Raw genomic sequence first — 53,743 nt, 5'->3', positions numbered from 1 at the left:
GCCCGCCTGGCACGCGCGCGGGGCGGGGGGCGGGGCCGACGCGGTCGCGGGCGCCCCCGGGGGGACCGGGGCCCTCGCCGGGGCGGGGCCGGTCCTCGGGGGCGGGGGGCGTCGCCTCGGGGGCGGCGGGGGCGGCCGGGGGGGGGGGGGCTGCCGGGGCGCTCGCCGTCGTACGGTCCGTGTCCGTCGTACGGCCCGTGGCCCCCTCGCGGTCCGTGGACGCCGTGCGGTCCGTGGACGCTTCCGGGGGTGCCGTCCTGGCCGTGGTGGGTCGCTGGCGCGGGGCCGCCGTGCTGCTCGCGGCGGCCAGCGCCTCGGCGAGGCCGCCGATCTCCACGTGGACGACGGCCACCGGCTTGGCCGAGCCCCCGGCCACGGCCGTGTGCAGGGCGGCCGCGAGCACCTGGCCGTCACCGGTCTCGGCCTCGCCGTCCTCCCCCACCCACGGGATGGCGGTGACGATCACGGCGTCGCAGGTGGCGTCCGCGAGCGCCTCGGCCAGCGCGTCCCGGAAGTCCTGCGGGGAGGCGGCGGTGGTGAGGTCGATCGGCGGGCGCGGGCGCAGTCCCTCGGCGAGGCAGGCGTCGTACGTCAGGAGGCCCAGGGACTCGGAGTTGCCGAGGATGGCGACCCGGGGGCCGGACGGCAGGGGCTGGCCGGCGAGGAGGATCCCGGCGTCGACCATCTCGGTCACGGTGTCGACGCGGATGACGCCGGCCTGGCGCATCAGCGCGGAGACCGTGGCGTCGGGGATGCGGCTGACCGGGACGGCGTGGCCGGGCGGGTTGGTGCCGCTGTGCCGGGCGCCCTTCACCACGACGACGGGCTTCACGGCGGCGGTGCGGCGGGCGAGGCGGGTGAACTTGCGGGGGTTGCCGAGCGATTCGAGGTAGAGCAGGGCGACGTCGGTGTCCGGGTCCTCGAAGGAGTACTGGAGGAAGTCGTTGCCGGAGACGTCGGCCCGGTTGCCCGCCGAGATGAACGAGGACAGTCCGGCGCCACGCCGGTGGAGGCCGGAGAGCAGGGCGATGCCGATCGCGCCGGACTGGGTGAACAGGCCGATCCGGCCGCGTGCGGGAGACTCGGGGGCAAGTGAGGCGTTCAGCCGGACGTTCTCGGCGGTGTTGATGATCCCGAAGGCGTTGGGGCCGATGATCCGCATGCCGTACGAGCGGGCCTGGCGAACCAGTTCGCGCTGGAGTTCGCGGCCGTCGGCGCCCCGCTCGGCGTATCCGGCGGAGACGACGACCAGGCCTTGGACGCCGTGTTCACCGCAGTCGGCGACGGCCTCGGGGACCTGGTGGGCGGGGACCGCGATCACCGCGAGGTCGACCTGCTCGTCGATCTCGCCGAGCGAACGGTGGGCCGGGACGCCGTCGAGCGTGGCCAGGCCCTCGTCGAAAGCGCGGTTCACCGCGTAGGCGCGTCCGGTGTAGCCGGCGGCGAGGAGGTTGCGCAGGACCGTGCGTCCGACCCCGCCGGGGGTGCGGCCGGCGCCGATGACGGCGACGGAGCCGGGGGCGAGGAGGCGCTGCACCGAGCGGGCCTCGGCGCGCTGTTCGCGGCCGCGCTGGACGGCGAGGGACTCCTCGGTGGGTTCGAGGTCGAGGGTGAGGTGGACGGAGCCGTCCTCGAAGCTGCGTCGCTGGGTGTACCCGGCGTCCCGGAAGACCTTGATCATCTTGTTGTTCGCGGGAAGCACCTCGGCGGCGAACCGCCGGATCCCGCGTTCGCGGGCGACCGCCGCGATGTGTTCGAGCAGCGCCGAGGCGACGCCGCGGCCCTGGTGGGCGTCCTGGACGAGGAAGGCGACCTCGGCCTCGTCGGCGGGGGCGGAGGCGGGGCGGCCCCGGTCGTCGATACGGTCGTAGCGGACGGTTCCGATGAACTCGCCGCCGATCGTGACGGCCAGACCCACCCGGTCGACGTAGTCGTGATGGGTGAAGCGGTGCACGTCCCGGTCGGATAGCCGGGGATACGGGGCGAAGAAGCGGTAGTATTTCGACTCGTCGGACACCTGCTCGTAGAAGCTGACCAACCGCTCGGCGTCGTCCGTGGTGATCGGCCTGATGCGTGCGGTGCCGCCGTCGCGGAGCACCACGTCCGCTTCCCAGTGGTCGGGGTACGCGTGATGCGGACTCTGCTCGGGCTTGGGCTCCATGCGCAAAGCCTACGGCGGGGATCCCGGTCGCGGAGGGTGCGGTGCCGGGGCGGTCCGAGGAGGCCCGGACCTGGGCATCCGGAGCGCGGACCCGGGCAGGAGGCCGGGCACAGCACCACGCACTGCATGAGAGACTGGTCTAGACAACCGTTGATTTGTGAAGGGCAGAACCATGGCTGAGCGCCGCGTCAACGTCGGTTGGGCCGAGGGCCTGCACGCCCGCCCCGCTTCCATCTTCGTCCGGGCCGCCACGGCGTCCGGCGTCCCCGTGACCATCGCCAAGGCCGACGGCAACCCGGTGAACGCCGCCTCCATGCTGGCCGTGCTCGGTCTGGGCGCGCAGGGCGGCGAGGAGATCGTGCTCGCGTCCGACGCGGACGGCGCCGAGGCCGCGCTGGACCGGCTGGCGAAGCTGGTCGCCGAGGGGCTGGAAGAGCTTCCCGAGACCGTCTGAACCCTTTCCGCTCCGCCCCCGCCGCCGGGCCGGGCGCGCATGCGAAAGAGCCGTGACCCCTTCCGGGTCACGGCTCTTTCGTGTGGGCGGTGACGAATTGCGGGAATTCCGGAGCGCGGGCGGAGCCGGACCCGTTGCCGCTTTCCCCTATTCCCGCACGGATTCCTGTGCACATTTCCGTGCACATTCCTGTGTACGGCTTCTCCGTTAAGGGCGTACGCCCGCGGTGTTTACGCCGTGTTGCGAACTCCTCACACGGGCGGCGGGCGGGGTGCGGCGCCCGGGGAGGTCCGGCCGGCGCAGCCGGTGGAACCCGGCGGCGCGCTCGGCGTGCCGGGCGCTGAGCGCCCTCGCCCGGTCCGCGTCGCCGCGTGCCACCGCGTCCACGATCGCGCCGAGCTCGGCCCAGGAGTCGGCCGGGCGGGCAGGCTGCTCGACCGTGTACATCCAGGCGGTCTTGTGCCGGAGCTGGGTGAGCAGCGCGACGAGGCCGGGGCTGCCGGACGCCTGGGCGAGGGTCTCGTGGAACCAGCCGCCGAGGGCGCGCAGGTCCTCTGCCTCGCCGCGGCGGGCCCGCTCCTGACCCAGCCGGACCAGGCCCCGCAACACCTTGAGGTGGGCCTCGGAGCGGCGCTCGGCGGCGCGTGCCGCGCCCAGCGGCTCCAGCAGCGTCCGCATCTCCAGGAGGTCGGCCGCCTCCCGGGCGGTGGGCTCGGCGACGCAGGCCCCGGCGTGTCTGCGGGTCACCACGAAGCCTTCGGACTCCAGTGTGCGCAGCGCCTCGCGGACCGGGACTCGGGAGACTCCGTAGCGGCGGGCCAGCAGCTCCTCGGTGAGGCGGCTGCCGGGCGGGTGGGCGCCGGAGACGATGTCGTCGCGAATGGCCGTGCATACCGAATGCGCGGGTACACGCATGATTCGAACCTCCGCCTCGACCCCCGCGAAATGCGGCCGTCCTCCGTCTGTCCCGGCGACTCTAGGGCAATCCGCCGGAATTTCCGATGGCGGGCCGGAATTCGGGGATATCTTCTGGCCGGAATCGCCGAAAGGCCCCGGCGGGCGCCGGGGCCTTCGAGCGGTTTCGTGCGGGGTCGCGTCAGACGTTCAGACCGTGCGAGCGCAGGTAGCCGACCGGGTCCATGTCGGAGCCGTAGTCGGGGGTGGTGCGGGCCTCGAAGTGCAGGTGCGGGCCGGTGGAGTTGCCGGTGGAGCCGGAGAGGCCGATCTGCTGGCCGGAGGAGACGCTCTGGCCGACCGAGACGCCGATCGAGGAGAGGTGGCCGTACTGGGTGTACGTGCCGTCCGCCATCCGGAGCACGATGTTGTTGCCGTACGCGCCGCCCCAGCCGGCCTCGACGACCGTACCGGCGCCGACCGCGACGACGGAGCTGCCCGAGGCGGCCATGAAGTCCACGCCGGAGTGGCTGCCGGACGACCAGAGCGAACCGCCGCTCTTGTAGCCGGTGGTGACGTGGGAACCGGCGACCGGGAGGTGGAAGGCGTTGAGCCGGGCGCGCTCGGCGGCACGGGCGGCGCGGGCCTTCTCCTCGCGGACCTCCTTGGCACGGGCCTCGGCCTTGCGCTCGGCCTCCGCCTTCGCCTTGGCCTTGGCCGCCTTGGCGCGGGCTTCCGCCTCTGCCTTGGCCTTGAGGCGGTCGACCTCGTCGGCCTGCCGCTTCTGGGCGTCGGCCTGGGCCTCGATCCGGTCGGCGATCGTGGCGTCGAGGCCGATGGCCTGGGAGAGGCCGGTCTCGGTGACCTTGGCGGACTCGGTGTCCGCGGCGAGCGCCGGGGAGGACAGCGAGCCGATGACTCCGGTGGTGGCCAGGGCCGCGATGCCGGCGGCCCGGGCGCTCCGGCGCGTGAGGCGGCTCGGGGCACGGTGCTTCCCGGTGGCACGGGTGAACGCCATGAAGAGGCTGATCCTTTCCTTCCTTCTCGCCTACCGGGTTAGCTGACGGGTTCGGAGCAGGAAGGTCTCCTACGGATCCCCGCGCCGGTTCACGGCTCGGGTCTCCGATTCACCCCAGGGACTGCGGTGGGTCCCCGGCTCCCCAGGCTCGCGCCTGACGGGGACTCGGCGATGGCTGCCCGGCGCCACGGACGCGGCACAAGGGTGGCGGACAGCCGAGCCGACGCTAGGCGGGCCGCCTCTCCGCCTCCAAACGGACAAGGGGATTTGTCGCACATCCCACAGGCCAGAACAGAACCGTGTACCCCAAAGGGTGCGAGCGGGAGTAAATGGACAAAAAGCGGGACCCCGACGAAATGCCCTTCGTCGGGGTCCCGTTCGCGGTGGTACCGCAGGAGAGCGTCAGCCGGGGACGACCGACACCTCGCCGATGCCGAGCGCCCGGACGGGCTCCTCGATCTGCGAGGCGTCCCCCACCAGGACCGTGACGAGCCGGTCGACGGGGAACGCGTTGACGACGGCGGCGGTCGCCTCCACGGTCCCGGTCTCGGCGAGCCGGGCGTAGAGGTGGGCCTGGTAGTCGTCGGGGAGGTGCTGCTCGACCTGGTCGGCCAGCGTGGCCGCGACGGAGGCCGCGGTCTCGAACTTCAGCGGGGCCACGCCCACCAGGTTCTGCACGGCCGTCTCGCGCTCGGCGTCGGTCAGCCCCTCGGCGGCCAGCGTCCGCAGGACCTTCCAGAGGTCGTCCAGCGCCGGTCCGGTGGACTCCGTGTCCACCGAGCCGCTGATCGCGAGCATGGCGGCGCCGCCCGAGTCGGGGCCGGAGGAGCGCAGCACCTGGGCGAAGGCGCGCACCCCGTAGGTGTAGCCCTTCTCCTCGCGCAGCACCCGGTCGAGCCGGGAGGTGAGGGTGCCGCCCAGGCAGTAGGTGCCGAGCACCTGCGCGGGCCAGACGCGCTCGTGCCGGTCGGCGCCGATGCGGCCGATCAGCAGCTGGGTCTGGACCGCGCCGGGGCGGTCCACGATGACCACGCGGCCGGTGTCGTCCGCGGTGATCGGCGGCACCGGCCGGGGCTGTCCGGCGTCGCCCGACCAGTCGCCGAGGGTCTCCGCAAGCAGCGCGTCCAGGTCGATGCCGGTGAGGTCGCCGACCACGACGGCCGTCGCGGTGGACGGGCGGACGTGCGCCTCGAAAAAGGCGCGCACGGCGGCCGCGTCGATCCGCCGGACCGTCTCCTCGGTGCCCAGGCGCGGCCGGGACATCCGGGCGTCGGCCGGGAACAGCTCCTTGGAGAGCTGCTTGGCGGCGCGGCGCGACGGGTTGGCCCGCTCGTGCGGGATCTCGTCGAGGCGGTTGCCGACGAGGCGCTCGATCTCGCTCTCGGCGAAGGCCGGGGCCCGCAGCGCCTCGGCGACCAAGCCGAGGGCCTTGGCCAGACGGGAGGCCGGGACCTCCAGGGAGACGCGGATGCCGGGGTGGTCCGCGTGGGCGTCGAGCGTGGCGCCGCAGCGCTCCAGCTCGGCGGCGAACTCCTCGGCGCTGTGCTTGTCGGTGCCCTCGGAGAGCGCCCGGGACATGATCGTGGCCACGCCGTCCAGGCCCTCGGGCTCGGCCTCCAGCGGCGCGTCCAGGAAGATCTCCACCGCGACGACCTGCTGTCCGGGGCGGTGGCAGCGCAGCACGGTCAGCCCGTTGGGCAGCGCGCCGCGCTCGGGCTCCGGGAAGGCCCAGGGGCGGGCCGTGCCGGGCGTGGGCTGCGGGTGGAACTCCATGGCTACTCCAGTCACGGCGGCGTCGCTCACTTGGCCGCCCCCTCGTGCGCGTCGTCGGTGCCCTCGCCGGCCTGTTCGCCGTCGGCGTCATCGGCCGGCTCGACGGGCTCGTAGACCAGCACCGCCCGGTTGTCGGGGCGCAGGGACGCCTCGGCGGCGGCGCGGACCTCCTCGGCGGTGACGTCGAGGACCCGGCCGACGGCGGTCAGGGCGAGCTGCGGGTCGCCGAACAGGACGGCGTAGCGGCAGAGTTCGTCGGCGCGGCCGGCGACCGTGCCGAGCCGGTCCAGCCACTCTCGCTCCAACTGCGCCTGGGCCCGCTCCATTTCCTCCGCGGTGGGTCCCTCCGCGGCGAACCGGGCCAGCTCCTCGTCGACCGCGGCCTCGATCTGCGCCACCTCGGCGCCGCCGGACGTCTTCACGTCCAGCCAGCCGAGCGAGGGGGCGCCGGCGAGCCGCAGCAGTCCGAAGCCCGCCGCCACCGCCGTACGGTCGCGCCGGACCAGGCGGTTGTGGAGCCGGGAGGACTCGCCGCTGCCCAGCACGGTGAGCGCCAGGTCGGCGGCGTCGCAGGCGCGGGTGCCGTCGTGGGGCAGGCGGTAGGCCGCCATCAGGGCGCGGGCCGGCACCTCGGCGGTGACGAGCTCGCGCCGCTCCTCGCCGATGATCCCGGGCAGCGTCCCGTCGCGCGGCGGCTGCTTGCCGTCGTGGGAGGGGATGGAGCCGAAGTACTTCTCGATCCAGGCGAGCGTCTGCTCGGGGTCGATGTCGCCGACCACGGAGAGCACCGCGTTGTTGGGCGCGTAGTACGTACGGAAGAACGCGCGGGCGTCCTCCAGCGTGGCCGCGTCCAGGTCGGCCATGGAGCCGATCGGGGTGTGGTGGTAGGGGTGGCCCTCGGGGTAGGAGAGGGCGGTCAGCCGCTCGAACGCGGTGCCGTAGGGCACGTTGTCGTAGCGCTGTCGCCGCTCGTTCTTGACGACGTCGCGCTGGTTCTCCATGGACTCCTCGTCGAGGGCGTCGAGGAGGGAGCCCATGCGGTCCGCCTCCAGCCAGAGCGCCAGCTCCAGCTGGTGGGTGGGCATGGTCTCGAAGTAATTGGTCCGCTCGAAGCTGGTGGTGCCGTTGAGCGAGCCGCCGGCCCCCTGGACCAGCTCGAAGTGGCCGTTCCCCTTGACCTGGCCCGAGCCCTGGAACATCAGGTGCTCGAAGAGGTGAGCCAGGCCGGTGCGGCCCTTGACCTCGTGGCGCGAGCCGACGTCGTACCAGAGGCAGACCGCGGCGACCGGGGTCAGATGGTCCTCGGAGAGCACCACACGCAGGCCGTTGGCCAGGCGGTGCTCGGTCGCTGTCAAGCCGCCGGAGCCGGCCTGTGCGGTGGCCGTGTGACCCATGGGCATGTACGTCCCTTCGATCGCGATACTGGACTTCCTGCCAGACCTGCCACTCTAAGCAAGCGCACCGGCACCTGGCGAAGTTCCCGTTCCGCGGAAGTTTCCGTCGATGGTGTGGCGGACGCCCGGCGGGCGGGCCGTCTGGACCGCTTCGGACGGGTCGAGGTCGGCGTTGTCAGTCCGGAGGTCCACAATGGACCGCGTCAGCAGCCCGTGTTGGACCGAACAAGCTCAGGTCGCCCGAACAGAATCCGTGAAGGAGTCGCAGCCGCGATGGCCCGCCGTAGCACGAAGACCCCGCCTCCGGACGACTTCGAGGAGAAGATCCTCGACATCGACGTCGTCGACGAAATGCAGGGTTCCTTCCTCGAGTACGCGTACTCGGTGATCTACTCCAGGGCCCTGCCCGACGCCCGCGACGGCATGAAGCCGGTGCACCGGCGCATCGTGTCCCAGATGAACGAGATGGGCCTGCGGCCCGACCGGGGCTATGTGAAGTGCGCCCGTGTCGTCGGCGAGGTGATGGGCAAGCTGCACCCGCACGGCGACGCCTCGATCTACGACGCGCTCGTGCGGATGGCGCAGCCCTTCTCGATGCGGCTGCCCCTGGTCGACGGTCACGGCAACTTCGGCTCGCTCGGCAACGACGACCCGCCGGCCGCCATGCGGTACACCGAGTGCCGGATGGCCGACGCGACCTCGCTGATGACCGAGGCGATCGACGAGGACACCGTCGACTTCCAGTCGAACTACGACGGCCAGGAGCGCGAGCCGGTCGTCCTCCCGGCCGCCTACCCCAACCTCCTGGTCAACGGGGTGTCCGGGATCGCCGTGGGCATGGCCACCAACATGCCGCCGCACAATCTGGGCGAGGTCATCGCCGCCGCCCGGCACCTGATCAAGCACCCGGGCGCCGACGTCGAGACGCTGATGCGGTTCGTCCCCGGCCCCGACCTGCCCACCGGCGGCCGCATCGTGGGGCTCGGCGGGATCAAGGACGCGTACACGGGGGGCCGGGGCACGTTCAAGATCCGCGCCACCGTCGCCGTGGAGAACGTGACGGCCCGGCGCAAGGGCCTCGTCGTCACCGAACTCCCCTTCGCCGTCGGCCCGGAGAAGGTGATCTCCAAGATCAAGGACCTGGTCTCGGCGAAGAAGCTCCAGGGCATCGCCGACGTCAAGGACCTGACCGACCGGGCGCACGGGCTGCGTCTGGTCATCGAGGTGAAGAACGGCTTCGTTCCGGAAGCGGTGCTGGAGCAGCTCTACAAGCTGACGCCGATGGAGGAGTCCTTCGGCATCAACAACGTGGCGCTGGTCGACGGCCAGCCGCTCACCCTGGGCCTCAAGGAGCTGCTGCAGGTCTACCTCGACCACCGCTTCGAGGTGGTGCGCCGGCGCAGCGAGTTCCGCCGCACCAAGCGCCGCGACCGGCTGCACCTGGTCGAGGGCCTCCTCGTCGCGCTCCTCGACATCGACGAGGTCATCCGGATCATCCGGGACAGCGACAACTCCGCGCAGGCGAAGGAGCGTCTGATGGCGCACTTCTCGCTGAGCGAGATCCAGACGCAGTACATCCTGGACACCCCGCTGCGCCGGCTCACCCGCTTCGACCGGATCGAGCTGGAGGACGAGCGGTCCAAGCTGAACAGCGAGATCGAGGCGCTGACCGCGATCCTGGAGTCGGACGCGGAGCTGCGCAAGATGGTCTCCGCGGAGCTGGCGGCCGTGGCGAAGAAGTTCGGCACGGACCGTCGCACGGTGCTGCTGGAGTCGGCCGGTTCGCAGATCGCGGCCGTGCCGCTGGAGGTGGCGGACGACCCGTGCCGGGTGCTGCTCTCCTCCACGGGTCTGCTGGCCCGTACGGCGAACGCTGAGCCGGTCGAGATCTCCGAGGACGCCCGGCGCACCAAGCACGACGTGATCGTTTCGGCGGTGGCGGCGACGGCGCGCGGCGACGTCGGTGCGGTCACCTCGGCGGGCCGGCTCCTGCGGCTCTCGGTGATCGACCTGCCGCAGCTCCCGGATACGCACGCCGAGCCGAATCTCTCCGGCGGCGCGCAGATCTCCGAGTTCCTGACGCTGGAGGCGGGCGAGGAGCTGATCTGCCTCACCACGCTGGAGGAGTCCTCGCCGGGGCTGGCGATCGGCACCCTCCAGGGCGTGGTGAAGCGCGTCGTGCCGGACTACCCGGCCAACAAGGACGAGTTGGAGGTCATCACCCTCAAGGACGGTGACCGGATCGTCGGGGCGACCGAGCTGCGTACGGGCGAGGAGGATCTGGTGTTCATCACCTCCGACGCGCAGTTGCTCCGCTATCCGGCGGCTTCGGTGCGCCCGCAGGGGCGGCCCGCCGGGGGCATGGCGGGCGTCAAGCTGGCGGCGGGGGCCGAGGTGCTGTCGTTCTCGGCGGTGGACCCGGCGTCCGAGGCGATCGTGTTCACGGTGGCCGGTTCGCACGGGACGCTGGACGACTCGGTGCTGACGTCCAAGCTCACCCCGTTCGACCAGTACCCGCGCAAGGGCCGGGCGACCGGCGGGGTGCGCTGTCAGCGGTTCCTGAAGGGCGAGGACGTGCTGGTCTTCGCCTGGGCGGGTCCGGCCCCGGCCCGGGCCGCGCAGAAGAACGGCACCCCGGCCAAGCTGCCGGAGCCGGACCCGAGGCGGGACGGTTCGGGCACGCCGCTGCTGGAGAAGGTGGCCGTGATCGCGGGCCCGCCGCTGTAACGCCGTCCCCGTACGGGCCGCTCCCGTCCCCCGTACGGTTCCGCTCGCGGTGTCCGTACGGCGGGGAGCGGTCCCGGGGTGTCACACCTCCGCGGCCGCTTCCCGCTGCTCGCCGGCGACTTCGGGCGCCTCGTCGGCGTCCTCGTTGCGGGGGACGTACCGCAGGACGCCCCACATGGCGCGCTCGATGACGGCGGGGTCCTCGGCCGCGCCCCCGGGGGCCGGTTCCTCCGCGCGGCAGGCGGTGAGGCCGCGGCGCAGCGCTTCGGCGTCGGTGCCCGCGCCGATCATGACGAGCTGGGTGAGGCGTCGCTCGCCGCGCGCCCAGGGCCGGGGGACGAAGCGCAGGAAGCGGCCGACCGCGTGCAGCGCGTAGGTGTTGTCCCGGTCCCCCGCGCCGAAGTCGACGAACCCCTTGATCCGGTAGAGCCCCTCGGGGCGGGAGTCCAGGAACGCCATGAAGCGGCGCGGGTCGAGCGGGACGTCGGAGGTGAACTCGACGCTCTCGTACGCGGCGTGGAGATGGCCGTCGTGACCGCCTCCCGGACCGCCGTGGCCGTGCCCGTCGCACCCTTCCTGGTCGTCGCACCCCTCATGCGCGTCGTGGTCGTCCCCGCGCAGCAGATCCTCGAAGCTCAGCTGACCGGCCATCTCCCCGTCGTCCGGCCGCAGCGCGGGATCGAAGAGCAGCTCCGGATCGATCCGGCCGTGCACGGCGGAGATCACCGCAGCCGGACCGCTCAGCTCCGCGACCGTCGCGCGCAGCCGCTCCCGCTCCTCCTCCCCCACCCGGTCGGTCTTGTTCAGGACGACGAGGTCGGCGACGGCGAGATGGCGGTCGAGCTCGGGGTGGCGCTGCCGGGTGGCCTCGAACTCCGCCGCGTCGACGACCTCGACGAGACCCCCGTACAGGATGTGCGGGTTGTCGCTGGCCAGCAGCATGCGCACCAGTTCCTGCGGCTCGGCGAGGCCGCTCGCCTCGATGACGATCACGTCCAGCCGTGCGGAGGGCCGGGTCAGCGTCTCCAGGAAAGTGTCGAGTTCGCTCGCGTCCACGGCGCAGCACAGGCAGCCGTTGCCCAGGGAGACGGTGGAGCCGACCTGGCCGGAGACGGTCATGGCGTCGATCTCGATGGCCCCGAAGTCGTTGACGACCACGCCGATCCGGGTCCCCGCCCGGTTGCGGAGCAGGTGGTTCAGGAGCGTGGTCTTGCCTGAGCCGAGGAACCCCGCCAGGACGACGACCGGGATCTGCTGGGTGCGGGGCGGGGTCAACGGGGGCCTTCCTGGGGGCGTCGTCAGGGAGCCGGGACCGGCTGCGGCGGGGGTGCGCCGACGTAGCGGGCCGCCGGGCGGATGATCTTCGAGTCCTCCGCCTGCTCCAGGATATGGGCGCTCCAGCCGACCGCCCGCGCCACGCAGAAGGTGGGGGTGAACATCGCGCGCGGCAGGCCGCACAGCTCCATGACCACTCCGGCGTAGAACTCCACGTTGGTGTGCAGCTCCCGGCCCGGCTTGAGCTCGGCGAGGATCGCCTCGACCTGGGCCTCCACCTCGACGGCGAAGTCGACGAGCGGGCCGCCGAAGCCCCGCGCGATCGACTTGAGCATGCGGGAGCGCGGGTCCTCGGTGCGGTAGACCGGGTGGCCGAAGCCCATGATGCGTCGGCCGGAGAGGACCTGCTCGCGGATCCAGCCGTCGATGCGGTCCGGGGTGCCGATGGCGTCGAGGGTGTCCAGGGCCCTGCTGGGGGCTCCGCCGTGCAGCGGTCCGGAGAGCGCGCCGACCGCCGCGACCAGGCAGGCGGCGACGTCGGCTCCGGTGGAGGCGACGACCCGGGCGGTGAAGGTGGAGGCGTTGAAGCCGTGGTCGACGGTCGAGACGAGGTACCGCTCGATCGCCCGGACCTGCTCGGGTCCGGGCTCCGACCCGGTGAGCATGTACAGGTAGTTCGCGGCGTGCGGGAGGTCCGCGCGCGGTGCGACCGGCTCCAGACCCCGGCCGAGACGGTGCAGGGCCGTCAGGATCGTGGGGACGGCCGCGCAGGCGGCGAGGGCGTCCTCGCGCCGGTGCCCGGCGTCGATGTCGTACACCGGTCGGAAACCGGCCGAGGCGCCGAGCAGGGAGAGCGCGGTGCGCAGTCCGGCGAGCGGTCCCGAGGCGGCACTCGCGCGGGCGATGGCGGGCAGGGCCGCACTCACCTCGGCGGGCAGGGTGCGCAGCGCGGCCGTGCGGGCGGCGAAGTCGGCGGCGGCCGCCCGGTCGGGGAGGTCGCCGTGGACCATCAGGTACCAGACGTCCTCGAAGCTGCGGTTCTCCGCCAGCTCGATCGCCGCGTACTGGCGGTAGTGGTAGAAGCCCTCGCGGCCGCGGACATCGCCGAGTCCGGTGTCGGTGACGACGACTCCGGCGAGGCCGCGGGGTACGGCGGGGGCGTCGGGGCTGGTGGTCATGGCTGTTCCCTCTTCCGTACATGTGACATTGATTCGACTGTCCATGCTTGACGGAAGTTCTGTCAATGTTGATTGAATCAATATCAATGCTCGATGGATACGGTGTCCTCATGACGGATCCATCAGAGACCGACCGGCACGGCGCCCCCCGGCTCACCACCCGTGAGGCGGCCGAGCTGCTGGGCGTGAAGCCGGAGACGGTGTACGCCTACGTCAGCCGGGGCCAGCTGAGCAGCGTCCGGGCCGCCGGGGGGCGGGGCAGCACGTTCGACGCCGACGAGGTGCGGGCGCTGGCGCGGCGGTCGGGGCGCCGGGAGCCCTCCCCCGCCGGGGGCGACCTCGCCTTCCGTACCGGCATCACGCTCATCGAGGACGACCGGTGCTACTTCCGCGGGGTCGACGCGACGGAGCTGGCCGGGCGGTACGGCTACGAGGAGGTCGCCGAGTGGCTGTGGACGGGTCGGCGGCGTTCGGGCGCGCGCTTCACCGCCCCCGCCGTCCCCCTCGCCGCGGCCCGCCGGGCCGTCGACGCGCTGCCCGCGCACGCCGGGTCGACGGACCGGCTGCGGGTCGCGGTGACCGCTGCGGCGGCCACCGACCCGCTGCGGTTCGACCTGTCGCCCGACGCGGTCCTGAACAGCGCGCGCGGCCTGATCCCGACCCTGGTGGGCGCGCTTCCGCTGCTGGGCGAACCGGCGCCCGAGGGGAGTTCCCTGGCGCGGGAGCTGTGGTCCCGGCTGACCCCGCGGGCGGCCGACGCCCCTGCGCCGGCGGTGCTGGACGCGGCGCTCGCCCTGCTCATCGACCACGATCTCGCGGCCTCCACGCTGGCCGCCCGGGTCGCCGCCTCGGCGCGGGCCCACCCGTACGCCGTCGTCTCGGCGGGTCTCGGCGTGCTGGAGGGGCCGCTGCACGGGGCGGCGAGCGGGCTGGCGCACCGCATGCTCCAGGAGGCGGTGGACCGGGGCAGCGCGGTCCCCGTGGTCGCCGATCATCTGCGGACCGGGCGGCGGGTGCCGGGCCTGGGCCACCGGCTCTACCGGGGCGAGGACCCCCGGGCGACGCTCCTGTTCGAGCTGCTGGCGCGGGTCCCGCAGGCCGCCGGGGCACTGGCGGCGGCCCGCGAGGTGGTGGCCACGACGGCGCGGCACACCCCGCTGCACGCCAACATCGATCTGGCGCTGGCCGTCCTGTCGGTCTCGGCCGGCATGCCGGCGGAGGCGGGCGAGACCGTGTTCGCGGTGGCCCGGACCGCGGGCTGGGTCGCCCACGCGCTGGAGGAGTACGAGGAGCGCCCGCTCCGCATCAGGCCGAGCGGGCAGTACACGGGGCCCCGGCCCCCGCAGCCTCTGCCGTAGCCGTCGGCGGACGGTGATGAGGGCGGCTCCGCGCCGCCGGGATTTCCGCCTCGCCCGCCCGGCCCTTACCGTTCGTACGATGAACGCCCCACCGCCCCCCGGCCGGGGGCTCCGCCGGTTCGGCTGGCCCCGGCGGGTCTTCTCCCAGGTCCTGCTGATGCAGCTGGCCATCATCACCGGTGTGACGATCCTGGTCACCGGGCTGTTCCTGGCGCCCCTCAGCGACCAGCTCGACGACCAGGCGATGCGGCGCGCCCTCGCCATCGCCCAGTCCACCGCCGCGCAGCCGGACATCGTCGAGGACCTGAGCAGCACCGATCCGTCGCACCGGGGGCCCGTGCAGTCGGCGGCCGAGCGGATCAGACGGGCGACCGGCGCGGAGTACGTCGTGGTCATGGACGGACGCGGAGTGCGCTGGTCGCACCCCTCGGCGGACCGGATCGGCGCGGTCGTCTCCACCGACCCCGGTGAGGCGCTGCGCGGGCGCGAGGTCATGGAGATCGACAGCGGCACCCTCGGGCGATCCGCGCGCGGCAAGGTGCCGCTGGTGAACGACTCCGGCGAGGTCATCGGCGCGGTCTCGGTCGGCATCGAGTACGACAGCGTCCGCGCCCGCCTTCTCGGGGCGATCCCGGGGCTGCTCGCGTACGCGGGCGGCGCCCTGGCCGTCGGGGCGCTCGCCGCGTATCTGATCTCCCGCCGCTTGCAGCGTCAGACCCACGACCTGGCGTTCTCCGACATCTCCGCGCTGCTGACCGAACGTGAGGCCATGCTGCACGGCATCCGGGAAGGGGTCGTCGCCCTCGACGGCGCCGGCCGGGTCCGGCTGCTGAACGACGAGGCGCAGCGGCTGCTGGGGGTGGGCCCGGAGGCCGCGGGCCGGCCGCTGGAGGAGGTGCTGGGCGCGGGCCGGACCACGGACGTGCTGTCGGGCCGGGTGGTCGGCGACGACCTGCTGGCGGTACGGGGCAGCCGGGTGCTGCTGGCCAACCGGATGCCCACGGACGACGGCGGGGCCGTGGTGACCCTGCGCGACCGCACCGAGCTGGAGCACCTGGGACGCGAGCTCGACTCCACCACCGGGCTGATCGACGCCCTGCGCGCCCAGGACCACGAGCACGCGAACCGGCTGCACACCCTGCTGGGGCTGCTGGAGCTGGAGATGCACGAGGACGCCATGGAGTTCGTCACGGAGGTGGTGGGCGTCCACCGGGCCACGGCCGAGCAGGTCACGGAGAAGGTCCAGGACCCGCTCCTGGCCGCGCTCCTCGTCGGCAAGGCGACGGTCGCCGCCGAGCGCGGGGTGGCGCTGCGGCTGGCCCCGGACACCCTGCTGCCGGACCGGGTGGTCGACCCCCGGGGCCTGGTCACCGTGGTCGGCAACCTCGTCGACAACGCCACCGACGCGGCGGCCGGATCGGACGGAGCGCGCATCGAGGTCGGGCTGCGGGCGGAGGGCCGCACGGTGATCCTGGGGGTACGCGACAGCGGCGCCGGCGTCCCCCCGGACCAGCACGCGTCGATCTTCACGGAGGGCTGGTCCACCAAGGACGTCCCGGCACACGGAAAGCGCGGGCTCGGCCTCGCCCTCGTACGGAGGCTCGCGGAGCGCCAGGGAGGCGGCGTCACGGTCTCCGACGCGGACGGCGGCGGCGCGGTGTTCACGGTCGTGCTCCCGGACGCGCTGGCCGAACCCGGTCCGCTGGACGCGACAGGCCCGGTGGCCGGACTCGGGGGCGCAGCGGCCCCCGGCGGCCCACCGCCCGCCACCCACCCGGCCGCGACGGGAGAGCAGCGATGATCCAGGTCCTGATCGTGGACGACGACGTCCGGGTGGCGCGGATCAACGCCGCGTACGTCGCCAAGGTCCCCGGCTTCCGGGTGGCGGCGCAGGCGCACTCGGCGGCCGACGCTCTGGCGGCGGTCGAGGAGATTCCGGTGGACCTGGTCCTGCTGGACCACTACCTGCCCGACCGCAACGGCCTCGCCGTCGTACGGGAGCTGCGCCGCCTCGGCCGCCGGGTGGACGTGATCATGGTGACGGCCGCCCGGGACGTCGCGACCGTGCAGGACGCGATGCGGCACGGCGCACTCCAGTACCTGGTCAAGCCGTTCACGTACGCCGGTCTGCGTTCGAAGCTGGAGGCGTACGCGGCCCTGCGGCGGACGCTCGACGGGGGCGGCGAGGCGGAGCAGGCGGAGGTGGACCGGCTCTTCGGCGCGCTGTGGGCGGCGAGCGAACCGGTCCTCCCCAAGGGCCACTCCCCCACCACCGCCGAGCTGGTCCGCCAGGCGCTGCGGGGTGCCGACGGCCCGCTCTCCGCCCAGGAGATCGCGGACAGCGCGGGGATGAGCCGGCAGACCGCGCAGCGCTATCTGAAGCTGCTGGAGCGCACGGGCAAGGTCCGGCTGACGCTGCGGTACGGCGAGACGGGCCGCCCGGAGCACCGGTACGCCTGGGCCGCGGGCTGAGCCCCGTACCGTGCGCGGCCGGCCGCCCCGCCGGTGTCCTGCGCGGCCGGCGGCCCCACCGGTGCCGTACGCCGCCCGCTGCCCTGCCGGTGCCGTACGCCGCCGCCGGCCCGGTGCGTGGGCCGGGAGGGTGTCACGCCGCCCCGGCCCCCGTCAGCGCGCGGACCTCGGTCTCGGCGTGCTTGGCCTCGTCCGGCGGCTCGGGCGAGGTGACCGTTCCGAGCCAGCCGGCCAGGAAGCCGAGCGGGATGGAGACCAGCCCCGGGTTCTCCAGGGGGAAGAGCTGGAAGTCGACGTCCGGGAACAGGGACGTCGGGCCGCCCGAGACGACGGGCGAGACCAGCACCAGGACGACCGCCGGGACCAGCCCGCCGTAGACCGCCCAGACCGCGCCTCTGGTGGTGAAGCGGCGCCAGAACAGCGCGTAGAGCAGCGCCGGGAGGTTGGCGGAGGCGGCGAGGGCGAAGGCGAGGCCCACCAGGAAGGCGACGTTGAGGTTTTGGGCGAGGAGCCCGAGGCCGATCGCGACCACGCCGATGCCGACGGCGGCGACCCGCGCCACGGCGACCTCGCCGTACTTCCGGCGACCCGGGCGGCGGAGCGAGGCGTAGAGGTCGTGGGCGACGGACGCGGACGAGGCGAGCGTGATGCCCGCGACGACGGCCAGGATGGTGGCGAAGGCGATGGCGGCGACCACGGCGAAGAGAACCGTTCCGCCGGTGGACCCCTCGCCGCCGCCGAGATCGAGGGCCAGCAGCGGGATCGCGGTGTTGCCCGACGCGTTCGAGGCGCGGACCTCCGCGGAGCCGACGAGCGCGGCGGCGCCGAACCCGAGCACGATCGTCATCAGGTAGAAACCGCCGATCAGTCCGATGGACCAGACGACCGAGTGGCGGGCGGCACGGGCGGTGGGCACGGTGTAGAAGCGCGACAGGATGTGGGGCAGTCCCGCCGTGCCGAGGACCAGGGCGACGCCCAGGCTGATGAAGTCGAGGCGGGAGGTCCAGTCGCCGCCGTAGCGCAGGCCGGGGGCGAGGAAGTCCTTGCCGTGGCCGCTGCGTTGGGCCGCAGCGTCGAGCAGGGCGTTGACGTCGCCGTGGAAGCGGGCCAGGACGAGCACGGTGAGGGCCACCGCCCCGGCCATCAGCAGGACGGCCTTGACGATCTGGATCCAGGTGGTGGCGCGCATCCCGCCGAACGACACGTAGATCACCATGAGCGCGCCGACGCCGACGACGGTCCACGACCGGGCGGCATCGCTCGTGCCGCCGAGCAGCAGGGCCACCAGGCTGCCCGCACCGACCATCTGGGCGACCAGGTACAGCACGGAGACCGTGACGGACGAGGCGCCCAGCGCGGTGCGCACCGGGCGCTCCGCCATCCGCGCGGCGACCACGTCGGCCAGGGTGAACCGGCCGCAGTTGCGGACGAGTTCGGCGACGAAGAGCAGGACGACCAGCCAGGCGACGAGGAAGCCGACCGAGTACAGCATGCCGTCGTAGCCGAAGAGGGCGATCAGTCCGGAGATCCCTAGGAAGGAGGCCGCGGACATGTAGTCGCCGGCGATGGCGAATCCGTTCTCCATGGGCGAGAACAGCCGGCCGCCGGCGTAGAACTCCTCGGCGGATCCCTGCCGGGCGCGGCCGACCCAGGTCGTGATGAACAGCGTCACCGCGACGAACGCGCTGAACAGCAGCAGGGCGAGGGTCTGGTGGTCGCCGGTCACCGCACGGCCCCTCGCGTCATCTCCTGGGTGTCCCAGCGCAGTTCGAGCGCGGCGCGGTCCCGGCGCAGCCGCGCGTGCCGCGCGTACGCCCAGGTGAGCAGGAACGTGGTGAGGAACTGGCCGAGACCGGCCGCCATCGCGACGTTGACCGCTCCGGCGACCGGGCGGGCCATCAGCCCGGGCGCGGTGGTCGCGGCGACGACGTACGCGAGATACCAGAGGAGGAAGGCGATCGCCGCAGGGAAGACGAAGCGGCGGTAGCGGCGCCGCACTTCGCGGAAGGCGGGGCTGTCGTGCACGTCCCGGTAGATCTCGGCCGCGCGGGGAGCGGTCCGCTCCGCCCCGGCCGTCCGGGGCGCCACGCCGACGCCCGCTCCGTCCCGCTCGCCCCGGCCGGGGGCCGGTACCTCGTCCCACGGGCCGTCGGGCCGCGCTTCCGCGGTCACCGGCCCCGCTTCCTTCTCCACCGAACAACTCCCCTGATCCGCCGACCTTTTTCGGCCGCACGGCCAACCATGGGCGGTTCGGGAAGTCACCGGGCGTGTCATGGGCCCGACTTCACCCCTTCAGGTGAAGGAAGCCCCGGACTACCGCGCGGTTCCCCGGCATGCCCCCGCGAAACGCGCCCGGCCCCCGCTCCGGGCGACGGATGCGGGGGCCGGGCGTGCGTACGGGGCGCGTCCGGTCCCGCGCGGACCTCCGGCCCACCGGGGAAACGGCCTCGCGCGGGGCTCCGACGAGCGGGCGGGACCGGACGCCCGCACGGCTTGGCGTACGGGGTCAGGCGTCGATGCGCGAGCGGTCCAGGGTGGCCGCGGAGCTGGTGATGAACTCCTTGCGCGGGGCGACCTCGTTGCCCATCAGCAGGTCGAAGATCTTCTCGGAGGACTCCAGGTCGCCGATGTTGATGCGGCGCAGGGTGCGGTGGCGCGGGTCCATCGTCGTCTCGGCCAGCTGGTCGGCGTCCATCTCACCGAGGCCCTTGTAGCGCTGGATCGATTCCTTGATCCGGACGTTCTTGCGCTGGAACTCCAGGAGGGTCTGGCGCAGCTCGTTGTCGGAGTAGGTGTACACGTACTTGTCCTGGCCCTTCTTGGGCTGGACCAGCTCGATCCGGTGCAGCGGCGGCACCGCGGCGAAGACCCGCCCCGACTCGACCATCGGGCGCATGTAGCGCTGGAAGAGGGTCAGCAGCAGGGTGCGGATATGGGAGCCGTCGACGTCGGCGTCGGTCATCATGATGACCTTGCCGTAGCGCGCGGCGTCGATGTCGAAGGTCCGTCCGGACCCGGCTCCTATGACCTGGATGATCGCCCCGCACTCGGCGTTCTTCAGCATGTCGGAGACGGACGACTTCTGGACGTTGAGGATCTTGCCGCGGATCGGCAGCAGCGCCTGGAACTCGCTGTTCCGGGCCAGCTTGGCGGTGCCGAGCGCCGAGTCCCCCTCGACGATGAACAGCTCGCTGCGGTCGACGTCGTCGCTGCGGCAGTCGGCGAGCTTGGCGGGCAGCGAGGACGACTCCAGCGCGGTCTTGCGGCGCTGGGCGTCCTTGTGCTGGCGGGCCGCGATCCGGGTGCGGGCGGCGGCCACGGCCTTCTCCAGCACCGCCCGGGCCTGGGCCTTGTCGTCCCGCTTCGTGGAGGTCAGGAACGCCTTGAGCTCCTTGGCGACCACGGCCGCGACGATCCGGTTGGCGGCCGAGGTGCCGAGCACCTCCTTGGTCTGGCCTTCGAACTGCGGCTCGGCGAGCCGTACGGTGACGACGGCGGTGAGCCCTTCGAGGGCGTCGTCCTTGACGATGTCGTCCTCGGCGACGCGCAGCATCTTGGCGGAGCGCAGCGTCTCGTTGACGGTCTTGGTCAGCGAGCGCTCGAACCCGGTGACGTGGGTACCGCCCTTGGGGGTGGCGATGATGTTCACGAACGACCTGATGGTCGTGTCGTAGCCGGTCCCCCAGCGCAGGGCGATGTCGACGCCGAGTTCGCGCGTGACCTCCGTGGGCGTCATGTGGCCGCGGTCGTCCAGAACCGGGACGGTCTCCTTGAAGGTGCCGGAGCCGCTGAGCCGCTGGACGTCGCAGACGGCCTTGTCCTCGGCCAGGTACTCGCAGAACTCGCTGATGCCGCCGTCGAAGCGGAACGTCTCCTCGGTCTTGCCCGCACCGTCGATGCCGCGCTCGTCGCGGACGATGATCGTGAGACCGGGGACGAGGAAGGCGGTCTGACGGGCGCGCTGGTGGAGCGTGTCCAGGTTGAGCTTGGCGTCCTTGAGGAAGATCTGCCGGTCCGCCCAGTACCGCACCCGGGTACCCGTCCGGGTCTTGGGAACGCGCTTGCCCTTGCGCAGGCCGTTGGCGGGATCGAACGGGCTGTCCGGGCCCTGCTCGGTGAACATGCCGGGGACACCGCGCCGGAAGCTGATGGAGTGGGTCGCGCTGTTCCGGTCGACCTCGACGTCCAGGCGGGCGGAGAGGGCGTTGACGACGGAGGCGCCGACGCCGTGGAGACCGCCCGACGCCGCGTAGGAGCCGCCGCCGAACTTGCCGCCGGCGTGCAGCTTGGTCATGACGACCTCGATGCCGGAGAGGCCGGTCTTGGGCTCGACGTCGACCGGGATGCCGCGGCCGTTGTCCCGGACCTCGACGGAGGCGTCATCGTGCAGGACGACCTCGATCCGGTCGCAGTGACCGCCGAGGGCCTCGTCGACGGAGTTGTCGATGATCTCCCAGAGGCAGTGCATCAGGCCGCGGCTGTCGGTGGACCCGATGTACATGCCGGGGCGCTTGCGGACCGCCTCCAGGCCCTCGAGGACGAGGAGGTGCCGCGCGGTGTAGTTGGAGCTGTCCCGGTCGCCGCCTGCTCCGGTCAGCATCGCGGTGGACGGCACGGACGTTTCGGCGGTCACGCGGTTCGCTCCTCGCTGAATTTCATCTGGGGCCCCCGTGGGCGCGGGGCTCGGCTTCGGTTGCCGCTGAGAGCCTACAGAGGCCTGGTAGAGCGGTTGTAACGCCACCCTCGGGGAATCCTCATGCTAGTCGAGCCTCATCCGGGCTCGCATGGATGTTCGATCATTCGTTGGAGTGACGTGCACATCACGTTCCCTTCGACGCATGAACCATTTAGGCTCCGGGCACGTCCTCATGAACAAACCGGCAAGCCGGCCGGCGGGACCCACCCCCTGACAAGCAATGCGAAACCGTAGCGCTTCCGCATACGGCACATTCGCCGCCAACCGGCAACAGACAGCCACACCGAGAAGAAGTTTCGAAGAAAAGCCACGAGCGGGAACGTTTTCGGCCTGGTTGGATGTTGACCCTGGTACGACAGCTCGTCGAGCTAGAGAAGAGGCGACGTGACTACTGTTCTGACCCCCGCGAGCCCGCTGACCGCGGCTGACCGCTGTGACCGTTGCGGCGCCCAGGCATATCTGCGCGTCGTTCTGACCAGCGGCGGTGAACTGCTCTTCTGCGCCCACCACGGGCGCAAGTTCGAGCCGGAACTCAAGAAGATCGCCGCGGAAATACAGGATGAGACGGATCGGCTCACCGCCGTGCAGACGGCGTCCGCCGACGAGGAACACTGACACCTCGCACATCCACGACGAGCCAAGGGCCGATTCAGAACCGGCCGACGGGCGGCACCCCCGACACGGGGGCGCCGCCCGTTCTCGTACGCCGGTGGCGCTCCCGGCCCGTACCGTACGGGCGGGGGCCGCTTCCGGACCGTGCTGTCCGGCGGAGCCGCTTCCCGGACCGTGCGGCGCGGCAGAACTGCTTCCCGGACCGTGGTCCTACGCCGGGGAACCCGGTCTCGCGTGGGGCCCCGGCGGTTCGGTCGGGCCCTGAGGGCGGGCTGCGAAGCCGTCCCCCGCCACCCGCCCCCCCTCAGGACCCGTCCGGCCTCAGATGCGGCCCTCGGCCCATTCCGCGGCGGCGGAGACCCGGGTGTACACGCCGGGGCTGCCGGGCCGCCCGCAGCCGCTGCCCCAGGAGACCAGCCCGATGAGCCGCCCACGGGCCACCAGCGGCCCTCCGCTGTCGCCCTGGCACGCGTCCCGGCCTCCCGCCGGATCGCCCGCGCAGAGCATCGCGGACGCCCTGTACGTCCCCTCCCTGCCGCCCGGGTAGGCCCGAGCGCAGTCCGCGTCGGGGAGGACCTGGACCCGCGCGGAGCGGAGTACGGGGGAGTACGTGCCGCTGCCCGTCGTATCGCCCCAGCCGTAGACGTCCGCCGCCGTCCCGGCCCGGTAGGCGGTGTCCCCGCTCCGGGCCATGGCGATGGTCCCGCCCTTCGGGAGGGCGCGGGCGAGGGTGAGGACCGCGAGGTCGCCGGCGTTGGAGACGGAGTCGTAGGCCGGGTTCACCCAGATGGCCCGCACCGGGATCTCCCGGCCGTCGGAGTCGCCCAGCCGCTCGCGGCCGGCGATGACCCGCAGATCCTTCACCCGGCTCACCGGGCCGCCGAGCGCCTCGTCACTCAGACAGTGGGCGGCCGTCAGGACCTTCGTGGGCGCCACGGCGACACCGCCGCAGAACTGCCCCGAGCGGGACCCTCCGAACCGGTCCCGGCTCGACAGCGCCACGGCCCAGGGGCTGTCCGCCACCGGGGCGGGCCGGCCGCCGACGACGACGCTCTCCGCGACCGCCTCGGAGGGCGAGAGAAGCGGCGGTACGGCCGCGGCGGCGGTGAGGGCGAGCACCCCGGTCAGAGCACGGACGAGGGAACGGGGCATGGAGGCTCCTGACGCTGAGGCGGTAACGTTTCACCCAGCGTGATCCAGCACGTACGCCTCCACCCACGAGGACACGCCGGAGGGCCCGGATCCCTTGCGGGTTCCGGGCCCTCGGCCGGTGTTTCCTCTGCGGTCCGGGAGCCGTCGCTCCGGATCCCCTCGGTCTAGTCGAGGTAGTCCCGCAGCACCTGGGAGCGCGACGGGTGGCGGAGCTTCGACATCGTCTTCGACTCGATCTGGCGGATGCGCTCACGCGTCACGCCGTAGACCTTGCCGATCTCGTCGAGCGTCTTCGGCTGACCGTCGGTGAGGCCGAAGCGCATCGAGACCACGCCGGCCTCACGCTCGGAGAGCGTGTCGAGCACCGAGTGGAGCTGCTCCTGGAGGAGCGTGAAGCTGACCGCGTCCGCCGGGACGACGGCCTCGGAGTCCTCGATCAGGTCACCGAACTCGCTGTCGCCGTCCTCACCGAGCGGGGTGTGCAGCGAGATCGGCTCACGGCCGTACTTCTGGACCTCGATGACCTTCTCGGGGGTCATGTCGAGCTCCTTGGCCAGCTCCTCCGGGGTGGGCTCGCGGCCCAGGTCCTGGAGCATCTGGCGCTGGACGCGCGCGAGCTTGTTGATGACCTCGACCATGTGCACCGGGATACGGATGGTGCGGGCCTGGTCGGCCATGGCGCGGGTGATCGCCTGACGGATCCACCAGGTGGCGTACGTCGAGAACTTGTAGCCCTTGGTGTAGTCGAACTTCTCGACCGCGCGGATCAGACCGAGGTTGCCCTCCTGGATCAGGTCCAGGAAGAGCATGCCGCGGCCGGTGTAGCGCTTGGCCAGGGAGACCACCAGACGGAGGTTGGCCTCCAGGAGGTGGTTCTTGGCCCGGCGGCCGTCCTCGGCGATGATCTCCAGCTCGCGCTTGAGCTTCGGCGCGAGCTTGTCGGCGTTGGCCAGCTTGTCCTCGGCGAAGAGGCCGGCCTCGATGCGCTTGGCGAGCTCGACCTCCTGCTCGGCGTTGAGGAGCGGGACCTTGCCGATCTGCTTCAGGTAGTCCTTGACCGGGTCGGCGGTGGCGCCGGCGACGGCGACCTGCTGCGCGGGCGCGTCGTCCTCGTCGTCGTCGGAGAGGACGAAGCCCTTGTTCTCGCCCTCGCCCTCCTCTTCCTCGCCCTTGCCGACCTTGACTTCCTCGACCGGCTCGTCGCCGTCGAGAAGCTCGTCGTCCTGCTTGCCGGTCTTCTTGGCGGCGGTCTTCTTGGCCGCCGTCTTCTTCGCGGCGGTCTTCTTGGCGGTGGCCTTCTTGGCCGCGGCCTTCTTGGCGGGCGGGGCCGCGACGGCGTCGTCGGCCACCGCGTCCGCGCTCTCGGCCGCCGGGGCGGCGGGAGCGGCGACGGTCCGGGTCACGGTGGTCTTCGCCGCGACGCTCTTGGTGGCGGTGCGCTTGGCCGGGCTCTTCGCTGCGACGCTCTTGCGGGCGCGCTTCGGCGACTCCGCTGCACTGACCATCAGCGTCACACCCTCTTCCTCGAGGATCTGGTTGAGGCTGCGCAGAACGTTCTTCCACTGGGTTGGCGGAATCTGGTCAGCCTCGAAGGCCCGACGCACGTCATCGCCGGCGATCTGCCCATCAGCCTTTCCCCGCTCGATGAGCGCCATCACAGATTCGGACTCGGCGATCTCCGGCGGGAGCGTACGGGATGTGCTGGCCGACACGAACAACCTCTCGGAACGATGGAAACGGCTTCCGGCCCCGTCCTGGAGAGGACTGGGACCGACGACCGTCGACTGGGGATGTGGCCGACGGCGCGGGCTCGGTCTCGGAACTGCACAGCGCACCCTGGGGTTGCTGCATTCCTTCCGCGACGCTCACCTCTTAGGTCATCGCGCTGGTTCGAGGAGCGTTACGGGCAATCCGCGTGGCCCGAGTCACACCCCATACACGACGAACCGGGCCAGGTGTGACATCCCTCCACAATCGTGCCGCCGGACCGCGCGGTCCGGCGGCACCGGGTCCACACGCCCGGCCGCGCCCCTCGGTCAGTGCTCGCGCGGCGCGGGGACCACACGCTCGACGTCGGGGTGGACGACCAGCAGCTGACGCATGGCCGTCTCGGCGGCCCCGGCGTCACCCGACGCGAGGGCGTCGACGATCCGGGCGTGGTGGGCCAGCGAACCCTCGCTGGGGCGGTCGCAGCCGGTGACAGGGCCGCCGGAGACATGGAGGGCGGCCGAGACGATGCCGGAGAGGTGCTCCAGCATCCGGTTGCCCGCGGCCTGGATGAGCAGGGCGTGGAACTCGGCGTCGGCCCGGGAGAAGGTGATGGCGTCCCCCTGCCCGATCGCGTGCCCCATGATCTCCAGCATGTCGCCGAGCCGCTGCTGGATGTCGTCGCGACCGTGGCCCGCCGCGAGACGGGCGGCCAGCGGTTCGATGGTCCAGCGCAGTTCGGCCAGCTCACGGCGCTGGTCGTCGCGCTGCGGGCCGAAGGCCCGCCATTCGATGATGTCGGGGTCCAGCAGGTTCCAGTCGCTGACCGGGCGGACCCTCGTCCCCACGTTGGGGCGCGCGCTGACCAGCCCCTTGGCTTCGAGGACGCGCAGGGATTCGCGTACGACGGTGCGGGATACCTCGAACCGCTGACCGATCTCCTCGGGAACGAGGGGGCGGTCCGCACCGAGGTCGCCGGAGACGATCATCTGGCCGAGCTGCTGGACGAGTTGGCCGTGGAGACCGCGCCCACGGCTGGCCGACCCCCGTCGGCTCGCCCGTCCCAGTTCGGAATCGGACCCGCCCCAGGAGCGGGTCGCGGCACGCTCGCCGGCCGGCGTCTCCGCATAGGGGTAGCGGTCGAGTTCGCCCGAGCCGGCCAGGCCGGAATCGGCGGTGCGGGCGGCGGTCATCATGGTGTGCGCAAGGGTACTCACGCATCCTTTGTCGGCGTGGCTCACTCACCCCTTGAGGTCTTTGGTGAAAAGCACACGAAAGGGTGATCGGCGCCCGCTCCGCAATTGACGCCATATCTCTATAAATCGGTCATACCTTAGGGAGTTGCGACCTCCCGGCGTCGACGGGGAACCTCGGTGATCACCAACGCGCCCTACCGCGAAGGCTGGTGAACAGATACGCACAGACCAGGGCCGACAACGACAGGGCGAGAGCCGTCCCGACGGGCTGCGCCACCATGCGCGCGACGGCCAGGATCCAGTGGTCCGCCTCCTGCGGGAGCTGCCTGGCGACCAGTTCGCGCAGCCGCTCCGGAAACCCGGTGACCGTACGGGCGGAGGGCACCGCGAAGACCTTGCGCACCAGCGGAACGACGAGCACCGGAACGGCCAGCACCGCGGCGATACCCGCCCCCGCCACCCGGAAGACCCCGGCCGCCAGCAGGCCCGCCCACGCGCACCCCACCGTCAGGGCGGCCCAACTCGCGGCCAGCGCCACTGCGTTGTCCGGCATCTCGATCAACTCCGGGCCGTACACCAGCCGGAGGCTCTGCGCCCCGCCCGCCACGGCGAGGACGGCGAGCAGGAGCGCGAAGCCCGCCGTCACGGTGAGCTTGGCCACCAGCAGTCCGATCCGCCGGGGCACGGTGCCGCGGGCCGCGGCGAGCGCGGGATAGCGGAACTCGTCCCCGAAGGACAGCGCTCCCAGCAGGCCCGCGCCGAGCGCGGCGGGAGGAAGCGGCAGCAGCGCGGGCCAGGCGGCGAGGACACGGGGCAGCGCGGTGCCGTCGGTGCGGGCGAGCAGGAGCGAGACCGCGGCCGAGACCAGCAGAACGGCCGCCATGATCATGGTCGTCGTCCTGACACCGAGGGAGCGGCGCAGTTCGTACCGGAGGGGCCGCAGGGGACCGCGGGCGGGACGGACCCGGATCGGGGGCGGCAGTTCGGACAGCGCGACGGCGGATTCGGTCCGCCGTAGGCTCGCCGGCTCCGGCGGGGCGGCGGGCCCGGTGTCGCCGATCTCGTCGGCGAGCCGGTGGACGGGGACGCCGTGCCGGTAGGCGGTGTCGCCGATCTCCGCGCAGTCGCTGCCGTACACGGTCAGTCGGCCGCCCGCCTCCTCGACCACCTCGACGGAGCGCCGCGCGGCCCGGGCCTCCCTGCTGACCACGGCCGCCAACCGGGCCGCGTGCGGGGTGCGGACGGCGACCCGGGCTCGGAGCCGGGTGCGGGCGAACTCGGTGACGTCCTGGTCGGCGACGAGGCGGCCGGCCCCGATGGTGACGACCCGGTCGGCCGTTCGGGCCGCCTCCTTGGGGTCGTCGGTGGCGCAGAGGACCGTGCCGCCCTGGGCCGCGTGGGCGCGCAGCAGCCCGTACAGCCAACTGTTCTCCCGAGGGGACAGCCCCTCCGCGGGCTGGTCGAGGATCAGCGTGTGCGGGTCGCCGAGCAGGGCCGCGGCCAGACCGAGACGACGGTCCATCCCCACCGAGAGGGCCCCGAGGCGCTGGTCCCCGAGACCGGCGAGACCGACGACGTCGAGCACTTCGTCGGCCCGGGAGACGGGGACGCCCGTGGCGGCGCAGAGCATCCGGAGCTGCCCCCGGGCGGTCCGCGACGGGTGGCCCGGTACGTCGCCCAGCAGGACGCCCACTTCCCGCGCGGGGTGCGCGATGCGGTGCAGCGGCCGCCCCCGGAAGTAGGCGACGCCCCTCCCCGCGTCCAGTTCGAGCATCAGACGCAGGGCCGTGGTCTTGCCCGAGCGAGGGGCTCCGAGCAGGGCCGTGACCCGGCCGGGGGGAGCCTCGAAGGTCAGATCGTTGACGGCGGGCGGAGCGTCGCGACGGGGGGTGCTGGTGAGTCCGATGGCCTGGAGCATCGCTTCTCTCGCCTCTCTCGCGGAAGGTGAGACCGCTCGACGGCATGGGGTACCGGAGCAACATAACGCGACATTTCAGACTTTTCGTGCAGGGGTGGGGCGACAGGCGCACACGAGGCCAGCACGGCGGAACGGCAGGCGGCAGCCGGGCCCGAGGCGGGGAACGGCAGGCGCACACGGACCCGAGACGGCGGAACGCCCCGGGCTCAGACCTCCGGCCGCAGCATCGGCGGATTGAGCACCGTCGCCGCCCCGGCCCGGAACAGCTGCGCCGGCCGGCCGCCCTGACGTGTGGTCGTCCCGCCGGAAGGCACCAGGAACCCCGGCGTCCCGGTCACCTTGCGGTGGAAGTTGCGGGGGTCGAGGACCACGCCCCACACCGCCTCGTACACCCGGCGCAGCTCTCCGACCGTGAACTCCGGAGGGCAGAACGCCGTGGCCAGCGAGGAGTACTCGATCTTGGAGCGGGCGCGCTCCACCCCGTCGGCGAGGATCCTCGCGTGGTCGAAGGCGAGCGGCGCCGCCTGCTCGCCCTCCCGCCCGGCGCCGGGGTGCAGCAGGTCCTCGACCGGCGCCCAGCGCGCGCTGTTGGCGTCGCCGCCCGCCCGGGGCGCGGGCAGGTCCGGCGCGAGGGCGAGGTGGGCGACGCTGACCACGCGCATCCGGGGATCGCGCGCCGGGTCGCCGTAGGTGGCGAGCTGCTCCAGATGTGCGCCGTTGCCCACGGCCGGCTGCGCCGGATCGTGCGCGCAGAGACCGGTCTCCTCCACGAGTTCACGCGCTGCCGCGGCCCCCAGGTCCTCGTCCAGCCTGACGAATCCGCCGGGCAGTGCCCAGCGGCCCTGGAACGGCGTCTCTCCGCGGCGGACGACCAGCGCGCAGAGCGCGTGACGGCGCACTGTGAGCACGACCAGGTCGACGGTGACGGCGAAGGGCGGGAAGGTCGACGGGTCGTAGGGCGGCATGCCGCGATCATAGTCGTCTGCCTGACGATAAACACTCCCTTCGGCATGCTCGTGATCAGTCCGCCTTCCTCGGTTCGGGACACGTCACCGCTCGGGGCTCCAGGGCGGGGCGCGGCGCCGCACCGGCCCTCCGCCGGTGCGCGTCCACCCTCTGCCGCCTCCCTTCCGCGTCACCGCCGCGTCCTGCCAGCACGGCGGTCGTACCGCCTGGTCCCGCTCGACTGCCGCCGCCCGGCCGACGCGGTCCGGGGACGGGCCGCGCCCCGGTCCGTCCGGGCCCGCTCGGCGGGCGGGTGCCGGAGAGCGCGCCCGCCACGCTGCCCCCTGCCGGGCAGCGGGCGGACCGTGCGCACGTGCGGCGGGGCGGCGGGCCGGCCCGGGGTGGGCGCCACCCCGGGCTCCGACACCGTCGCGTCCGCACCCGGCTCCTCCGATGCCGCCTCGCGCAGACAACGGCGCAGGGCCTCCGGATCGAGCCCCTCGTTGCAGGCCCGGTGCAGCAGTTGGGCGAAGGTGTAGCCGGGGTCGGCGCGCAGTGCCAGCGACAGGGCGACCCGGGCTCCCGGCTCGTCGCCCGTCGACCAGGAGACCCAGCCCGCCAAAGTGAGCGGAGCGGCGGCGTGCTCCCCGTACGCGCCGACGCAGCGCCTGGCCAGGGTCCGCCACAGCCGCAGGGCCGACTGCGCCTCCGGCCCTTCCATCCAGACCGCGGCCCTGTCCCGGGTGTCACGGTCCTGGAGACCGAGGATGACCGCGGCGGCCTCGTCGGCGCCGACGAGCCGGTCGTCCTCGGCGTCCGCCGGCGCGGGCGGGATCGGCCGCGTCTTCCCGATGCGGTCCATGAGCGTACGGGCCAGCCGGAGCGTCTCGGCCGCGACCTCCCGCCGCGCCTGTCCGTCGAGGAGTTTCGGCAACAGCACCGGTCCCGCCCGGTCCAGGGCCCGCTCCTGCGCCGCCACGGCTGCCGGGGCCCTCCACGGCCGCAGGCGGTCCTCCATGTCGCGTAGGGTGCCCCGCACATGGACACCCGCGTAGGTGGCCGCGGCGGCCATCACCGTCGTACCGGGCAACGCCAGGGGATTGCCTTCGTCGGGACAGCACCGGGGGTCGGGACAGCAATAGGACCAGTAGCGGCCGTCGGAGATGCAGAGCGCTTCGAGGACGGGCACGTCGAGCGCCCCGCACGCCGTGCGCAGGAGCTGCGCGAACGGCCTGAGCCGCTCCATGGTCGACCGGCCGCCCGAGCCGTCGGACGAGTCCTGGCAGAGGAAGAGCAGGATCGCGTCGGGCCTGCCCTCACGGCGCTCGCTCCCAGAGATCAGACTCTCCGCGAGCTGTTCCGCGACCGGACCCCACTCCCCGGACGCCTGCGGAATGCCGAGGCGAAGCCGTCCCCCGAAACGGCCCCGGCCGCCGTGCAGCGCGACCATCACCACGCTGTCGTTGGGGTAAAAGCCCATGAGATACGGGAGGGCGTCGGCGAGGTCGGCGGGGCCGCGCAGGGTGACCTGCTGCTCCCCGGACGGACCGGTGGATTCGTGGTGCTTGTTCATGGCTCGACGGTCCCGCAGCACGCCGGATCCCGCGACCCCTGTGGATAACGTTATCCACAGGCGCGGGCCGTCGTTCGCGCTTTGTGGTGACCATCGGGTTGCATGGGGGGATGACCAACGCAGACCGTGCAGCGCTCAGGGCTTCGGCCGACTCCGTCCTCGCCCGCCTGGTGGGCGACACCACCGGCGAAGCCGTGCTGCGCGAGGACCAGTGGGTCGCCATCGAGGCACTGGTCGCGGACAAGCGCCGGGCTCTGGTCGTGCAGCGCACCGGCTGGGGCAAGTCCGCCGTCTACTTCGTGGCGACCTCGCTGCTCCGTGCGCAGGGCAGCGGGCCGACCGTGATCGTCTCTCCGCTGCTGGCCCTGATGCGGAACCAGGTCGCCGCGGCCGCGCGGGCCGGCATCACCGCCCGCACGATCAACTCCTCGAACACGGAGGAGTGGGCCACCGTCCAGGCCGAGGTGGCAGCCGGCGAGGTCGACGTCCTGCTGGTGAGCCCGGAGCGGCTCAACAACCCCGACTTCCGGGACCAGGTGCTGCCGCAGCTGGCGGCGGCGACCGGGCTCCTGGTGGTCGACGAGGCCCACTGCATCTCCGACTGGGGACACGACTTCAGGCCCGACTACCGGCGTCTGCGGACGATGCTCGCCGACCTGCCGGCCGGGGTGCCGGTGCTCGCCACCACGGCCACGGCCAACGCCCGGGTGACGGCGGACGTCGCGGAGCAGTTGGGCACCGGCGCGGGCACCGACGCGCTGGTCCTGCGGGGGCCGCTGGACCGGGAGAGCCTGAGCCTGAGCGTGCTGCGCCTGACCGACGCGGCGCACCGGCTGGCCTGGCTCGGCGATCATCTCGGCGAGCTGCCCGGCTCCGGGATCATCTACACGCTGACGGTGGCGGCGGCCGAGGAGGTCACCGCCTATCTCCGCCAGAACGGGCACCCGGTGGCCTCGTACACGGGGCGGACCGAGAACGCCGACCGGCAGCAGGCGGAGGACGACCTGCTGGCGAACCGGGTCAAGGCGCTGGTCGCCACGTCCGCGCTGGGCATGGGGTTCGACAAACCGGACCTCGGCTTCGTCGTGCACCTGGGCTCGCCCTCCTCCCCCATCGCCTACTACCAGCAGGTCGGCCGGGCCGGGCGCGGTGTTCAGCACGCCGAGGTGCTGCTGCTGCCCGGCAAGGAGGACGAGGCGATCTGGCAGTACTTCGCGTCGGTCGCCTTCCCTCCCGAGGAGCAGGTGCGGCGGACCCTGGACGTGCTGGCACGTGCGGAGCGGCCGGTCTCCCTCCCCGCGCTGGAGCCCATGGTCGATCTCCGGCGGACGCGTCTGGAGACGATGCTCAAGGTGCTGGACGTCGACGGCGCGGTGAAGCGCGTCAAGGGCGGCTGGACCGCCACAGGCGTCCCCTGGGCGTACGACACCGAGCGTTACGCATGGGTCGCCCGGCAGCGGGAGGCCGAACAGCAGGCCATGCGCGACTATGCCTCCACGACCGCGTGCCGGATGGAGTTCCTGCGGCTGCGGCTGGACGACGAAGCGGCCGCGCCGTGCGGACGCTGCGACAACTGCGCGGGCGCCCGCTTCGACGACAAGGTCTCCACCGCCGCCCTGGACGGGGCGCGCCACGAGTTGGGCCGGCCCGGAGTGGAGGTGGAGCCCCGCAAGATGTGGCCCACCGGCCTGCCCGCCGTGGGCGTCGATCTCAAGGGACGCATCCCCGCGGGTGAACTGTCCTTCGGCGGCCGGGCCCTGGGGCGGCTCTCCGACATCGGCTGGGGCAACCGCCTGCGCCCCCTGCTCGCGGCGCAGGCGCCGGACGCCCCCGTGCCGGACGATGTCACGGACGCCGTCGTCACCGTGCTCGCCGACTGGGCGAAGGGGCCGGGCGGTTGGGCGTCCGGGGCGGCCGACGCGGCGCCCCGGCCGGTCGGCGTGGTGGCGGTGGCCTCGCGTCGCAGGCCGCAGCTGGTCCAGTCCCTCGGCCACCGCATCTCCGACATCGGCCGGATGCCTTTCCTCGGGACGGTCTCCTACGCGCCGGGCTCCGACGACGTGCGGATGTCCCAGACCAACAGCGCTCAGCGGGTGCGCGCGCTCCACGAAGCACTGGCCGTGGAGCCGGATCTGGCAGAGGCGTTGGCGTCGGCGGCCGGGCCCGTCCTGCTGGTGGACGATCTGTCGGACACCGGCTGGACCCTGGCCGTGGCGGCGCGGCTGCTGCGACGGGCCGGAGCACCGGGGGTGTTTCCGCTGGTCCTCGCGGTTCAGGGGTGACGGAGGAGTCAGCCCGGGCGGGTCTGGGCAGGGATATCAGTGTCATTCCGGCTGATTCCCGTCAGCCTCGGTAATTGCTCGTTGCCGCCCGCCGGTGGGCCGGGGAGAATTGGAGTCGCCCCCGCACAGTTCTCGCCGGGCCCGGAAGGGCTGTGTCGCGGCGTGCCCTCACCCGACCCTGCCCGCACCGTGGGCGCGTAGCGAAGGGAGGACCGTGACCTTCGGATTCGCCCCGTCCTCAGCCACCTCGGCCTCGGCTTCCGTCGACTCCGTCAACCGCCTTGCCCGGATGCTCGAACCCGCGGAGTGGGCCTCGGCGGGCATACCCCTGCTGCGCAGTCCCCGAGAGGTCGTCAGCGGGCTGCACTCCCGGCACCGGCCGACGCCGGCCACCGCCGTGATCGCGGTGCTCGACCATGAGGAACGGCTCGCCGCAAGTGCCTCGTTCGCCCGCCGGACGACGGTGCCGGCGGACGGCTGGGAGTTCCGCAACGCCCTGCTCGCACAGTTGCGGCGCGTCATCCCGCACGATCTGCGCCGCCGTACTCCGGTGCGTACGGCCGTACTTCTCTACTGCCGTGACGGCGACGAGCGGTGGACCGAGGAGGACGGGGCGTGGATGTGGGGGCTCCGGGACGCCTGCACCCTGCACGGACTGCGCTGCGGCGCGTACATCACGCTGACGGGCGGGGGCTGGCAGGTGCTCGGGGAGGGAAGGGGCGGACGACGGCCCAGTTCGCTCTCGGAGCCCGCCCCGCTGGCCGACCTCGTCACCGGACAGCAGCCCGTGCTGACGCGGACCGGCGGCGGGTCCACCCAGGCGCTGCGCCGCTCGGCCGCCCGGTGAACACCGTCCGGTGGCCGGGGAGCACACACGAAGCAGAGCCCCGGCCACGATGAAGGCGGCCGGGGCTCTTTCGCCGGTACGACGGTTCAGACACCCGCGCCGAGCGCGGAGTTGATCGTCTGCGGGTCTCCGCACACGATCAGCAGCGCGGCGGCGCGGTCACGTGCGACGGGCAGCGCGCGGGCGACGGCGTCACCGGCGTCCCCGTTGGCGGCCACCACGACGACGGGCCGGGGCTTCGCCCGGTCGACGGCCGAGGCGTCCGCGAAGAAGACGTCGTCGCCGGCGTCCTGCTGGGCCCAGTACGCGGCTTCGCCGAAGGACAGCTCGTGGACGGCCCACGGGTGCTGCTCGCCGGTGGTGAGCACCAGGATGTCGCCCGGCGCACGGCCGGACTCCAACAGCAGGTCGACGGCTTCCTCGGCCGCGTCCAGCGCACCGGCCGCGGGGGCCGGGATCAGCTGGACCTGCGGCGCGGAACGATTCTCCGTCGGCTGCGGGCGGGCGGGTGCCGCGGGGGCGGGATGGGCGCGCTGCGCCGGGGGCGCGGGGCGCGCGGGGCCGGGGCCCGGACGGCCGGGACGCGGGGTGGCGGCCGAACGGGGGCCGGGTACGGGACGGGGGGTCGGCGCGGTGCGGCCGGTGGCCGGAGTGACGCGGGGACCCTGGGCGCTCTCGGGAATCTGAGGCTCCTCGGAGATCAGAGGCATGACGGTGGTCTGGTGCGGGACGCCGGTGTCGTCCGGCGTCGGTAGGAGGGGCGCGTACGCGCGATCAGAATTCGAAGCCGAGCTGGCCCCCGCTTTCGAGTGCGGCCGCCTCGGCGGAGATGCGGACCTTCTTCAGGTGCTGCCACCGGGGCAGTGCGTCGAGATACGCCCAGGAGAGGCGGTGGTGGGCGCTCGGCCCCCGCTGCTCCAGCGCGGCCCGGTGGACGGGCGAGGGATAGCCCGCGTTGGCCTCGAAGGCGAAGTCGGCGCAGTCCGCGGAGGCGGCGCCCAGCTCGGCCATCATCCGGTCCCGGTGCACCTTGGCGATCACCGAGGCCGCCGCGACGGCGATGCAGGACTGATCGCCCTTGATCACGGTGCGGACCTTCCAGGGAGCGCCCAGGTAGTCGTGTTTGCCGTCGAGGATCACGGCGTCGGGCCGTACCGGCAGCCCTTCCAGCGCCCGCACGGCGGCGAGGCGGAGAGCAGCGGTCATGCCCAGGTCGTCGATCTCCTGCGGGGACGCATCGCCCAGCGCGTGGGCGGTGACCCAGCCGCGCAGCACGGGTTCGAGCTCGGCCCGTCGTCGCGGGGTCAACAGCTTGGAGTCGGTGAGTCCTTCGGGCGGGCGGCGCAGACCGGTGACCGCCGCGCACACGGTGACGGGTCCGGCCCACGCACCGCGTCCGACCTCGTCGACACCGGCGACGGTCCTGGCACCGGTGGTAGCGCGGAGCGAGCGCTCGACGGTGTGCGTGGGTGGTTCGTACGGCATGGCGCCTGCCAGGGTACGCCGAGAGCCACGGCAGCAACACCCCGGGGCGCCGTGCGGACCGCGAATCGGCCACCGAGGGCCGGCCCGGGGCCCCTCTGGCCCATCGAACTCGCGGGCGGGGAGGGCTGTCGAGTGCCGGGAGCCCGGCCGGCCGGGTACGCCGGGACCGGTCGGAGGGCCGGGACAGGCGGGGGCCGGGGCCGCGCGCCCGAGCCCCCGGGCCGGCGGGCCGGCGTGGCAGGGCAGCGGTCAGTACGGGTCGTAGCCGTCGTCGTCGCCCTCGCCGTGCGGTTCGTAGCCGCCGCGGGTCCCGTCGCGGCCGAGGGTGTAGCAGGTGCGCCCGTCGCCCCGCACCGGGCGCTTCTCCAGGATCTCCCTCGCCCGGGCCTCCCCCAGGCTGGTCGCGTACCAGGGGGTGCCGCTGTCGAGGACCTCTCGCTGGATGACGCGCAGCGCGCAGGAACGTTGTGGTTCGGGCAGCCGGTCCAGGGCCGGGACGGCGTCGGCGGAGAGGTCCTTGAGGTAGTCGAGGTCGATGCCCGCCGGCTCACGGGTCTCGAAGCGCCGGACGTTCTGCTCGGCGACCAGGGCGTCCGGCGAGAGCAGGCCGAACGCCAGGACGCCCGCCGCCGCGCTCACCGCGACGGCCCGCGGCAGGAACCGGGCCCCGAAGACCCCCGCGGCCAGGATCAGGACCAGCACCACGCCGAGCCAGAGCTCCATCGCGGCCACGGAGATCCGCAGCCGGGTCAGCCCGTACTCGTCGACGTACAGGTCCATGCGGCGCAGCGCGGAGGCGACCACGACGAGGGTGAGCACGCAGAGGGTGCCGAGGACGGCGCGGACCAGGGTCCGGTCCCGGCTGCCGCCGCGCGGGGCCCGGCGCAGGGCCAGCGCGATCACCAGGAGGGTGAGCAGAGTGGCCCACAGGAGCTGCCAGAAGCCCTGCCGGGCGTACTCGGCGTGGTCGAGCCCGGTCTCCGCCCGCACCTTCTCGTAGCCGCCGAGGAGGACCACGAGCTGGAGCGCGATGAACGCGGCGAAGAGCAGGTCGAGCACGATCAGTGGAAGGGCCCATTCGACCCGCCCCCGGGGCCGGCCCGGCCGTACGGTGATCCCGTCCCAGCGCACCGGGGCCGCGGCGGCGTACGCGGCGGCGAGCGCTCCGGCCAGACCGAGTGCGAACAGGAGGATCCGCCACGGCGCCTCGCCGACCGGGGCGTCGGGCAGGAGGCTGCCCAGCAGGTCGGCGAAGGCCGCGTCCGCACTGGCGAACAGCGTGCCGAACACCACCAGCAGCACGAGGGCCACGATCGCGGTGCGCAGGGCGGCGCCCCAGCGCGCCCGTGAGCCGTCGGCCCGTGCGCGTATCCCCCGTACGCCCCAGATGACGCCGGGGACGAGCGAGTCGAACAGGCCCACCGAGCCGACGAGCACCCCCGGCCAGGTGCGGCTGCCGTGCAGTGTCAGTGAGCCGAGGGCGAACGCCGAGACGACGGCGAGGAAGGTGGGCCAGCCCGCGTCCCGGAGCGCGGGCACGGCGAGCAGCGCGAGCCCTCCCACCGCCCAGGTCGCGGTCCACGGGCGCAGCCGGCGGCCCGCCGAGCGGGCCGCGAAGAACGCGGCCAGCGCGGCGGGTACCGCCACGATCAGGAGGTTCAGGCCGAGCCCGTCGCCCAGGAGGACCGCGCTCAGGACGGCCGTGGCCAGGACGGACCAGAGCACGGCGGACGGGATCAGGGGTGGTGCGGGCGGCCGGAGGCGGGCCGCCGGGCCGTCCGGTGCGCCGTTCCCGGGGCGGGGAGGCCCTGCGGCGTACTGCCAGGGATCGCCCGGGCCGCAGGGGGCGCCACCCGGCGTACCGGGGCCGCCGACCGTACGGGCGGCTTCGGGCGAACCGGTGGCCGCGGGCAAGGTCGAACCCGTGCCTGCGGCCACCGCTGCGGCCGTGTCGTCGGCTTGGGCAGCGCTCGTGGCTCGGGGAGGCCCCGCCTCAGGCGACGGCTCGGACCCCGACCGCTCCTCCCGATCCGGCTCCGACCCGGGTTCCGGCTGCGTTTCCGACTCCGGCTGCGGCTGCGGCTGCAGTTCCGGTTGCGGCGGTCCGGACTTCTCCAACGGCTGATCGGACATGGGGCCCCTCCCCCACCGGCCCCGCCCAGCCCTCGGCCACACGTCCGGCCCGGTGTCTCATTCGGCGCGCGCCCGCACGATCGATCGGGGCGGCGTGGCCGAAAGAGTATTCCCGAACTCGCGTTCGCAGACACGCAGCGTGATCCTGTGGCAGGACCGTGACAGGCGGCGGCCGCCCGGGGAGGCTCCCGTCCCGGGGACCGCGACCGCTCGCGGGCGAGACCTACACGGGCGTCAGCGGGACGGAAGGCCCAGCCAGGCGGGCGGCTCCTCCGTCTGCGTCAGCCAGGCCGGCGGCGGCGCCCCGCCCCCGCCCGACGCCACGATGCCGCCGACGATGGCGCACGTCGTGTCCACGTCGCCGCCCGCCTGGGCCGTGACCCAGAACGCCTCCTCGTAGTCCCCGAGGCTCCGCGCGGCCGACCAGAGCGCGAACGGCACGGTGTCGTGCGCGCTGGTGCGGCGGCCGTTGCCGAGGACCGCGGCGACCGTCCCGGCGTCCTGGTAGTCCAGCATGTCGCGGGCCCGGCGCAGCCCCGCGCCGACCGCGCTGCGCGGAACGAGCGCGATGACGCCGTCGAGCAGTTCCTCGGGGCTCGGCGGCCCGTCGGGGACGGCGGCGAGCGACGCGGCGGCGGCCACGGCCATCGCGCCGACGACCGCCTCGCGGTGCTGGTGCGTGGGGTACGAGGAGATCTCGGCCTGGTGCGTGGCCTGCTCCGGATCGTCCGCGTACCAGGCGCCGAGCGGGGCGATGCGCATCGCGGAACCGTTGCCCCAGGAGCCCTGGCCGTTGAAGAGCGCGGAGGAAAGCTCCCGCCAGTCGCCGCCCTCCCGTACGAGCCGGAGCATCCGGTTGACGGCGGGGCCGTACCCCCGGTCGAAGTCGTGGTGCTCGGCGAAGGAGCGGGCCAGCGCGTCCTGGTCGACGCGGTGGTGCGCGGCGAGCACGGCGAGGACCGAGCAGGCCATCTCGGTGTCGTCGGTCCACTGCCAGGGTCCGGGAGGCAGGGCGCGCTGTTTGAGGAGGGGGTAGTTGGCCGGGACGAAGAACTGGGAGCCCAGGGCGTCTCCCACGGACAGCCCACGCAGGCTGGCCAGGGCGCGTTCGAAGCGCCGCTCGGAAGCAGAATCAGCGGTCATCGACCAGCCACTCTATCCGGTGCGGCCGTACGGCTCGGGGGTCCGCCAGCGCTGGAAGGGGCGGTCGATGGTGTAGCGGCCGTTCTCGCCCAGCAGCAGGGTGCGCGTCTCGCCGTTGCCCGGGTTGGACAGCGACTCGAACTCCGCGACCGACCAGTGGAACCAGCGCATGCAGAAGAGACGCATGGTCAGCCCGTGGGTGACCAGCAGGACGTTCTCCGGGGAGTCCGGCTCCTCGAAGCTCCGGTGCAGGCTCTCCAGGAACGCCCCGACCCGGTCGTAGACGTCGGCGCCGGACTCCCCCTGGGCGAACCGGTAGAAGAAGTGGCCGTAGGCGTCGCGGTACGCCTTCTGCAGCCGTACGTCGTCCCGGTCCTGCCAGTTGCCCCAGTCCTGCTCGCGCAGCCGGGGCTCCTCGCGCACCCGGACGCGGTCGGGGTCGAGGTCGAAGGCCCGGAACGTCTCGTGGGTGCGGCGGTACGGGGAGATGTAGACGCTCACCCGCTCGTCGCCGAACGTCTTGCGCAGCTCCTCCCCGGTCTCCCGGGCCTGCCGCAGACCGGTGGGGGTGAGCCGGAGCGCGTGGTCGGGCTCCCGCTCGTACACCGTGTCGTCGGCGTTGCCCTCGGACTCGCCGTGCCGGACGAGGACGATGCGCTGAGGTCGTGCCATGGACCCGAGCCTAGGGCCTCTTGTCATACCGCCGCCCGTCGGCCGGGCCGGGGCTCCCCGCCGAGCGGTGCCCACCGGTCTACAGGTCTACAGATCTGCCGGTCAGGCCGTGACCGTCCAGGACGGTTCCAGGTCCACGACGTCGCCCGTCAGCTCGATCACGTCGGTCTCGGTCTGCGCCCGGGCGGCGAGCCGCTCGGCCCCCGCCGCGCGGTACTTGCCGCGTTCCGCGTTCGACTGCCACAGGGACAGGGTCAGGAACTCGCTGCCCGGGGCCTGTGCGAACACCCCGCGCAGCATGCCGGGCGAGCCGGCCATGGCGGGGTTCCACACCTGCCGCTGCATCAGGACGAAGTGCTCGGCGCGCTCCTCGTGGACCCGGCTGTGCGCGACCCGGGCGACGTCCGCCCCGGTGAAATGCGGTTCGAACCCCGTCTTCACGTCGAAGCTGCGCTCGAAGAGCGTGACCCGCATGTCGCGGAACATGTCCGACTGCCCCGCCGCCATCCGGTCGTGGCCGCGGGCCATGAAGGAGTCGTAGAACACGCGGTTGTCCCAGAACGCGAAGATGTGGGCGACGCCGGGGCGCGTTCGGCTCCATCCGCCGCTCTGCCCCCGGAATCCCGGCTCACCGACCAGCCCCGCCCACTCCCGCTGCCCCCGTTCGAAACCGCGACGGTCCACCACGGAACAGCGAATCCACTTCACCAGCACCGCGCCATCGTACGGGGCCGAAGGTGGCACGCGTCACGGTCCCGGGAAGCGGACCCCGGCCGGGGCCGCGGTGCGGTAACGGGGAGGCGGGCGAGGCCGTGTTCCCGGGCACGGGCGTCGACCGGGCTACCGGGCCGCCCGGCCGCCGAATGGCCCGAATGTGCCGTCCCGGAACCGGGCAGTTGGTTCCGCGGCCGGTTCCGTACATGATCGGGTGATCGTGTGTCGGGTGATGAGCACGGCCCGCGGGCCGTCGGCCGGGAGGGGAGTCCCTTGAGCACTCCGAACAAGGACATCGAGAAGGTCGAGGTACGGGTCAAATGGGACCCGAGCCCGCACGGGGCGGCCGCCAACGACCTCGACATCATCGCGGCCACCTATCCGGCCGACCAGCAGTACGGCGACCCCGCCTACCTGGTGCATTTCGACAGCCGCTCGCCCGACGGCACCATCGCGCTGAACCGGGACAGCCGTACCGGGCAGGGTTTCGGTTTCGACGAGGTCATGACCATCGAGCTGTACCGGCTGGCGGAGCGGTACGGGCGGGTGGTGGTCGGCGTCGCCATCCAGCAGCGCGACGGCCGCAAGGCCTTCGGCGACATAGGGAGTACGGCGATGGAGATCGCGGAGGGCTACACGAAGCTGGCCGAGAACGACTTCTCCGGCGTGGCCGGGGCGACCGCCGCGATCGTCGGGGAGTTCACCCGTGACGGGTCGGGGCTCTGGGGGTTCCGCTCGGTCGTCCGCGGTTTCGACGGTGAGCCCGACGCGTTCGCCGCGGAGATGGGACGTCTGGCCGCCGCGGGGTGACATCGGCCAGTTCCGGACAACCCGGGGCGGTACGCCGAAGGGGACCGGCCGGTGGCCGGTCCCCTTCGTGACCCACGTCAGCTACGCGTCACGCGGTGCGCGCGGTTCCGCTCGGGTCAGCTGCAGCCGCTGGTCGAGCCGCAGCCCTCGCAGATGTAGCAGGATCCCGCGCGCTGCATCTTGGTCCCGCAGGAGAAGCAGAGCGGGGCGTCGGCGCTGATGCCGAGCTGCATCTCGACCAGTTCGGCCGAGGTGTGCGCGGTCTTCGGCGCCGCCTTCGCGGGCTCGGCGGGGGCCGGGACCGCCTTCAGGGGCTCGGCGTGGACCGGGGCCGACTGGGCAAGCCCGTCCGTGTCCATCTCCTCCGCCTCGAACACGGGCTCGTAGCTGCCGGTGTCCAGGTGGCGCTGGCGCTCCTCGGCGGAGTGGATGCCGAGGGCGGAGCGGGTCTCGAAGGGCAGGAAGTCGAGCGCCAGGCGGCGGAAGATGTAGTCGACGATCGACTGCGCCATCCGCACGTCCGGGTCGTCCGTCATGCCGGCCGGCTCGAAGCGCATGTTGGTGAACTTCGAGACGTACGTCTCCAGCGGGACGCCGTACTGCAGGCCCACCGAGACGGCGATGGAGAAGGCGTCCATCATGCCCGCGAGGGTCGAGCCCTGCTTGGACATCTTCAGGAAGACCTCGCCGAGACCGTCGTCCGGGTAGGAGTTGGCGGTCATGTAGCCCTCGGCGCCGCCCACCGTGAAGGAGGTGGTGATGCCGGGACGGCCCTTGGGGAGGCGCTTGCGGACCGGGCGGTACTCGACGACCTTCTCGACCGCCTCGCGGATGGTCTCCTCGGCCTTCGCGGTGACCTCTTCCTTCTCCTTCTCCTTGGTCTTGGCGGAGAGGGGCTGGCCGACCTTGCAGTTGTCGCGGTAGATCGCGAGCGCCTTGACGCCCATCTTCCACGCCTCGAAGTAGACCTCCTCGACGTCCTCGACGGTGGCCGTCTCGGGGAGGTTCACCGTCTTGGAGAGCGCGCCGGAGATCCACGGCTGGATGGCCGCCATCATCCGGACGTGGCCCATCGCGGAGATGGAGCGCTCGCCCATGGCGCAGTCGAAGACCTCGTAGTGCTCGGTCTTCAGGCCGGGGGCGTCGACCACGTTGCCGTTCTCGGCGATGTGGGCGACGATCGCCTCGATCTGCTCGGGCTGGTAGCCGAGGCGGCGCAGCGCCTGCGGCACCGTGCCGTTGACGATCTGCATCGAGCCGCCGCCGACCAGCTTCTTGAACTTGACCAGGGCGAGGTCGGGCTCCAGGCCGGTGGTGTCGCAGGACATCGCGAGACCGATGGTGCCGGTGGGCGCGATGACCGATGCCTGCGCGTTGCGGAAGCCGTTCTTCGCGCCGAGCCGGATCACGTCCTGCCAGGCCTCCGTCGCGGCGGCCCAGACCGGGGAGTCCAGGTCGTCGATGTGGACGGCCTTGGCGTTGGCGTCGGCGTGCTGCTTCATGACGCGCTGGTGCGGCTCGGCGTTGCGGGCGTAGCCGTCGTACGGGCCGACGACCGCGGCCAGCTCGGCGGAGCGCTTGTAGGAGGTGCCGGTCATCAGCGAGGTGATGGCACCGGCGAGCGCGCGGCCGCCGTCGCTGTCGTACGCGTGGCCGGTCGCCATCAGGAGGGCGCCGAGGTTGGCGTAGCCGATGCCCAGCTGGCGGAAGGCGCGGGTGTTCTCGCCGATCTTCTGCGTGGGGAAGTCCGCGAAGCAGATCGAGATGTCCATCGCGGTGATGACCAGCTCGACGACCTTGGAGAAGCGCTCGGACTCGAAGGACTGGTTGCCCAGGCCGTCGTCCTTGAGGAACTTCATCAGGTTCAGCGAGGCGAGGTTACACGAGGTGTTGTCCAGGTGCATGTACTCGCTGCACGGGTTCGAGCCGTTGATCCGGCCGGACTCCGGGCAGGTGTGCCAGGCGTTGATGGTGTCGTCGTACTGGATGCCGGGGTCGGCGCAGGCCCAGGCGGCCTCGGCCATCTTGCGGAAGAGGGACTTGGCCTCGACCTCTTCGATGACGTCGCCGGTCATCCGGGCGCGCAGCCCGAACTTGCCGCCGGCCTCGACGGCCTTCATGAACTCGTCGTTCACCCGGACCGAGTTGTTGGCGTTCTGGTACTGGACGGACGTGATGTCGTCGCCGCCCAGGTCCATGTCGAAGCCCGCGTCGCGCAGGGCGCGGATCTTCTCCTCCTCCTTCACCTTGGTCTCGATGAAGTTCTCGATGTCGGGGTGGTCGACGTCGAGGATGACCATCTTGGCCGCACGGCGGGTGGCGCCGCCCGACTTGATCGTTCCGGCGGACGCGTCGGCGCCGCGCATGAACGAGACCGGTCCCGAGGCGTTGCCGCCGGAGGAGAGCAGTTCCTTGGAGGAGCGGATGCGGGAGAGGTTCAGACCGGCGCCGGAGCCGCCCTTGAAGATCATCCCCTCTTCCTTGTACCAGTCGAGGATCGACTCCATGGAGTCGTCGACGGCCAGGATGAAGCAGGCGGAGACCTGCTGCGGCTGGGGCGTGCCGACGTTGAACCAGACCGGGGAGTTGAAGCTGAAGACCTGGTGCAGGAGGGCGTGGGCCAGCTCGTGCTCGAAGATCTCGGCGTCCGCGGGAGAGGCGAAGTAGCCGTTGTCCTCGCCGGCCTTCCGGTACGTCTTCACGATCCGGTCGATCAGCTGCTTGAGACCGGTCTCGCGCTGCGGCGTGCCGACGGCGCCGCGGAAGTACTTGCTGGTGACGATGTTGACCGCGTTCACCGACCAGAAGTCGGGGAACTCGACGCCACGCTGCTCGAAGTTGATCGAGCCGTCGCGCCAGTTGGTCATGACGACGTCACGGCGCTCCCACGACACCTCGTCGTACGGGTGCACGCCGGGGGTGGTGTGGATGCGCTCGATACGCAGACCCTTGCTCGCCTTGGCGCCCTTGGTGCGGGAACCTCGTGCCGGGCCGCTCGCCGTCTCTGTCATGCCGCCTCCCATATGTGGGCGAAAACGCCCTGAAGTGCCCAGATCTTCCCAGGCACAATGTGTGTCCGATGCTCCGGACGCCGCGCTGGGCAGCCGGAAGCACATCTCGTGCCGCCCCGTCGCCGGTCCGCAGCACGGTGTCTGCGGGCGCGGGCGTCCCGGGCGGGGTGCCGCTTCAGTCGGCGGCGATGGCGGGCGCGGGAACCTCGGGGGTCCCGCCGCTCCCGAGGTCCTCCGTGGAAGGGCGCTGCGCGCGCAGTTCCACGATGGCGGTCTCGAAGTCCTCCAGGGAATCGAACGCCCGGTAGACGGACGCGAAGCGCAGGTACGCGACGACGTCGAGTTCCTGCAGGGGTCCGAGGATGGCCAGTCCCACGTCGTGGGTGGTCAGCTCGGCGCTGCCGGTGGCGCGCACCGCCTCCTCGACCCGCTGGCCGAGTTTGGCGAGGGCGTCCTCGGTGACGGGCCGTCCCTGGCATGCCTTGCGGACGCCGGAGATGACCTTGGTGCGGCTGAAGGGCTCGGTCACGCCGCTGCGCTTGACCACCATCAGCGAACAGGTCTCCACCGTGGTGAAACGGCGGGAGCAGTCGGGGCACTGCCGGCGGCGACGGATCGAGGTCCCGTCGTCGGTGGTGCGACTGTCGACGACCCTGCTGTCGGGGTGCCTGCAGAAGGGGCAGTGCATGGCTCCCAACCCTCCTTCACACGCACGACTGAATAGCCTCGTCAGGCCCGTTCCCGGGCCGCTGGAAGCAGTCCCCAGCATAGGCGATGCTCACGGCGCGAATGAACCGAGACCACAACTTCTGGGCGACCGGAGCAATCCAACCACTAGATCTAGGGTTGAGTCGGATTTTGGGCCCTAGCGCGTGTCGCGCGCCGGACCTCACGGAGAGGTCGCTGCGGGGCCTGCCCGCCGGGGCTCCGGGCCAGAGAAGAGGGTACGGGAGACGCGGGGCCGCCGAGTCGCCGGGGCACCGGCGCGTGGCCGGCCGGAGGGGCCCGCGCCTGTGTCGCTCATACACCCCTCACCACCGCCACGGCACCCCTTTTTTCGTTTTTCACTCGAACGTGTGTTTGGCGCAACCTTTCGAAAGCTACTACCGTTGTCCAGCTAGGGAGAACATTCGAGAGGGGCCGACGTGACCACCACCGCAGACAGCGCCACCATCACCGCCCGGGACCACCGCTCCCAGAGCCGACTTGAGCCGGTGCATGCCATGAACGACGCACTCACGAACGCCGACGGGCCCGATCCCGCACGCTCCGGGCGCTCCATGCCCGGCAGGCCCCCGGGCATCCGGGCGGACAGCTCCGGGCTCACCGACCGGCAGCGGCGGGTCATCGAGGTCATCCGCGACTCCGTGCAGCGGCGGGGATACCCGCCTTCCATGCGGGAGATCGGTCAGGCGGTGGGCCTGTCCAGCACCTCGTCCGTCGCCCACCAGCTGATGGCCCTGGAGCGCAAGGGCTTCCTCCGCCGGGATCCGCACCGGCCCCGCGCCTACGAGGTGCGCGGATCGGACCAGCCCAGCACCCAGCCCACCGACACCACGGGCAAGCCCGCCGCGTCCTACGTGCCGCTGGTGGGCCGGATCGCGGCCGGTGGCCCGATCCTCGCCGAGGAGTCCGTCGAGGACGTCTTCCCCCTCCCCCGCCAGCTCGTCGGCGACGGTGAGCTGTTCGTGCTGAAGGTCGTCGGCGACTCGATGATCGAGGCCGCGATCTGCGACGGCGACTGGGTCACCGTCCGCCGCCAGCCCGTCGCGGAGAACGGGGACATCGTCGCCGCCATGCTCGACGGCGAGGCGACGGTCAAGCGCTTCCGCCGGGAGGACGGCCACGTGTGGCTGCTCCCGCACAACGCCGCGTACCAGCCGATCCCCGGCGACGAGGCGACCATCCTCGGCAAGGTGGTCGCCGTGCTGCGGCGGGTCTGAGGAGAGCGTCGGTCACGGCTTCCGGCCCCGGGATCTCTGCCTAGGACGTCCAGCACGACGTCGGTCCCGGGGCTTCGTCATGCCCCGGCCCGGTCACGGCCCGGGGCTGCGTCGCGCCCGGGGCGGCTTCGGCTTCTCCCGCCCCGGTGTTCAATGCCCCGCGCCCTCTCCGGCCTACGCGCCGTCCGCCTTCGCCTTGGCGTCGATGGCTGCCAGGGAGCGGCGCGCCTGGTTCCGGTCGGTGGTGTACCAGAAGTCCGGCAGCGAGGCGCGCAGATAGCTGCCGTACCGCGCGTTGGCGAGGCGGGGGTCCAGCACGGCGACGACGCCCTTGTCACCCGTCGCGCGGACCAGCCGGCCCGCTCCCTGGGCCATCAGCAGGGCCGCGTGCGTGGCCGCCACCGCCATGAAGCCGTTGCCACCGGCCTCCTCGACCGCCTTCTGCCGGGCGCTCATCAGCGGGTCGTCCGGCCGGGGGAACGGGATCCGGTCCATCACCACCAGCTGGCAGCTCGGCCCGGGGACGTCCACCCCCTGCCAGAGGGACAGGGTGCCGAAGAGGCAGGTCTCCGGATCGGCCGCGAAGTTCTTGATCAGTTCGCCGAGCGTCTCCTCGCCCTGGAGGAGGATCGGCTTGTCCAGTCGGCCCCGCAGCTCCTCGGCCGCCGCCTTCGCGCCCCGCATCGAGGAGAAGAGCCCCAGCGTGCGGCCGCCGGCCGCCTCCACCAGCTCCGCCAGCTCGTCCAGCATGTCCGTACGGGAGCCCTCGCGGCCCGGGGTGTTCAGATGCCGGGCGACGTAGAGGATGCCCTGCTTCGGGTAGTCGAACGGGGAGCCGACGTCCAGCCCCTTCCACTGCGGTACGTCCTCGCCCGCCGTGCCCTCGGGGGCCAGCCCGAGCGACGCGCCCACCCCGTTGAAGTCGCCGCCCAGCTTGAGGGTGGCCGAGGTCAGCACCACCGACCGCTCGGCGAACAGCTTCTCGCGCAGCAGCCCCGACACGGAGAGCGGCGCGACCCGGACGGAGGCCCCGAACCGGTCGTGCTGCTCGTACCAGACGACGTCGTACTCGGAGCCCTGCGTGATGCGCTCCGCGACGCCGTGGATCGACTCGACCGAGGCGAGGGCCTGCTTGCGGACGGCGTTCTCGTCCTCCACCGACTTGTCCCGGGTGGCGCCGATCGCGGAGATCACCGTGCGCGCCGCGTCGCGCAACGCCATCAGCGCGTACCCCAGGTCCTCGGGCACCTCTTCGAGCCGTCCGGGCAGCGCCAGCTCCATGACCCGCTCGAACCCCTCGGCCGCGGTGAGCAGGGCGTCGGCGGCCTTCTCGTTCACCAGCTTCGCCGCCCGGCGGACCGCGCGGTTGACCTGGGCCGGGGTCAGCTCGCCGGTGGCGACACCGGTGACCCGGGAGACCAGCTCATGGGCCTCGTCGACGATCAGGACCTCGTGGGAGGGGAGCACCGGGGCGCCCTCGATGGCGTCGATCGCGAGCAGCGCGTGGTTGGTGACGACCACGTCCGCCAGCTTCGCCCGCTCGCGCGCCGCCTCGGCGAAGCACTCGGCCCCGTACGCGCACTTCGACGCGCCCAGGCACTCCCGCGAGGAGACCGAGACCTGCGCCCACGCCCGGTCCGAGACGCCGGGCGTCAGATCGTCCCGGTCGCCCGTCTCCGTGTCGTCCGACCAGTCCCGCAGCCGCAGCAGGTCCTGCCCCAGCTTGCTGGACGGGGCCGCCGCCTCGAACTGGTCGAACAGCCCCTCCTCCTCGTCCTGCGGGACACCCTCGTGGAGCCGGTGCAGGCAGAGGTAGTTCGACCGGCCCTTGAGCATGGCGAACTGCGGCCGGCGGCGCAGCAGCGGATGCAGGGACTCGACCGTGCGCGGCAGGTCGCGCTCCACGAGCTGCCGCTGGAGGGCCAGGGTGGCCGTGGCCACGACGACCCGCTCCCCGTGCGCCAGGGCCGGCACCAGGTAGCCGAGCGACTTGCCCGTACCGGTGCCGGCCTGGACGAGCAGATGGGATTGGTCGTCGACGGCCTCGGCGACGGCTTCGGCCATGGTGACCTGGCCGGGCCGTTCCGTACCGCCGACGGCGGTCACGGCGGCGTGCAGGAGCTCGGGGAGGGATGGCTTCGTCATAGCCCGACCACCCTACGGCGCACCACTGACAACGGCGATCACTCCCGGACGCGGACGGAGGGGTGCAGGGGGTTGGGGACGGTGCCGTGGACCGCCGCGTGCGGGCGGCTGTCGCGGTCCCGGTAGCCGTCGACGAGCAGGCGGTTGCGGTTCAGGCAGAGGCGCTCGATCTCCGGGGTGAGCATGTCGAACAGCTCGAACCGCTCCTTCAGCTCCGGGAAGCGGGCGTGGTGGCGGACGATCTCCGCCCGGACGAGTGACCAGAAGTCGTCCTCGGCGACCCCGAGCTGTTCCTCGCACAGCGGTGCGAGGTAGCGGAAGACGCCGACGAAGAGGCCGGAGTGGATGAACTGGGTGAGGAAGGACGGCGCTTCGGTGAGGAGGACGTCGCGCACCTCGTCCGGCATGGTGGCGTGCTCCGGCAGCGGGTGGGCGCTGACGTTGACGTCGTCCACGAAGTCCTTGATGGCGAGCCGTACGGGCACGTCGTTCTCGTCGAAGACGACGATGGCGTTCTCGCCGTGCGGGGAGAAGACGGTGCCGTAGCGGTAGAGGAAGTGGAGCAGGGGTGGCAGCAGCGCGGCGAACAGCCGCTTCAGCCAGACCTCCGGAGCCAGCCCGGAGCGCTCGACCAGCTCCGCGGTGAAGGCGCGGCCCGCCGGGTCCGTGTGCAGGAGGGAGGCGAGCGTACGGGCCCGTTCGCCCGGGGCGAGGCGGGGCGGGAGCGGCTCCCGCCAGATCGCGCCGAGCAACTCCTTGTACTGGTAGGGCACTCCGGGGAGGTGGTCGTAGAGGGGGTGCTCGACGGCGACGGAGGCGACCTCTCCGAGGAGGACGACCCGGCAGGTGTCGCGGAGGAACGGGTCGGCCTCGCACAGCCCCTGGACCCAGGCGGTGACCGCCGGGGCGGCGAGGGTCCGTTCGGTCGGCAGGCCGCGCCAGACCAGGGTGTTGAGGATGGAGAGCGGCAGCTTCACCGTGTGCCGTTCGGGCCGTGCCACATTGGCGAACGTGCGGATCGACTGCTGCGGGAGCCGGGTGTCGCCGTCCGTGTGCAGGGCGACGATGTCGCCGTCCGCGATGGCCGGGGCGAAGAGCGGGACGATCCACTCGTCCCACTGCCAGGGGTGCACCGGGAGGTAGAGGTAGTCGCGTGGATCGTGTCCGCCGGCCCGCAGGACGTCGGCGAAGGCGTCCCTGACGTCCGCGTCGAGCTCTCCGGCGTACAGCTCCTCGGGGGTGGCGACGCGGCCCACACCCCGGAACCGCGCGAGGCGGGTGCTGACCGCGATCCATGGCAGCCGGAGCGGGGTGCGGGTCTCGGGGGTGAAACGGTCGGCGTCGGCGGCCGAGAAGCCGAGCCGTCCCATGCTGGCGACCAGCCAGGGGTGGCCGGTCTGGTGGCCCTCCAGCTCCGCGTAGTCGAGCGCGGCGAGCCGGTCGGCGGTGAGGGCGGTGTGGTCGAGCCGGGCGTCGGCGGAGAGCGTCCGGGTCAGCTCGCGTATGAGGTGGCCGAGGGTCGTGCCGTCGAGCCCGAGGAGGTCGCGCGCCCGGACGAGGAACGTCAGCGGGTCGCGGAACGGGCGGGCGGCGGGCGCCGGGCCGGTGCCGTTGACGGGAGCCGCCGTGCGCGGGTCCGCGTGCGGCGGCGCGACGGCGTGCGCGGCCGCCTGCGACGGCGCGGCGGCGTGGGCGTCGGCGTACGCGGCCGTGGGAGCGCTCTCGGCGTGCGCCGCGGCGTGCCCGGCACGGGTGGAGGCCGCAGCGGCGGAAGCGACACCGGTGGTTGCGGTATCAGTAGTTGCGCCACCGCCGGGCGAGGAGCCGGTGGACGCGGTGACCGGGCTGCCGTTGGCGTGGGCCGTCGCGGGCCGGTCGGCGACCTCGATCGAATCGGGATCGACGCGCCAACTGCCGTACGCACCGCGCCGGACGGTGAAGGTGAGCGCTCCCCCGTCGTCGAGTGTCAGCCGGTGGAGTCCGCCGGTCCCGGAGTCGGGGACGGGCTCGATGATCTTCTCGTAGGCGAACTCGCCGAGCATCTTGGCGAGGAGCCGTGCGGCGGCCCGGTCCCAGATCTGTCGGTCCAGCTCCGGAGGGCTGAACAGCCGCGGGGACTCGGCTGCGTCACGGCTCGTGGGATATATCGGCACGGGGACTCCTCCGGATGGAACCTGTGGGGTTCGAGCGGTGTGGAAGGTGCGGCGAGTGGGTCACAGCTGGTCTCGGTACGTTCGGTCGCGGATCATCAGCGCGGCACGCTTGTCGGGGAGGTCCACTTCGGCGGAGAAGCGGAAGCCGGCGCCGAGGAACGCGGAGACGGACGGGGTGTTGCGCAGGTCCGGCTCGGCGACGACCCGCCCGCAGCGCGGCAGGTTGTCCAGGACGAGGTCGGCGACGGCGCGGATGAGGGTGGTGCCCACGCCCCGGCCGCGATTCCGTACGCCCCCGATGAGGAGGTGGACGCCGGTGTCGTGCGGGCGGGCCGGGTAGTGGCGGGCGAGCGGGTCGAGGTCGGCGCGGTAGATCTCCCAGTAGCTCATCGGTGTGCCGTCGAGCACCCCCAGGCAGGGGATGCTCCGGCCGTCGCCTTCGAGCTGGATCCTGAGGTGGTCCGCGGTGACGGACTCCGGCCCGGCGAGCTCCCAGAAGGCCGCCACCGCCGGATCGTTCATCCAGCGGCTGAGCACGGGGAGATCGCGTTCGGGCCGGACGAGGAGGAGGGCGAACTCCCCCGCCGTCGTCCGCGCGGGCGGCCAGCTCCCCGGGTCGCCCAGCAGCTCGCTCGGGACAGGGGTGCGGGCCGTCGCGGAGCCGCGTTCCTCGGCGATCATCGCGAGGAGTTCCTCGGTGAGCCGCAGGTCGAGTGTGTCCTCGACGCCGGTGCTCCCGCCGTCGGGCGCGGTGCCGGGTTCCGCTGAGGCGTCGGCGGGAGGCATGGTGGCGCTCTCCTCTCTGGACCGGGTTCGGTCGGTGGGCTGCTCCGGGGCGGTGGCTCGGAGTCTGCCTGGTGCGGGTGCTCAGCCGTGCAGCGGGTTGGCGATGGTGACGTACACCGACTGGGTGTCGACCGGTCCGACCAGCTCGTCGAGTCCATGCAGGCGGGTCAGCAGGTTGGCCTTGCAGCGCAGTTGGCGGTTGTCCAGGAGGTACGCGGGCAGGGGCGAGCCCAGTTCCGCGGTCTCGGTGAGGAACCGGCGCAGCACCGCGAGGAGTTCCCGTTCGTCGGCGAGGCGTTGCGATCCGAACGCGCCGATGAGCCCGAGGACGTTGTTGATGCCCAGGTAGTAGGCGAACCGTTCGTCGGTGACCGGGTCGGAGACGAAGGTGTCGCTGACGGAGCCGATGCCGGGAAGCCGCTTGTCCAGCTCGGCCCGGCGGGATTCGCGGAAGTAGTAGCCCTGGTTGTCCCGGTAGCGGCCTCCGACGGGCCAGCCGTCCGGGTCGAGCAGGACGATCGTGTTCTGCTGGTGGGCTTCGAGGGCGACGCCGCCGTGGGCGTCGAGCCAGAGCACGGGGCGCACGACGTGCTGGAGGTAGCGGCGGAACCATTCGGCACAGACCTCGGCGGCGGTGAGGCCGGTGCGGGTGGTCAGACCGGAGACGACCTCCGCGAGCCGGGAGCGCATGCCGGGGTGGCCGGGACGCGGGCGCAGGGCGGTGAGGCCGGCGATGCAGGCGGCGTCGTCGCCCGGACCGAAGGGGTTGTGGCGGAGCACCACGTCGAGCCCCGTGACGGGGACGCCCTCGGTGTCGTCCACGGCGAGCCAGGCCGGGTCCCGGACGATGTCGAAGCCGGGGTGCTCCCGCTGCCAGCTCGCGGCGAGGCCGGTCGACAGCAGCCGGTAGACCTCGACGCCCCGGTGCAGTTCCTTGCGGAGGTTCTCCCGGCGGGAGTTGGTGATGCGTACGCCGAGGGAGAGCTTGAGCATGACCCGCGCCCCGGGCCGGTGCACGGTGCGGATGGAGGAAGTGGGGTGCCAGTGCTCGCCGTGCGGGCCGAGGTCGTGGATCAGACCGGCCTCGGCGAGGGCGCGGACCTGGGGGCGGTGGAGCAGGTCGGCGGCCTGCCAGGGGTGTACGGGGACGGCGACGGTGCCGGGGGGCGTGCTCAGCCCTGCGGCGTGCGGGGCGAGCAGCTCCTCGGCGGTGGCCGGGCCGTCCTCGGTCCAGGCGGAGTCGGTGGCGGCCAGCGACCGGTCGACGGCGAACCAGTGGAGCGGGAAGGAGCCGTGGATCTCGGGCGAGTAGCGGCGGGCCTCCGTCTCGGAGAGTCCTTCGCGGCTCTTGGGCGTGGGGTGGAGGGGGTGGCCGAGCAGCAGGGACTGTTCGGCGGTGAGGAAGAGGTCGGCCTCGGCGGGGTCCTCCGGGGTGCGCCGCCGCTGTTCGACGAAGCCGGCGGTGTGGCGTACGGAGTCGGCCACGCGCGCGACCAGGTCGACCGCGCTCCCGTCGCCGCCCTCGCGCCCGATGAGGACGGCGACGGTGGCGGCGTCGGCGGGCGGGGCGCCGGCGGGGGCGTTCTCCAGGGCGGGTGCGCCGAAGCGGTGGGCCCCGGTGGCGGACCAGTGGTGGACGGGCACGAGGAGGGCGGTGCCGCTCGCGGGGAAGGCGATGCGCAGGGTGTCGCCCTCGGGCCGCGGGAGGTCGTTCTCCCGGGTCCAGCAGCGCAGCAGGCTCTCCGTACCGGCCGCGTCGGCGGCCCGCAGCGGGTCCGGGTCGTCGAGCGCGTCGGGGGCCACGCCCCGGCCGGTCGCCGTGCCGGAGCCCGGGGCGGACGCGTACGCGGGAAGGCCGGGGTCGCGCGGGGATTTCTGGCGGGGCACGATCGTCGCCTCGACCGTGCCGGGGGCGGCCGGTCCGTCCTGCCCTCGGTGCCGGGGGGTCCCGGGGCCGTCGGCCTCGGGTGCGGGGGTGGGGTTCACGGCGTTCTTCCTTGTGGGGATTCCGGGTTCAGGTGGTGGACCCGGCGGTGGTCCGACGGTGCGGGGAGCGTTCGGCCGCTGCCAGCGCGTCGGCGAGACGGTCGACGACGGCGTCCGCCTGCTCGTCGGTGAGGGTGAGGGGAGGCAGCAGACGCACCACGGCCTCGTACCGGCCGCCCAGTTCGACGATGAGTCCGCGGCGCAGGCATTCCTGCTGGACGGCGAGGGCGAGGGCCGGGTCCGGGGGCGGGGCGGGGGTGGGGTCGCCCGCCTCGGCGGGCAGGGGCGCGCGTTCGGGATCCACCAGCTCCAGGCCGATCATCAGTCCGCGCCCCCGTACGTCACCGATTCCCGGGTGATGCGCCCTCAGTTCCCTCAGACGGGCGAGCATCCGGGACCCCAGGACCGCCGCGCGGTCCGCCAGTTGATTCTCCCTGACGAACGCGAGCGTGGCAGCGCCCGCCGCCATGGCGAGCTGGTTGCCACGAAACGTACCCGCGTGCGCGCCCGGCTGCCAAAGATCCAGCTCAGCGCGGTAGACGATGACGGCGAGGGGCAGGGAGCCGCCGATCGCCTTGGAGAGGACCATGACGTCGGGCTCGATGCCGCTGTGGTCGACGGCCCAGAAGGCGCCGGTCCTGCCGACCCCGGTCTGCACCTCGTCGGCGATGAGCGGGATGGACCGGTCCTCGGTGATGGCGCGCATGCGGCGCAGCCAGCCGTCGGGCGCGGGGTTGACGCCGCCCTCGCCCTGGACCGGTTCCACGATCATCCCGGCGGGGGCCGGGACCCCGCCCTTGCGGTCGTCCAGCAGGTGCTCGGTCCAGCGGGCGGCGAGCGCGGCCCCGCGCTCGCCGCCGGTCCCGAACGGGCAGCGGTAGTCCTGCGGGAAGGGCAGCCGGGTCACCCGGACGTCGGTCGCACCGCCGGAAGCGGCGAGGGCGCCGGTGGTCATCCCGTGGTACGCGCCCGTGAAGGCCAGCAGTCCGGTGCGGCCGGTCGCGGCGCGGACCAGCTTGAACGCGGCCTCGACGGCGTCGGTTCCGGCCGGGCCGCAGAACTGGATGCGGGCGTTCTCGGCGAGGCGGCGTGGCAGGGTGGCGAACAGCTCGGTGGTGAAGGCGTCCTTG

The 53,743-nt window shown here is 72.7% G+C and carries 39 protein-coding genes and 1 riboswitch (1 of these 40 running past the window's edge); of the genes, 10 read left to right on the top strand and 29 right to left on the bottom strand.

Annotated features, from left to right (window positions below; translation table 11 throughout):
- Nucleotides 1-2,161 (bottom strand): GNAT family N-acetyltransferase (locus tag IF19_RS0127085; protein ID WP_248782508.1); only part of this gene is annotated, 2,161 nt, incomplete at its 3' end.
- A 172-nt stretch (nucleotides 2,162-2,333) separates the two neighbouring features.
- Between IF19_RS0127085 and IF19_RS0127075 the strand changes: the two genes are divergently transcribed.
- Nucleotides 2,334-2,615, top strand: coding sequence for an HPr family phosphocarrier protein (locus IF19_RS0127075; protein ID WP_030118648.1), 282 nt, complete (start codon nucleotides 2,334-2,336; stop codon nucleotides 2,613-2,615).
- Nucleotides 2,616-2,822: 207 nt separating this feature from the next.
- Here IF19_RS0127075 and IF19_RS0127070 read toward each other — a convergent pair whose 3' ends face one another.
- The 4 genes from IF19_RS0127070 to IF19_RS0127055 all read right to left on the bottom strand — a co-directional run bounded on the left by IF19_RS0127070 (nucleotide 2,823) and on the right by IF19_RS0127055 (nucleotide 7,700).
- Entirely contained in the window at nucleotides 2,823-3,530 is a 708-nt protein-coding gene (locus tag IF19_RS0127070) for a GntR family transcriptional regulator (RefSeq protein WP_030118647.1), read from the bottom strand.
- A 181-nt stretch (nucleotides 3,531-3,711) separates the two neighbouring features.
- Nucleotides 3,712-4,527 carry a M23 family metallopeptidase gene (locus IF19_RS0127065; RefSeq protein ID WP_030118646.1) on the bottom strand — a complete coding sequence of 272 codons (816 nt, stop codon included), beginning with the start codon at nucleotides 4,525-4,527 and terminating at the stop codon, nucleotides 3,712-3,714.
- Nucleotides 4,528-4,540: 13 nt separating this feature from the next.
- Nucleotides 4,541-4,708, bottom strand: a riboswitch (cyclic di-AMP (ydaO/yuaA leader).
- A gap of 221 nt (nucleotides 4,709-4,929) precedes the next feature.
- A complete protein-coding gene (locus IF19_RS0127060) occupies nucleotides 4,930-6,300 on the bottom strand; it encodes a M16 family metallopeptidase (protein ID WP_030118645.1) in 1,371 nt (456 codons plus the stop codon).
- Between the two features lie 26 nt (nucleotides 6,301-6,326).
- Entirely contained in the window at nucleotides 6,327-7,700 is a 1,374-nt protein-coding gene (locus tag IF19_RS0127055) for a M16 family metallopeptidase (RefSeq protein ID WP_030277260.1), read from the bottom strand.
- A 267-nt stretch (nucleotides 7,701-7,967) separates the two neighbouring features.
- On the opposite strand from IF19_RS0127055, the gene IF19_RS0127050 reads away from it, so the two are divergent.
- The gene (locus tag IF19_RS0127050) at nucleotides 7,968-10,421 is read left to right on the top strand and encodes a DNA gyrase/topoisomerase IV subunit A (protein ID WP_030197419.1); all 2,454 of its coding nucleotides are present in this window, start codon (nucleotides 7,968-7,970) and stop codon (nucleotides 10,419-10,421) included.
- Between the two features lie 81 nt (nucleotides 10,422-10,502).
- Here the strand turns inward: IF19_RS0127050 and IF19_RS0127045 are convergent, their stop codons facing one another.
- Together IF19_RS0127045 and IF19_RS0127040 are read right to left on the bottom strand one after the other, a co-directional pair.
- Complete coding sequence (locus IF19_RS0127045) at nucleotides 10,503-11,696, bottom strand: CobW family GTP-binding protein (protein ID WP_030118641.1); 1,194 nt, start codon at nucleotides 11,694-11,696, stop codon at nucleotides 10,503-10,505.
- 23 nt (nucleotides 11,697-11,719) lie between these two features.
- A complete protein-coding gene (locus IF19_RS0127040) occupies nucleotides 11,720-12,874 on the bottom strand; it encodes a citrate synthase/methylcitrate synthase (RefSeq protein ID WP_030118640.1) in 1,155 nt (384 codons plus the stop codon).
- Nucleotides 12,875-12,984: 110 nt separating this feature from the next.
- Here IF19_RS0127040 and IF19_RS0127035 point away from each other — a divergent pair, with 110 nt between their 5' ends.
- The 3 genes from IF19_RS0127035 (at nucleotide 12,985) to IF19_RS0127025 (ending at nucleotide 16,704) form a co-directional block, all read left to right on the top strand.
- A complete protein-coding gene (locus IF19_RS0127035) occupies nucleotides 12,985-14,232 on the top strand; it encodes a citrate synthase (RefSeq protein ID WP_030118639.1) in 1,248 nt (415 codons plus the stop codon).
- Nucleotides 14,233-14,311: 79 nt separating this feature from the next.
- Nucleotides 14,312-16,033 carry an ATP-binding protein gene (locus tag IF19_RS0127030; RefSeq protein WP_030118638.1) on the top strand — a complete coding sequence of 574 codons (1,722 nt, stop codon included), beginning with the start codon at nucleotides 14,312-14,314 and terminating at the stop codon, nucleotides 16,031-16,033.
- Complete coding sequence (locus IF19_RS0127025; protein ID WP_030118637.1) at nucleotides 16,030-16,704, top strand: response regulator; 675 nt, start codon at nucleotides 16,030-16,032, stop codon at nucleotides 16,702-16,704. The genes IF19_RS0127030 and IF19_RS0127025 overlap by 4 nt, the downstream gene beginning before the upstream one ends.
- A 133-nt stretch (nucleotides 16,705-16,837) precedes the next feature.
- On the opposite strand, the gene IF19_RS0127020 is transcribed toward IF19_RS0127025, so the two are convergent.
- The 3 genes from IF19_RS0127020 to IF19_RS0127010 form a co-directional block, all read right to left on the bottom strand.
- A complete protein-coding gene (locus tag IF19_RS0127020; protein WP_030118636.1) occupies nucleotides 16,838-18,430 on the bottom strand; it encodes a solute symporter family protein in 1,593 nt (530 codons plus the stop codon).
- The gene (locus IF19_RS0127015) at nucleotides 18,427-18,897 is read right to left on the bottom strand and encodes a DUF485 domain-containing protein (protein ID WP_030704529.1); all 471 of its coding nucleotides are present in this window, start codon (nucleotides 18,895-18,897) and stop codon (nucleotides 18,427-18,429) included. Before IF19_RS0127015 ends, IF19_RS0127020 begins: the two co-directional genes overlap by 4 nt.
- Before the next feature lie 313 nt (nucleotides 18,898-19,210).
- Complete coding sequence (locus IF19_RS0127010; RefSeq protein WP_030118634.1) at nucleotides 19,211-21,337, bottom strand: DNA gyrase/topoisomerase IV subunit B; 2,127 nt, start codon at nucleotides 21,335-21,337, stop codon at nucleotides 19,211-19,213.
- Nucleotides 21,338-21,784: 447 nt separating this feature from the next.
- Between IF19_RS0127010 and IF19_RS0127005 the strand changes: the two genes are divergently transcribed.
- Nucleotides 21,785-22,015: a DUF7455 domain-containing protein gene (locus tag IF19_RS0127005; protein WP_030118633.1), complete on the top strand. Its 231-nt coding sequence runs from the start codon at nucleotides 21,785-21,787 to the stop codon at nucleotides 22,013-22,015.
- Between the two features lie 318 nt (nucleotides 22,016-22,333).
- Here IF19_RS0127005 and IF19_RS0127000 read toward each other — a convergent pair whose 3' ends face one another.
- From IF19_RS0127000 to IF19_RS0126975, 6 genes are all read right to left on the bottom strand, one after another.
- Nucleotides 22,334-23,164, bottom strand: a complete 831-nt coding sequence (locus IF19_RS0127000; RefSeq protein WP_030118632.1) for a S1 family peptidase — start codon at nucleotides 23,162-23,164, stop codon at nucleotides 22,334-22,336.
- A gap of 164 nt (nucleotides 23,165-23,328) precedes the next feature.
- Complete coding sequence (locus tag IF19_RS0126995) at nucleotides 23,329-24,876, bottom strand: RNA polymerase sigma factor (protein ID WP_030118631.1); 1,548 nt, start codon at nucleotides 24,874-24,876, stop codon at nucleotides 23,329-23,331.
- A 324-nt stretch (nucleotides 24,877-25,200) separates the two neighbouring features.
- Complete coding sequence (locus IF19_RS0126990; RefSeq protein WP_078580918.1) at nucleotides 25,201-26,088, bottom strand: FadR/GntR family transcriptional regulator; 888 nt, start codon at nucleotides 26,086-26,088, stop codon at nucleotides 25,201-25,203.
- Nucleotides 26,089-26,248: 160 nt separating this feature from the next.
- Nucleotides 26,249-27,985, bottom strand: coding sequence for an ATP-binding cassette domain-containing protein (locus IF19_RS0126985; RefSeq protein ID WP_030277258.1), 1,737 nt, complete (start codon nucleotides 27,983-27,985; stop codon nucleotides 26,249-26,251).
- Between the two features lie 206 nt (nucleotides 27,986-28,191).
- Nucleotides 28,192-28,950 carry an NUDIX hydrolase gene (locus IF19_RS0126980; RefSeq protein ID WP_030118627.1) on the bottom strand — a complete coding sequence of 253 codons (759 nt, stop codon included), beginning with the start codon at nucleotides 28,948-28,950 and terminating at the stop codon, nucleotides 28,192-28,194.
- Nucleotides 28,951-29,120: 170 nt separating this feature from the next.
- Nucleotides 29,121-30,503, bottom strand: a complete 1,383-nt coding sequence (locus IF19_RS0126975) for a DUF4192 domain-containing protein (RefSeq protein WP_030118626.1) — start codon at nucleotides 30,501-30,503, stop codon at nucleotides 29,121-29,123.
- Between the two features lie 110 nt (nucleotides 30,504-30,613).
- On the opposite strand from IF19_RS0126975, the gene IF19_RS0126970 reads away from it, so the two are divergent.
- The gene (locus tag IF19_RS0126970; RefSeq protein WP_030118625.1) at nucleotides 30,614-32,785 is read left to right on the top strand and encodes a RecQ family ATP-dependent DNA helicase; all 2,172 of its coding nucleotides are present in this window, start codon (nucleotides 30,614-30,616) and stop codon (nucleotides 32,783-32,785) included.
- A 214-nt stretch (nucleotides 32,786-32,999) separates the two neighbouring features.
- A complete protein-coding gene (locus IF19_RS0126965; RefSeq protein WP_030118624.1) occupies nucleotides 33,000-33,632 on the top strand; it encodes a hypothetical protein in 633 nt (210 codons plus the stop codon).
- An 86-nt stretch (nucleotides 33,633-33,718) separates the two neighbouring features.
- Here IF19_RS0126965 and IF19_RS0126960 read toward each other — a convergent pair whose 3' ends face one another.
- From IF19_RS0126960 to IF19_RS0126935, 6 genes are all read right to left on the bottom strand, one after another.
- A complete protein-coding gene (locus IF19_RS0126960; protein WP_030118623.1) occupies nucleotides 33,719-34,342 on the bottom strand; it encodes a hypothetical protein in 624 nt (207 codons plus the stop codon).
- A 64-nt stretch (nucleotides 34,343-34,406) separates the two neighbouring features.
- Nucleotides 34,407-35,117 (bottom strand): ribonuclease HII, encoded by a 711-nt coding sequence (locus IF19_RS0126955; RefSeq protein WP_030118622.1) that lies wholly within the window; start codon nucleotides 35,115-35,117, stop codon nucleotides 34,407-34,409.
- A gap of 249 nt (nucleotides 35,118-35,366) precedes the next feature.
- Nucleotides 35,367-37,250 carry a DUF4153 domain-containing protein gene (locus IF19_RS0126950; protein WP_030277256.1) on the bottom strand — a complete coding sequence of 628 codons (1,884 nt, stop codon included), beginning with the start codon at nucleotides 37,248-37,250 and terminating at the stop codon, nucleotides 35,367-35,369.
- 234 nt (nucleotides 37,251-37,484) lie between these two features.
- On the bottom strand, nucleotides 37,485-38,393 hold the full coding sequence (locus IF19_RS0126945; protein WP_030117461.1) for an ADP-ribosylglycohydrolase family protein: 909 nt from the start codon (nucleotides 38,391-38,393) through the stop codon (nucleotides 37,485-37,487).
- Nucleotides 38,394-38,405: 12 nt separating this feature from the next.
- Nucleotides 38,406-39,065 carry a histidine phosphatase family protein gene (locus IF19_RS0126940; RefSeq protein WP_030119781.1) on the bottom strand — a complete coding sequence of 220 codons (660 nt, stop codon included), beginning with the start codon at nucleotides 39,063-39,065 and terminating at the stop codon, nucleotides 38,406-38,408.
- Nucleotides 39,066-39,167: 102 nt separating this feature from the next.
- Nucleotides 39,168-39,779, bottom strand: a complete 612-nt coding sequence (locus IF19_RS0126935; RefSeq protein ID WP_030117463.1) for a YdbC family protein — start codon at nucleotides 39,777-39,779, stop codon at nucleotides 39,168-39,170.
- A 273-nt stretch (nucleotides 39,780-40,052) separates the two neighbouring features.
- Here IF19_RS0126935 and IF19_RS0126930 point away from each other — a divergent pair, with 273 nt between their 5' ends.
- Nucleotides 40,053-40,589: a TerD family protein gene (locus tag IF19_RS0126930; RefSeq protein ID WP_030117464.1), complete on the top strand. Its 537-nt coding sequence runs from the start codon at nucleotides 40,053-40,055 to the stop codon at nucleotides 40,587-40,589.
- 116 nt (nucleotides 40,590-40,705) lie between these two features.
- Here the strand turns inward: IF19_RS0126930 and IF19_RS0126925 are convergent, their stop codons facing one another.
- Complete coding sequence (locus IF19_RS0126925; RefSeq protein WP_030117465.1) at nucleotides 40,706-43,600, bottom strand: vitamin B12-dependent ribonucleotide reductase; 2,895 nt, start codon at nucleotides 43,598-43,600, stop codon at nucleotides 40,706-40,708.
- Nucleotides 43,601-43,775: 175 nt separating this feature from the next.
- Nucleotides 43,776-44,288, bottom strand: a complete 513-nt coding sequence (nrdR, locus tag IF19_RS0126920; protein ID WP_030117466.1) for a transcriptional regulator NrdR — start codon at nucleotides 44,286-44,288, stop codon at nucleotides 43,776-43,778.
- 457 nt (nucleotides 44,289-44,745) lie between these two features.
- Between nrdR and lexA the strand changes: the two genes are divergently transcribed.
- Complete coding sequence (gene lexA, locus IF19_RS0126915; protein WP_030117467.1) at nucleotides 44,746-45,543, top strand: transcriptional repressor LexA; 798 nt, start codon at nucleotides 44,746-44,748, stop codon at nucleotides 45,541-45,543.
- A 174-nt stretch (nucleotides 45,544-45,717) separates the two neighbouring features.
- Here the strand turns inward: lexA and IF19_RS0126910 are convergent, their stop codons facing one another.
- The 5 genes from IF19_RS0126910 to IF19_RS0126890 all read right to left on the bottom strand — a co-directional run.
- The gene (locus tag IF19_RS0126910) at nucleotides 45,718-47,688 is read right to left on the bottom strand and encodes an ATP-dependent DNA helicase (RefSeq protein WP_030117468.1); all 1,971 of its coding nucleotides are present in this window, start codon (nucleotides 47,686-47,688) and stop codon (nucleotides 45,718-45,720) included.
- Between the two features lie 38 nt (nucleotides 47,689-47,726).
- The gene (locus IF19_RS0126905) at nucleotides 47,727-49,841 is read right to left on the bottom strand and encodes an IucA/IucC family protein (protein WP_030119779.1); all 2,115 of its coding nucleotides are present in this window, start codon (nucleotides 49,839-49,841) and stop codon (nucleotides 47,727-47,729) included.
- A 60-nt stretch (nucleotides 49,842-49,901) separates the two neighbouring features.
- Nucleotides 49,902-50,627, bottom strand: coding sequence for a GNAT family N-acetyltransferase (locus IF19_RS0126900; RefSeq protein WP_030117471.1), 726 nt, complete (start codon nucleotides 50,625-50,627; stop codon nucleotides 49,902-49,904).
- 81 nt (nucleotides 50,628-50,708) lie between these two features.
- The gene (locus IF19_RS0126895) at nucleotides 50,709-52,613 is read right to left on the bottom strand and encodes an IucA/IucC family protein (protein WP_030119778.1); all 1,905 of its coding nucleotides are present in this window, start codon (nucleotides 52,611-52,613) and stop codon (nucleotides 50,709-50,711) included.
- Between the two features lie 28 nt (nucleotides 52,614-52,641).
- Nucleotides 52,642-53,743: the 3' portion of a diaminobutyrate--2-oxoglutarate transaminase family protein gene (locus tag IF19_RS0126890; protein WP_030117474.1), read on the bottom strand. The gene runs 296 nt beyond the window's last position; 1,102 of the gene's 1,398 nt are visible here — the last part of the coding sequence; the start codon falls outside the window, past its right edge; its stop codon occupies nucleotides 52,642-52,644.

The organism is Streptomyces californicus (assembly GCF_000717645.1).
In the GTDB taxonomy this organism is placed as follows: Bacteria; Actinomycetota; Actinomycetes; order Streptomycetales; family Streptomycetaceae; genus Streptomyces; species Streptomyces californicus.
This window is presented reverse-complemented; position numbering and strand designations above follow the sequence as displayed.

Bases quoted from the DNA above. Each gene is read 5' to 3' on its own strand.
- IF19_RS0127075 (WP_030118648.1), top strand. From the start codon at position 2,334: ATGGCTGAGCGCCGCGTCAACGTCGGTTGGGCCGAGGGCCTGCACGCC.
- IF19_RS0127070 (WP_030118647.1), bottom strand. From the start codon at position 3,530: ATGCGTGTACCCGCGCATTCGGTATGCACGGCCATTCGCGACGACATC.
- IF19_RS0127065 (WP_030118646.1), bottom strand. From the start codon at position 4,527: ATGGCGTTCACCCGTGCCACCGGGAAGCACCGTGCCCCGAGCCGCCTC.
- IF19_RS0127060 (WP_030118645.1), bottom strand. From the start codon at position 6,300: ATGGAGTTCCACCCGCAGCCCACGCCCGGCACGGCCCGCCCCTGGGCC.
- IF19_RS0127055 (WP_030277260.1), bottom strand. From the start codon at position 7,700: ATGCCCATGGGTCACACGGCCACCGCACAGGCCGGCTCCGGCGGCTTG.
- IF19_RS0127050 (WP_030197419.1), top strand. From the start codon at position 7,968: ATGGCCCGCCGTAGCACGAAGACCCCGCCTCCGGACGACTTCGAGGAG.
- IF19_RS0127040 (WP_030118640.1), bottom strand. From the start codon at position 12,874: ATGACCACCAGCCCCGACGCCCCCGCCGTACCCCGCGGCCTCGCCGGA.
- IF19_RS0127035 (WP_030118639.1), top strand. From the start codon at position 12,985: ATGACGGATCCATCAGAGACCGACCGGCACGGCGCCCCCCGGCTCACC.
- IF19_RS0127030 (WP_030118638.1), top strand. From the start codon at position 14,312: ATGAACGCCCCACCGCCCCCCGGCCGGGGGCTCCGCCGGTTCGGCTGG.
- IF19_RS0127025 (WP_030118637.1), top strand. From the start codon at position 16,030: ATGATCCAGGTCCTGATCGTGGACGACGACGTCCGGGTGGCGCGGATC.
- IF19_RS0127000 (WP_030118632.1), bottom strand. From the start codon at position 23,164: ATGCCCCGTTCCCTCGTCCGTGCTCTGACCGGGGTGCTCGCCCTCACC.
- IF19_RS0126985 (WP_030277258.1), bottom strand. From the start codon at position 27,985: ATGCTCCAGGCCATCGGACTCACCAGCACCCCCCGTCGCGACGCTCCG.
- IF19_RS0126980 (WP_030118627.1), bottom strand. From the start codon at position 28,950: ATGCCGCCCTACGACCCGTCGACCTTCCCGCCCTTCGCCGTCACCGTC.
- IF19_RS0126975 (WP_030118626.1), bottom strand. From the start codon at position 30,503: ATGAACAAGCACCACGAATCCACCGGTCCGTCCGGGGAGCAGCAGGTC.
- IF19_RS0126970 (WP_030118625.1), top strand. From the start codon at position 30,614: ATGACCAACGCAGACCGTGCAGCGCTCAGGGCTTCGGCCGACTCCGTC.
- IF19_RS0126960 (WP_030118623.1), bottom strand. From the start codon at position 34,342: ATGCCTCTGATCTCCGAGGAGCCTCAGATTCCCGAGAGCGCCCAGGGT.
- IF19_RS0126955 (WP_030118622.1), bottom strand. From the start codon at position 35,117: ATGCCGTACGAACCACCCACGCACACCGTCGAGCGCTCGCTCCGCGCT.
- IF19_RS0126950 (WP_030277256.1), bottom strand. From the start codon at position 37,250: ATGTCCGATCAGCCGTTGGAGAAGTCCGGACCGCCGCAACCGGAACTG.
- IF19_RS0126945 (WP_030117461.1), bottom strand. From the start codon at position 38,393: ATGACCGCTGATTCTGCTTCCGAGCGGCGCTTCGAACGCGCCCTGGCC.
- IF19_RS0126940 (WP_030119781.1), bottom strand. From the start codon at position 39,065: ATGGCACGACCTCAGCGCATCGTCCTCGTCCGGCACGGCGAGTCCGAG.
- IF19_RS0126925 (WP_030117465.1), bottom strand. From the start codon at position 43,600: ATGACAGAGACGGCGAGCGGCCCGGCACGAGGTTCCCGCACCAAGGGC.
- nrdR (WP_030117466.1), bottom strand. From the start codon at position 44,288: ATGCACTGCCCCTTCTGCAGGCACCCCGACAGCAGGGTCGTCGACAGT.
- IF19_RS0126910 (WP_030117468.1), bottom strand. From the start codon at position 47,688: ATGACGAAGCCATCCCTCCCCGAGCTCCTGCACGCCGCCGTGACCGCC.
- IF19_RS0126900 (WP_030117471.1), bottom strand. From the start codon at position 50,627: ATGCCTCCCGCCGACGCCTCAGCGGAACCCGGCACCGCGCCCGACGGC.